General features: G+C 70.6%; 43 protein-coding genes. 27 read left to right on the top strand and 16 right to left on the bottom strand.

Translation table 11 applies throughout. From position 1 onward, the window contains the following. From BLQ91_RS38215 to BLQ91_RS38185, 7 genes are all read left to right on the top strand, one after another. Positions 1–2,229, top strand: a 2,229-nt coding sequence (locus BLQ91_RS38215) for a PQQ-dependent sugar dehydrogenase (RefSeq protein ID WP_143023044.1), incomplete at its 5' end; no start/stop codon positions are given. A 127-nt stretch (positions 2,230–2,356) separates the two neighbouring features. After that, complete coding sequence (locus tag BLQ91_RS38210) at positions 2,357–3,556, top strand: glutamate-cysteine ligase family protein (RefSeq protein WP_245734268.1); 1,200 nt, start codon at positions 2,357–2,359, stop codon at positions 3,554–3,556. Next, positions 3,553–4,842: an ergothioneine biosynthesis protein EgtB gene (gene egtB / locus BLQ91_RS38205; RefSeq protein WP_090105256.1), complete on the top strand. Its 1,290-nt coding sequence runs from the start codon at positions 3,553–3,555 to the stop codon at positions 4,840–4,842. The genes BLQ91_RS38210 and egtB overlap by 4 nt, the downstream gene beginning before the upstream one ends. Positions 4,843–4,846: 4 nt before the next feature. Further along, the gene (gene egtC / locus BLQ91_RS38200) at positions 4,847–5,572 is read left to right on the top strand and encodes an ergothioneine biosynthesis protein EgtC (protein WP_090105254.1); all 726 of its coding nucleotides are present in this window, start codon (positions 4,847–4,849) and stop codon (positions 5,570–5,572) included. Further along, on the top strand, positions 5,569–6,540 hold the full coding sequence (gene egtD / locus BLQ91_RS38195) for an L-histidine N(alpha)-methyltransferase (protein WP_090105252.1): 972 nt from the start codon (positions 5,569–5,571) through the stop codon (positions 6,538–6,540). Before egtC ends, egtD begins: the two co-directional genes overlap by 4 nt. A gap of 63 nt (positions 6,541–6,603) precedes the next feature. Then, positions 6,604–8,202, top strand: a complete 1,599-nt coding sequence (locus tag BLQ91_RS38190) for an alpha/beta hydrolase (protein ID WP_090105249.1) — start codon at positions 6,604–6,606, stop codon at positions 8,200–8,202. Positions 8,203–8,306: 104 nt separating this feature from the next. After that, complete coding sequence (locus tag BLQ91_RS38185) at positions 8,307–9,905, top strand: alpha/beta hydrolase (RefSeq protein WP_090105247.1); 1,599 nt, start codon at positions 8,307–8,309, stop codon at positions 9,903–9,905. On the opposite strand, the gene BLQ91_RS38180 is transcribed toward BLQ91_RS38185, so the two are convergent. Then, positions 9,890–10,156: a hypothetical protein gene (locus BLQ91_RS38180; RefSeq protein WP_090105245.1), complete on the bottom strand. Its 267-nt coding sequence runs from the start codon at positions 10,154–10,156 to the stop codon at positions 9,890–9,892. The two genes, BLQ91_RS38185 and BLQ91_RS38180, sit on opposite strands and share 16 nt — an antisense overlap. Then, the gene (locus BLQ91_RS38175) at positions 10,153–10,872 is read right to left on the bottom strand and encodes a sulfite exporter TauE/SafE family protein (RefSeq protein WP_090105243.1); all 720 of its coding nucleotides are present in this window, start codon (positions 10,870–10,872) and stop codon (positions 10,153–10,155) included. Before BLQ91_RS38175 ends, BLQ91_RS38180 begins: the two co-directional genes overlap by 4 nt. Positions 10,873–10,953: 81 nt before the next feature. On the opposite strand from BLQ91_RS38175, the gene BLQ91_RS38170 reads away from it, so the two are divergent. After that, on the top strand, positions 10,954–12,717 hold the full coding sequence (locus BLQ91_RS38170) for a LamG-like jellyroll fold domain-containing protein (RefSeq protein ID WP_090105242.1): 1,764 nt from the start codon (positions 10,954–10,956) through the stop codon (positions 12,715–12,717). Here BLQ91_RS38170 and BLQ91_RS38165 read toward each other — a convergent pair. After that, complete coding sequence (locus tag BLQ91_RS38165; RefSeq protein WP_090105240.1) at positions 12,677–13,597, bottom strand: sigma-70 family RNA polymerase sigma factor; 921 nt, start codon at positions 13,595–13,597, stop codon at positions 12,677–12,679. The two genes, BLQ91_RS38170 and BLQ91_RS38165, sit on opposite strands and share 41 nt — an antisense overlap. After that, complete coding sequence (locus BLQ91_RS38160) at positions 13,594–14,556, bottom strand: helix-turn-helix transcriptional regulator (protein WP_090105238.1); 963 nt, start codon at positions 14,554–14,556, stop codon at positions 13,594–13,596. Before BLQ91_RS38160 ends, BLQ91_RS38165 begins: the two co-directional genes overlap by 4 nt. A gap of 182 nt (positions 14,557–14,738) precedes the next feature. On the opposite strand from BLQ91_RS38160, the gene BLQ91_RS38155 reads away from it, so the two are divergent. Continuing rightward, entirely contained in the window at positions 14,739–14,930 is a 192-nt protein-coding gene (locus tag BLQ91_RS38155) for a S1 RNA-binding domain-containing protein (RefSeq protein ID WP_090105236.1), read from the top strand. 47 nt (positions 14,931–14,977) lie between these two features. Here BLQ91_RS38155 and BLQ91_RS42365 read toward each other — a convergent pair whose 3' ends face one another. From BLQ91_RS42365 to BLQ91_RS38135, 4 genes are all read right to left on the bottom strand, one after another. After that, complete coding sequence (locus tag BLQ91_RS42365) at positions 14,978–15,835, bottom strand: hypothetical protein (protein WP_218130566.1); 858 nt, start codon at positions 15,833–15,835, stop codon at positions 14,978–14,980. Then, positions 15,832–16,293, bottom strand: a complete 462-nt coding sequence (locus BLQ91_RS38145) for a hypothetical protein (RefSeq protein WP_090105234.1) — start codon at positions 16,291–16,293, stop codon at positions 15,832–15,834. Before BLQ91_RS38145 ends, BLQ91_RS42365 begins: the two co-directional genes overlap by 4 nt. A 307-nt stretch (positions 16,294–16,600) precedes the next feature. Continuing rightward, on the bottom strand, positions 16,601–17,077 hold the full coding sequence (locus BLQ91_RS38140) for a hypothetical protein (protein ID WP_090105232.1): 477 nt from the start codon (positions 17,075–17,077) through the stop codon (positions 16,601–16,603). After that, on the bottom strand, positions 17,077–18,510 hold the full coding sequence (locus BLQ91_RS38135; RefSeq protein WP_245734266.1) for a helix-turn-helix domain-containing protein: 1,434 nt from the start codon (positions 18,508–18,510) through the stop codon (positions 17,077–17,079). Before BLQ91_RS38135 ends, BLQ91_RS38140 begins: the two co-directional genes overlap by 1 nt. Before the next feature lie 380 nt (positions 18,511–18,890). Here BLQ91_RS38135 and BLQ91_RS38130 point away from each other — a divergent pair, with 380 nt between their 5' ends. The 8 genes from BLQ91_RS38130 to whiA all read left to right on the top strand — a co-directional run bounded on the left by BLQ91_RS38130 (position 18,891) and on the right by whiA (position 26,447). Then, complete coding sequence (locus BLQ91_RS38130; protein WP_245734265.1) at positions 18,891–19,385, top strand: hypothetical protein; 495 nt, start codon at positions 18,891–18,893, stop codon at positions 19,383–19,385. A 9-nt stretch (positions 19,386–19,394) separates the two neighbouring features. Next, on the top strand, positions 19,395–19,793 hold the full coding sequence (locus BLQ91_RS38125; protein ID WP_090105228.1) for a Rieske (2Fe-2S) protein: 399 nt from the start codon (positions 19,395–19,397) through the stop codon (positions 19,791–19,793). 106 nt (positions 19,794–19,899) lie between these two features. Continuing rightward, positions 19,900–20,373, top strand: coding sequence for a Rieske (2Fe-2S) protein (locus tag BLQ91_RS38120; protein ID WP_090105268.1), 474 nt, complete (start codon positions 19,900–19,902; stop codon positions 20,371–20,373). Positions 20,374–20,415: 42 nt separating this feature from the next. After that, positions 20,416–22,314 (top strand): excinuclease ABC subunit UvrC, encoded by a 1,899-nt coding sequence (uvrC, locus tag BLQ91_RS38115; protein ID WP_090105226.1) that lies wholly within the window; start codon positions 20,416–20,418, stop codon positions 22,312–22,314. Next, the gene (locus BLQ91_RS38110; protein WP_143023043.1) at positions 22,314–22,976 is read left to right on the top strand and encodes an HD domain-containing protein; all 663 of its coding nucleotides are present in this window, start codon (positions 22,314–22,316) and stop codon (positions 22,974–22,976) included. Before uvrC ends, BLQ91_RS38110 begins: the two co-directional genes overlap by 1 nt. A 662-nt stretch (positions 22,977–23,638) precedes the next feature. Continuing rightward, a complete protein-coding gene (gene rapZ, locus BLQ91_RS38105; protein WP_176960186.1) occupies positions 23,639–24,496 on the top strand; it encodes an RNase adapter RapZ in 858 nt (285 codons plus the stop codon). Between the two features lie 5 nt (positions 24,497–24,501). Then, the gene (locus BLQ91_RS38100) at positions 24,502–25,470 is read left to right on the top strand and encodes a gluconeogenesis factor YvcK family protein (RefSeq protein ID WP_090105264.1); all 969 of its coding nucleotides are present in this window, start codon (positions 24,502–24,504) and stop codon (positions 25,468–25,470) included. Beyond that, the gene (gene whiA, locus BLQ91_RS38095) at positions 25,461–26,447 is read left to right on the top strand and encodes a DNA-binding protein WhiA (RefSeq protein WP_090105224.1); all 987 of its coding nucleotides are present in this window, start codon (positions 25,461–25,463) and stop codon (positions 26,445–26,447) included. Before BLQ91_RS38100 ends, whiA begins: the two co-directional genes overlap by 10 nt. Before the next feature lie 21 nt (positions 26,448–26,468). Here the strand turns inward: whiA and BLQ91_RS38090 are convergent, their stop codons facing one another. After that, a complete protein-coding gene (locus BLQ91_RS38090) occupies positions 26,469–28,544 on the bottom strand; it encodes an acyltransferase family protein (RefSeq protein ID WP_143023042.1) in 2,076 nt (691 codons plus the stop codon). A gap of 134 nt (positions 28,545–28,678) precedes the next feature. Next, the gene (locus tag BLQ91_RS38085; RefSeq protein WP_090105220.1) at positions 28,679–31,021 is read right to left on the bottom strand and encodes an ATP-binding protein; all 2,343 of its coding nucleotides are present in this window, start codon (positions 31,019–31,021) and stop codon (positions 28,679–28,681) included. 90 nt (positions 31,022–31,111) lie between these two features. Here BLQ91_RS38085 and BLQ91_RS40845 point away from each other — a divergent pair, with 90 nt between their 5' ends. From BLQ91_RS40845 to BLQ91_RS38060, 6 genes are all read left to right on the top strand, one after another. Further along, on the top strand, positions 31,112–31,321 hold the full coding sequence (locus tag BLQ91_RS40845; protein ID WP_143023041.1) for a hypothetical protein: 210 nt from the start codon (positions 31,112–31,114) through the stop codon (positions 31,319–31,321). Between the two features lie 116 nt (positions 31,322–31,437). Then, positions 31,438–32,442 (top strand): type I glyceraldehyde-3-phosphate dehydrogenase, encoded by a 1,005-nt coding sequence (gap, locus tag BLQ91_RS38080; RefSeq protein WP_090105218.1) that lies wholly within the window; start codon positions 31,438–31,440, stop codon positions 32,440–32,442. A gap of 17 nt (positions 32,443–32,459) precedes the next feature. After that, on the top strand, positions 32,460–33,653 hold the full coding sequence (locus BLQ91_RS38075; RefSeq protein ID WP_176960184.1) for a phosphoglycerate kinase: 1,194 nt from the start codon (positions 32,460–32,462) through the stop codon (positions 33,651–33,653). Then, the gene (tpiA, locus tag BLQ91_RS38070) at positions 33,653–34,441 is read left to right on the top strand and encodes a triose-phosphate isomerase (protein WP_090105216.1); all 789 of its coding nucleotides are present in this window, start codon (positions 33,653–33,655) and stop codon (positions 34,439–34,441) included. Before BLQ91_RS38075 ends, tpiA begins: the two co-directional genes overlap by 1 nt. Before the next feature lie 178 nt (positions 34,442–34,619). Next, positions 34,620–34,859, top strand: a complete 240-nt coding sequence (gene secG / locus BLQ91_RS38065; protein ID WP_030478109.1) for a preprotein translocase subunit SecG — start codon at positions 34,620–34,622, stop codon at positions 34,857–34,859. A gap of 66 nt (positions 34,860–34,925) precedes the next feature. After that, positions 34,926–35,270 (top strand): RNA polymerase-binding protein RbpA, encoded by a 345-nt coding sequence (locus tag BLQ91_RS38060; RefSeq protein WP_053738343.1) that lies wholly within the window; start codon positions 34,926–34,928, stop codon positions 35,268–35,270. A gap of 139 nt (positions 35,271–35,409) precedes the next feature. On the opposite strand, the gene BLQ91_RS43215 is transcribed toward BLQ91_RS38060, so the two are convergent. Continuing rightward, the gene (locus BLQ91_RS43215) at positions 35,410–36,129 is read right to left on the bottom strand and encodes a hypothetical protein (protein WP_245734264.1); all 720 of its coding nucleotides are present in this window, start codon (positions 36,127–36,129) and stop codon (positions 35,410–35,412) included. Between the two features lie 289 nt (positions 36,130–36,418). Here BLQ91_RS43215 and BLQ91_RS38050 point away from each other — a divergent pair, with 289 nt between their 5' ends. Together BLQ91_RS38050 and BLQ91_RS38045 are read left to right on the top strand one after the other, a co-directional pair. Then, a complete protein-coding gene (locus BLQ91_RS38050) occupies positions 36,419–37,099 on the top strand; it encodes a hypothetical protein (protein WP_245734262.1) in 681 nt (226 codons plus the stop codon). Beyond that, positions 37,096–38,703 (top strand): serine/threonine-protein kinase, encoded by a 1,608-nt coding sequence (locus BLQ91_RS38045; protein ID WP_090105212.1) that lies wholly within the window; start codon positions 37,096–37,098, stop codon positions 38,701–38,703. The genes BLQ91_RS38050 and BLQ91_RS38045 overlap by 4 nt, the downstream gene beginning before the upstream one ends. Here BLQ91_RS38045 and BLQ91_RS38040 read toward each other — a convergent pair. Beyond that, a complete protein-coding gene (locus tag BLQ91_RS38040; protein ID WP_090105210.1) occupies positions 38,690–39,310 on the bottom strand; it encodes a TetR/AcrR family transcriptional regulator in 621 nt (206 codons plus the stop codon). The genes BLQ91_RS38045 and BLQ91_RS38040 overlap by 14 nt on opposite strands. A 38-nt stretch (positions 39,311–39,348) precedes the next feature. Between BLQ91_RS38040 and BLQ91_RS38035 the strand changes: the two genes are divergently transcribed. Beyond that, positions 39,349–40,452 carry a glycoside hydrolase family 113 protein gene (locus tag BLQ91_RS38035; protein ID WP_090105208.1) on the top strand — a complete coding sequence of 368 codons (1,104 nt, stop codon included), beginning with the start codon at positions 39,349–39,351 and terminating at the stop codon, positions 40,450–40,452. On the opposite strand, the gene BLQ91_RS38030 is transcribed toward BLQ91_RS38035, so the two are convergent. The 3 genes from BLQ91_RS38030 to BLQ91_RS38020 all read right to left on the bottom strand — a co-directional run bounded on the left by BLQ91_RS38030 (position 40,442) and on the right by BLQ91_RS38020 (position 43,152). Further along, positions 40,442–41,593, bottom strand: a complete 1,152-nt coding sequence (locus BLQ91_RS38030) for a sensor histidine kinase (protein ID WP_245734260.1) — start codon at positions 41,591–41,593, stop codon at positions 40,442–40,444. The two genes, BLQ91_RS38035 and BLQ91_RS38030, sit on opposite strands and share 11 nt — an antisense overlap. Positions 41,594–41,827: 234 nt before the next feature. Then, positions 41,828–42,457 carry a DUF4360 domain-containing protein gene (locus BLQ91_RS38025; protein ID WP_090105203.1) on the bottom strand — a complete coding sequence of 210 codons (630 nt, stop codon included), beginning with the start codon at positions 42,455–42,457 and terminating at the stop codon, positions 41,828–41,830. 68 nt (positions 42,458–42,525) lie between these two features. Then, positions 42,526–43,152, bottom strand: a complete 627-nt coding sequence (locus BLQ91_RS38020) for a DUF4360 domain-containing protein (protein WP_090105201.1) — start codon at positions 43,150–43,152, stop codon at positions 42,526–42,528. Between the two features lie 194 nt (positions 43,153–43,346). On the opposite strand from BLQ91_RS38020, the gene BLQ91_RS38015 reads away from it, so the two are divergent. Continuing rightward, on the top strand, positions 43,347–43,736 hold the full coding sequence (locus tag BLQ91_RS38015) for a response regulator (protein WP_176960183.1): 390 nt from the start codon (positions 43,347–43,349) through the stop codon (positions 43,734–43,736). Here the strand turns inward: BLQ91_RS38015 and BLQ91_RS38010 are convergent. After that, the gene (locus tag BLQ91_RS38010; protein ID WP_090105197.1) at positions 43,724–46,447 is read right to left on the bottom strand and encodes a substrate-binding domain-containing protein; all 2,724 of its coding nucleotides are present in this window, start codon (positions 46,445–46,447) and stop codon (positions 43,724–43,726) included. The genes BLQ91_RS38015 and BLQ91_RS38010 overlap by 13 nt on opposite strands. Between the last annotated feature and the right edge of the window lie 8 nt (positions 46,448–46,455).

Below are 46,455 nucleotides of genomic sequence, written 5' to 3'. Positions count from 1 at the left end.
CGCTACGCCAACGGCACCGCCGACCCCCGGCCGGTCGACGTCCGCGTCAACGGCGGCCTGGCGGTCGGCGAACGGGCTCTCGCGGGCACCGGCGCGTGGACGACGTGGGTGTCGGCCGGGAACACCGTCACGCTCGGCGCCGGCGCGAACAAGATCAAGCTCACGTCCGCGGGGGCGACCGGTGGTCCCCACATCGACTACGTGCAGGTCGAGGAGGCGGCGGCGGAGCAGGAGGCCGAGGACGCCGTGATCAGCCAGGGCGTCGTCGAGTCGAACTGGGCGGGCTTCTCGGGACGTGGCTTCGTCAACTACGCCAACGTGGTCGGTTCGTCCGTCGAGTACGTGGTCAACGCCGAGTCCGGTGGTGAACACGACCTCACGTTCCGGTACGCCAACGGCACGACGACCGACCGGCCCCTCTCGGTGACGGTGGACGGCGCCAACGCCCAGACCGTGTCGTTCCCCGGCACGGGCGCGTGGACGACGTGGCGGACGCGAACCGTCAAAGCCACCCTGCACGCCGGCGCCAACCGCATCAGGGCGACCGCGACGACGGCGAACGGCGGCCCGAACGCCGACAAGCTGACCGCCGTGCTCGTCGGCCCGCCGGACGACGAGGCACCCACGCCGCCGCGCAACCTGCGGTTCGTCGGCTCCACCCACGACTCGGTCTCGCTGAGGTGGGAGGCGGCCACCGACAACGTGGGCGTCACCGGCTACGACATCTACCAGCACGGACAGCTCGTCACGAGCGTCGGCGACGTCCTGGAGGCCACCGCGACCGGCCTGCGTCCCGACACCGAGTACGACTGGACGGTGTTCGCGAAGGACCGGGCGGGCAACGTCTCGCAGGCCTCGAACAACGTCCCCGGCCGCACCGGGCCCGCGCCCGTGGACGGCCAGGCGCCCACGACGCCGGGCACGCTGCGGCCGACCGGCGCCACCTCGACCAGCGTCTCGGTCGCGTGGGGCGCCTCGACCGACAACGTGGCGGTCACCGGCTACGAGATCCACTTCGACGGCGCGCTCAAGCAGACCGCGGACGGGTCGGCCACGAGCGCGACCGTCGCGGGGCTCACCACCGGCCAGACGTACGCGGTGAAGGTGCGGGCGAAGGACGCGGCGGGCAACCTCTCGGCGTTCTCGAACCAGATCTCCGTGCGCCCGGCGGCCGGTGGCGGCACGGGGGTGCCGAACCCCGGCGCGGTCACGCAGATCGCGTCCGGCGTCGACGTGGCGTGGGGGCTCGCGTTCCTGCCCGACGGCTCGGCGCTGGTGACCGAGCGCGAGACCTTGAACGTCCTGCGCGTCACCGAGGCCGGTGCCAAGACCGTCATCGGGAAGGTGCCCGACGCGATGGGCACCAACGGCGAGGGCGGCGCGCTCGGCATCGAGGTGTCGAAGAACTTCGCCACCGACGGGTTCGTCTACCTCTACCACACCTACATCGACGGGAACCGCGTGGTCAGGGCCCACTTCGACGGCTCGGGGCTGACCGGCTGGACGACGTTGCTCGACGGCGTGCCGAAGAACCGCTACCACAACGGCGGGCGTCTGCGGTTGAGCCCGGACGGCCGCTACCTGTTCATCTCGACCGGTGACGCGCAGAACGGCAACAACGCGCAGAACCTCAACACCTACGCCGGCAAGATCCTGCGCATCCACCCGGACGGCTCCATCCCGTCCGACAACCCGTTCGCCGGCAGCGCGGTCTGGAGCTACGGCCACCGCAACGTGCAGGGCCTCGACTTCGACTCGCGGGGCAGGCTGTGGGCGTCGGAGTTCGGCAACTCGCGGCAGGACGAGGTCAACCTGATCACCAAGGGCGGCAACTACGGCTGGCAGCCCTGCGAGGGCACGATCGGCGACTGCGCCGGCACCGTGGCGCCGAAGAAGACCTGGCCGACCTCGCAGGCCTCGCCCTCGGGCCTGACGATCGTCAACGACCACGTCTTCGTCGCCACGACCATGGGCCAGCGGATCTACCGGATGCGCATCGACGCCGACGGCAACCTGGTCGAGCAGCAGACCTACTTCCAGGGCACCTACGGGCGCCTGCGCACCGTCGAGGTCGACCAGGAGGGCGACCTCTGGCTCACGACGTCGGCGGACAGGGACGGGTCGGCGGGCAACGACCGGATCCTGCACGTCGACGTCGTGTACGAGGACGGCGGCACGTCCACCGCCAAGCCGGGCGTTCGAATGTCAGGACACAGCTCCACGGAGTGAGACAAGTGCCCGTGTGCATGCGTGCTCACGGGCACTTCACTTGTTTCGCAACGACTTGAGAGCTGCGAGTGTCAGACCCCGCGTGTAGCGTCGATCGGGCCAGACGATCACGGGGAGTGTGGCAACGGTGACTGCGTTGCGTGACCAGCCGGCGCCGGCGGTGTTCGCCGACCGCGCCGAGGCCGAGGCCTACGTCGCCTCGGTCTGCTTCAAGCACGGACCTCCGAGGCTCTTCGGCGTGGAGCTCGAGTGGACCGTCCACCACGCCGAAGATCCCACCAGGGTCCTCGATCCTCACAGGCTCGCCACGGCGCTCGGCGGGCACGCACCACCCACTCTCGTTCCGGACAGCCCCCAGAGGCCGCTTCCCAGCGGCACCCCGCTGACCGTCGAACCGGGCGGGCAGGTCGAGATCTCCACTCCTCCCTGCACCAGCCTCCCGGACCTCCTCCGCACGGTCACCCAGGACATCTCGCACCTCACCGCCCTGCTGGCGGACCACGGCCTCGTGCTCGGCGACAAGGGCGCCGACCAGCACCGACGTCCCACGCGCATGCTGCGGGTGCCGCGCTACGCCGCGATGGAGCACGCGTTCGGCGAGCTCGGCCAGGACGGCATCTCGATGATGTGCAACACCGCGGGGCTGCAGGTGTGCCTCGACTTCGGTGAGCAGAAGCACCTGCAGGACCGCTGGGCGGCCGTGCACCAGCTCGGGCCGGTGATGATCGCGCTGTTCGCGAACTCGCCGGGCATCGGCGGGCTGCACGAGGGCTGGGCGTCCGCTCGCATGAGGACGCTCTACGGCTGTGATCCCGTGCGCACCAGGCCGAGTGCCGTGTGCGCCGATCCGGCCCGGGCCTACGCGCGCAGGGTCCTGGACACACCGGTCATCGCGGTGCGCGGACCCGGCCCCAGCTGGATCCCGCCGCGCAGGTTCACGTTCGCCGAGTGGATCGGCGGGGCGCACGACCGCCGCCCCACGAGCGACGACCTGGACTACCACCTGTCGTTGATGTTCCCGCCGGTGCGCCCGCGCGGGTACATCGAGATCAGATACCTCGACACGCCCCCTCCGGGAGGGTGGATCGCGCCGAGTGCGCTGCTCGTCGCGCTGTTCAGCGACCCGTCCGTCGTGGACGGTGTGCTGGCGGCGACGGAACGGGCCGCCGGGCGGTGGCTCGTCGCCGCACGGCACGGGCTGGCGGACGACCGCGTCGCGCGGGCCGCCGAGGACGTCGTGGCCCTGGGCATCGAGGCGTTGCCCCGCACGGGCCTCTCTCCAGCACAGATCAGCACCATCAGCCGGGAGCTTGAGGGGAAGCTGTGACCGAACAACTCCGCGAGCAGGTGGCGGAGGAACTGTTGCGTTCGCGCGCGCGTTCCACCGCCCTGACCGACGCCGTCGACGAGCACGACCTCGTGCGGCAGCATTCGAAGCTGATGTCGCCCCTGGTCTGGGACCTGGCGCACATCGGCAACCAGGAGGAGCTCTGGCTCGTGCGCGACGTGGGTGGTCGCGAACCGGTCAGGAGCGACATCGACGAGTACTACGACGCGTTCAAGTACGGCCGCAGCGTGCGGCCCGAGTTGCCGCTGCTGAACCCCCGGGAAGCGCGCCAGTACGTCGCCGACGTGCGCGGCAAGGTGTTCGACGTGCTGGAGGAGGTGCCGCTGGAGGGCCGCCGGCTCGTCGAGAACGGCTTCGCGTTCGGCATGATCGTGCAGCACGAGCAGCAGCACGACGAGACGATGCTCGCCACGCACCAGCTGCGCAAGGGCGACCCGGTCCTGCACGCGCCCGCGCCACCGCCCGGCGCCCTCGTCCCGACGACGGAGGTGTTCATCCCGGGCGGCCCGTTCGAGATGGGCACCTCGGACGAACCGTGGGCCCTGGACAACGAACGCCCGGCGCACGCCGTGCACGTCGACTCGTTCTTCATCGACACGACACCGGTCACGAACGGCGAGTACGCCGAGTTCGTCCTGGCCGGCGGCTACGACGACCGTCGCCTGTGGACGGACGAGGGCTGGGAGCACCGGACGACGGCGAAGCTTGTGGCGCCGAGGTTCTGGCAGCGCGAGGAGAACTCGTTCGTGCGCACGGCGTTCGGCGTGACGGAGCCGATCGTGCCGGACGAACCCGTTGTGCACGTGTGCTTCCACGAGGCCCAGGCGTACGCGAGGTGGGCGGGCAAGCGCCTGCCCACCGAGGCGGAGTGGGAGAAGGCCGCGCGCTTCGACACGGCGACCGGCCGCACGCGCCGCTACCCGTGGGGCGACCAGGAACCCACCGAGGAGCACGCGAACCTCGGGCAGCGCCACCTGCGCCCCGCCCCGGTCGGCGCCTACCCGGCGGGGGCGACGCCGAGCGGCGTGCACCAGCTGATCGGCGACGTGTGGGAGTGGACCTCCAGCGACTTCGGCCCGTACCCGGGCTTCGAGGTGTTCCCGTACAGGGAGTACTCCGAGGTCTTCTTCGGACCGGACTACAAGGTGCTGCGCGGCGGCTCGTTCGGCACGGACTCCTCCGCGATCCGCTCGACGTTCCGCAACTGGGACTACCCGATCAGGAGGCAGATCTTCGCCGGCTTCCGCTGCGCCAGGGACGCCTAGGCGGATGTGCCGCCACCTGGCTTACCTGGGCGCCGCCGTGCCCGTCTCCCGGCTGCTGTACGACGCGCCGCACTCGCTGGAGCGCCAGTCGTACGCACCCGGCGACATGCGGGCCGGGGGAACGGTCAACGTCGACGGCTACGGCGTCGGCTGGTTCCCCGGCCCGGTGCGGTACCGGCGCGCCGGCACGCTGTGGAGCGACCCGAACCTGCGCCAGCTCGCCGCCGCCGAGTCGACGGCGTTCCTCGCGGCGGTGCGCTCGGCCACCACGGGCATGCCGGTGTCGGACGCGGCGTGCGCGCCGTTCACCGACGGCACGTGGCTCTTCAGCCACAACGGACGCGTGGACGGCTGGCCGCACACCGTGGCGGGCCTCGCGAAGGCGCTCGACGTGGCGGACCTGCTCACCATGGACGCGCCGACCGACGCCGCGCTGCTGTGGACGGTCCTGCGACGCCGCCTGGAGACCGGGAAGACCCCGGCGCAGGCGCTTGTTGAACTCGTGCACGAGGTTGCGGACGCGGCACCGGGGTCGCGCCTGAACTTCCTGCTGACCAACGGAGAAGTGCTCGTGGGGACGACGTGGACACACGCCCTGTGGGTGCTTCAGAAGGCACAGGGCGTGACTCTCGCGTCCGAACCGCTTGACGACGACCCGGGCTGGCGGGAGATCCCCGACCGGCACGTGGTCACCGCCGTTCCATCCACTGTGGAGGTTCGACCGATATGACCGAGCCGGTGCTGGACGTTCACCTCACGCCCGAGGACGCCGCCCACGCGCTCCGCGCCGACGTGCGGGCCGGACTGACCGCGGACCCGAAGTGGGTGTCGCCGAAGTGGTTCTACGACGCCGCCGGCAGCGCGTTGTTCGAGGACATCACCCGGCTGCCCGAGTACTACCCGACCCGTGCCGAACGCGAGGTGCTCGCCGAGCGCGCGGGCGAGATCGCCGCGACGACCGGCGCGCACTCGCTGGTGGAGCTGGGGTCCGGCTCGTCGGAGAAGACGCGGCTGCTGCTCAGCGCGTTGCGGGAGCACGGGACGTTGCGGGAGTTCGTGCCGCAGGACGTGTCGGTGTCGGCGCTCACCGAGGCCGCGCACGCGATCATGGCCGACTACCCGGGCCTGCGCGTGCACGGCGTGGTCGGCGACTTCACGCAGCACCTCTCGCTGCTGCCCGGTGAGTCACCGCGCGTGGTGGCGTTCCTCGGCGGCACGATCGGCAACCTGATCCCGGAGGAGCGCGAGAAGTTCCTCCGCACGGTCCGCGACGTGCTGGAGCCGGGGGAGTGGCTGCTGCTCGGCACGGACCTGGTGAAGGACCGCGACACGCTGGTGCGGGCGTACGACGACGCGCAGGGCGTGACGGCCGAGTTCAACCGCAACGTGCTGAACGTGCTCAACCGCGAGGTCGGCGGCGACTTCGACGTGGAGGCGTTCGAGCACGTGGCGCTGTGGAACGCCGAGCGGGAGTGGATCGAGATGCGCCTGCGCGCCAAGCGGGCCATGCGGGTGACGCTCGCCGAGCTGGACCTGACCGTGGAGTTCCACGAGGGCGAGGAGCTGCGCACCGAGGTGTCGGCCAAGTTCCGCGAGGAGGGCGTGAAGCAGGAGTTGGAGGACGCCGGGTTCGCGCTGCACCGCTGGTGGACCGACGCGCAGGGCCGGTTCGCCGTCTCGCTCGCGCAAGCCCTGTAATCGAGACCACAACCATCCGATAGGCGGGTACACGCGGTGCCCGCTCGGTGATGGGCTGCATCGATGACATCTGCATCAACGCGGGCCGTGCGCGTTGCGCTCGTCAGCGCAGTCGCGCTCGGCACCGTCATCACCGGCCTGGGCTCCGCGTCGGCCCAGCCCGGGACCACCTCGGCCGCGAGACCCGCCGCCTGGGGGCCGTGCGCGGCGGACGTGCTCGCCGAGATCCCCGCCGCGGAACGCACCAAGGTCAGCTGTGCCGTCCAGGAGGTGCCCGTCGACCACTCGCGTCCGCGCGGGGACTCGACGGGCATCGTCATGATGAAGCGCCCCGCGGGCGACCCGGCGAAGAAGATCGGCTCGTTGTTCATCAACCCCGGCGGCCCCGGTGGCGCCGGCCTGATCTACAGCGCCTACGGCGGGAGCTTCTTCACGCCGGAGGTCCTCGAGAAGTTCGACCTCATCGGTTTCGACCCGCGCGGTGTGGGCCGCAGCGCGCCACTGCGCTGCTTCCGCACCCAGGAGGAGGCCGACGCCGTCAACGTCGGCTGGTACGCGCTCCCGACCACCTCGGAGGAGATCGCGAGCTCGATCCGGCAGTCCAAGGCCTACACGGACTACTGCAAGATCAACGCCGGTCCGCTGCTCGACCACATGTCGACCGAAGCGGTGGCCCGCGACCTCGACATCATGCGCGAGTCGGTCGGGGACGGCCAGCTCACGTACGTCGGCTTCTCGTACGGCACGCTGCTCGGCGCCACCTACGCCAACATCTTCCCGCAGCGGTCGCGCGCGCTCGTCCTCGACGGCAACGTCGACCCGCAGCTGCGGCTGACCAACGGTGCGCAGTACGACCGCGAGCGCGCCCGCGGCTTCGAGATCGCGCTCGACGCGATGCTCAAGCGCTGCGACAGCGTGGGAGTCGAGCGGTGCGCTTTCGCCGGTGACGCCCGCAAGAAGTTCGACGCCATCCGCGAATCGCTGCGCAAGGGCCCGACGACGCTGCCGAACGGCACGCAGGTGACGCTGACCGACGTCGTCGGCCGCACGGCGAGCAACCTCTACAGCCCGACCACGTTCAAGGCGCTGACCGCGTGGCTGCAGTCGATCCACGTGGCGCAGAACCCGTCGGCCGCCGCCCTGGGCGTCCAGTCCGTTGTGGACGTTCCGCTGCTCCACAACCTGGGCGGCAAGGCGGACGTGCGCGCGCTGCCGGACACGCCGTACACGAGCGACGACTCGTACTACGCCGTCAACTGCATCGACAAGCCGTTCTCCCGCAGCAACCGCAACTGGGCCTCCACCGCGGCGAAGTGGGAGGAGGAGTCGCCCACGTTCGGCCGCTACCAGGCCGCGTCCGACCTGCTGACGTGCCCGACCTGGCCGGCGCGCCACCCGGACCGTTGGATCGGCCCGTGGAACCGCCACACCAAGAACCCGATCGTCGTGGTGGGCAACTACTACGACCCGGCCACGCAGCACCTGTTCGCGCAGCGGATGGCGAAGCAGCTCGGGAACGCCCGCCTGATCAGCGTGGACGCCTTCGGCCACTGCATCCTCGGTGACTCGGCCGGCGCCGACGCGGCGGTGACGAGGTACCTCGTCGACCTCACCGCACCCGTGGACGGCACGATCTTCCAGCCGAACGCGCAACCGTTCTGATCCGTCCCGGACCGCCCGCCTGTCGTCGGACAACCGACGATAGGCGGGTACAAACGGTGCACCCTGAGTGATGGGGTGCATCCGTGACGTCATCCTCTGTTCCAGTGCGTGTCGCGCTCGCGAGTGCGCTCGTGCTCGGCACCATCGTTTCCGGCCTGGGCACGGCCTCCGCCCAGGCCGACACCTCCTCCGTCAGACCCGCTGCCTGGGGGCAGTGCGCGGCGGACGTTCTCGCCACGCTTCCCGCCTCCGTGACGCCCGAGGAGCGCGCCCGGCTCACGTGCGCCGTGCAAGAGGTGCCCGTCGACCACTCGCGCCCGCGCGGGGAGAAGACCGGCATCGCCATGATGAAGCGCCCGGCGAACGACCCGTCGCGCAAGATCGGCTCGATCTTCCTCAACCCCGGCGGTCCCGGCGGCTCCGGCCTGCTCCGCGGTGCCGTGGCGAAGAACTACTTCCAGCCCTCGGTGCTCGACCGGTTCGACGTGATCGGCTTCGACCCGCGCGGTGTCGCCCGCTCCGCCCCGCTGCGCTGCTTCCGCACCCAGGAGGAAGCCGACTCCGTCAACGAGGGCTGGTACTCGCTGCCGACCACCAAGGCGGAGATCGCGAGCTCGATCCGGCAGTCCAAGGTCTACACGGACTACTGCAAGATCAACGCCGGTCCGCTGCTCGACCACATGTCGACCGAGGCCGTGGCCCGCGACCTCGACATCATGCGCGAGTCGGTGGGCGACAGGCAGCTCAACTTCGTGGGCTTCTCGTACGGCACGCTGATCGGCTCGACGTACGCGAACATCTTCCCGCAGCGCACCCGCGCGATGGTGATCGACGGCAACGTCGACCCGAAGCTGCGCCTCACCAACGGCGCCGAGTACGACCGCCAGCGCGCCGACGGGTTCGAGATCGCCCTCGACGCGATGCTCAAGCGCTGCGACAGCGTGGGCGCGGAGAAGTGCGCGTTCGCGGGCGACGCGCGCGGGAAGTTCGAGAACATCAAGAAGGCCCTCGGCCAGGGGCCGGTCACGTTGCCGAACGGCACGCAGGTGACGCTGTCCGACGTCGTCGGCCGGGTCGCGGGTGACCTGTACTCGATCGCCCGGATCGCCCCGCTCGCCGCGTGGCTGCAGAGCATCCACCTGGCGCTGAACCCGTCCACGGCGACCACCGCGTCCCTCGGCGTCCAGTCCGCCGTGGAGCTCCCGGCGCCGCTGAACAACAACGCCGGTCGCATGGACGTCGACCCGCTGCCGGACACCCCGTACACCTCGGACGACTCCTACTACGCCGTCAACTGCTCCGACAAGCCGTTCTCGCGCACCAACCGCAACTGGGAGCGCACCGCGGCGAAGTGGGAGGAGGAGTCGCCGACGTTCGGCCGCTACCAGGCCGCGTCCGACCTGCTGACGTGCCCGACCTGGCCGGCGCGCCACCCGGACCGCTGGATCGGCCCGTGGAACCGCAAGACGCCCAACCCGGTCGTGGTGGTGGGCAACTACTACGACCCGGCGACGCAGTACCTGTTCGCGCAGCGGATGGCCAAGCAGCTCGGCAACGCGCGTCTGGTGAGCGTCGACGCGTTCGGCCACTGCATCCTCGGCCGCTCGGCGGGCACGGACGCCGTCGTGGCGAAGTACCTCGTCGACCTGGTCGCTCCGGCGGACGGGCAGGTGTTCCAGCCGAACGTTCAGCCGTTCGCCTGATCTCCTCGCCTGAAGCGGTGGCGGTGCTCGTACAGCACCGCCACCGCGGCGGCGACGGCCAAGACGGCGGCGACGACCAGCCACAGCGGGTCGTAGAGCTGGACGACCTCGATCTCGGTGAACCTCCGGCTCATCTCCACACCGCGCAGCGTCTGGTAGCTGTCCGGGCCGGGCTCGGAACCCAGCGACCCGCGCACGGCCAGCGCCAGCGCCACCAGCGCCCCCAGTCCCAGCAACGCCCACAGCTTCACGACAGCACGCTCCGCACGATCAGCACCACCGCACTCGCCCCCGCCACCACCAGCGTGGGCGTCCGGACTCCCCGGGCGTCGACCTTCCCGCGCAACGGCCCGGACAGCAAGAACCCCGCCACCAGGAACGGGATCAGCAGCACCCCGCTCCACACCGCGTGCGCCGTCACGTTGCCGGTGGCGCTCAGCCCGATGATCGAGGCGCCGGAGCCGAGCACGAAGAACGCCCCCAGCGTCGCCCGCACCTGCGGACCCGACTGGTCCTGGTAGAGCAGCGCGACCATCGGGCCGCCGATCGACGTGGCCGTGCCGAACGAACCGCTCGCCACGCCCGCGGTCACCAGCGACGGCGGGGTCGGGCGCGGGCGCCACGACGTGACCGACAGCAGCACGCACGCCAGCACCGCGCCGCCGACGACCACGCCGAAGCTCCCGGGGTCGAGCGAGTCGACGATCCAGATGCCGACGGCCGTGCCGGGCAGGCGGCCGAGCATGGCCCAGCCGACGCCGCGCCAGTCGACGTGGCGGAACTCCCTCGCGAGCGACATCACCGCGTGCGCGCAGGCGACCACCAGCACCGGCACGGGAACGAGCGCCGGATCCAGCAGCGCGAGCAGCGGCACGGCGACCAGTGCCAGCCCGAAGCCGATCAGGCCCTGCAACAACCCTCCGCACGCGACGACCACCCCGGCCACCGCCAGCAACCCCCAGGACATGCTTAGCGATGCTACAGATCGGTGTCCGAGGTTTCCTCGCCGTTCGCCGGGCGTTGGCCGGACGCACCTACGCTCCGCGCCATGACCGCGTCCCGCCGCTCCTTCCTGCTCGGCACCGGTGCGACCGCCGCCGCTGCCGCCCTGGTCACGCCCGGCTCCGCCGCCGCTGACAACGTTGTCGGCGGTCGTCCCGACCCGGAGTCGCGACGGTTCACGCTCGCCGTGATCCCGGACACGCAGTACATGTTCGACCTCGACCGCGGCGACTCCGCGCCGTTGAAGGCGACACTGCAGTACCTCGTGGACCACCAGCGGTCCGAGAACATCGTCTTCGTCAGCCACCTCGGCGACCTCGTCGAGAACGCGCGCCAGAGCGAGATCGACGACATCAGCGCGCGGTTCGAGGTGCTCGACCGCCGGCGCGTCGGCTACAGCGTGCTCGCGGGCAACCACGACGTGCCGGACTCGCGCCTCGACGACCAGCGCGGCCGCACGCCCTACCTCGACCGGTTCGGGCCGCAGCGGTTCCGCAGGTCGCCGACGTTCCGCGGGGCGAGCGCCGACGGCTACAACACCTTCCACGTCTTCCGCGCCGGCGGCCGGGAGTGGCTCGTCCTCGCCCTGGACTGGCGCATGTCCGCCCGGGGGTTCGCGTGGGCGCGCTCGGTCCTGGAGCAGCACCCCGCGCTCCCCGTCATCCTCACCACGCACGAGCTCGCGTACGACGGCGGTGACGGCGCGGCGGTGATGTCCGACTACGGGCGCAGGCTGTGGAACGAGCTGATCAAGGACAACGACCAGATCTTCCTGACGCTGAACGGCCACTTCTGGCCGCCCGCGCGGGCGACGCTGCGCAACGCGGCGGGCAACGACGTCCACGTGCACATCACGAACTACCAGGACCGCTACTACGGCGGTGGCGCGATGATCAGGCTCTACCACTTCGACCTGGACCGCGGGGTGGTCGACGTCCGCACCCTGTCGCCGTGGCTGCTCGGCAAGAAGGCGCTCAACCCGTTGGAACGCAAGGAGATCGAGCTGACCGGACCGGCCGACCGGTTCAGCGTGCCGATCGGCTTCGAGCAGCGGTTCGCCCGGTTCTCGCCGCCGGTGCTGCCGCCCGCGCAACCCGTCCGGGACGTGCTGGTGCGCGGCACGGTCGCGTACTGGCGGCTCGGCGAGAGCCTGGAAGACCTGTCCGGCAACGGCAACGACCTCCGGCAGAACGGGACGGTGACCGCGTCCGACGACCACCACCGGTTCGCGCCGTCGCACCGCTCGCTGTACTTCGGCAAACAGGGTCACCTGTCCACCGTGGACTCGGCGCCGCTGAACCGCGAGACGTTCGAGCGCGGGTACACGATCGAGGCGTTCCTGAAGCTGCCGGCCGGGTTCAACCACCCGTGGTGCGGCCTGTTCACGAAGCTCGCGCCCGGCTCGGCGGCCGGCAAGACGGGCGACGACCCGAGCGAGCCGATCGCCACGCTGAACGTCGCCGGCGGTGGCCAGCTGCAGTGGGCCGTGTTCCCGCGCAACCAGGCGGGCATCTCCACGAACTGGGGCCACGAGATGGACTACGAGACGTGGTGGCACATCGCCGTGGTCAACGACGGCACGCACACGACGTTGTACGTCGACGGCTCGCCTTTGCTGCGCAACCCCTCCACGCCCGCGCGCGGCATCTCGACGGCCGGCGACCCGTGGCTCGTCGGCGCCTACGCGTACAACAGGGTCGTCGAGAAGTCGTTGCACGGCTGGGTCGGCGACCTGCGCGTCGTCAACCGCGCGCTGGACCGCTCCGAGTTCATGCGGTCGAAGGCAGCCCGAACCGCGGGAACAGACTGAGGTCGAAGAACGACGAGACGCGCGTGATCCGGTCGTCGCGCACCTCCAGCACCTGGAGGTTGAACGGCCGGAACACGCCGTCCCCCGCTCGGAGGTAGAGGCCGTGGGCGGGCTGGCCGTTCGCCTCGGCGGCGATCATCCTGGCGCCGTGCGGAACCGCCGGGCACTGGTGCTCGAGGTGCCACGCGACCATCTCCGGGCCGCGGTACCACTGCGGGAACGGCGGCATCTCCCAGACGACGTCCTCGGCGAACATCCCGATGATCGCCGGGATGTCCTTGGCCTCGAACGCCTTCACCCACCGGTCGAGCAGCGGCTTGGCTTCCGCGGGCTCGACGACCTCGTCCTCGGTGAGGTCCCGCAGCTGCGCGTGCGCCCGTTGCAAAGCGCTGTTCACCGCCGCGACCGTCATGTCGAGCTCGTCGGCGGTCTCGGCGGCGCTGAGCCTCAGGACGTCGCGCAGGAGCAGCACCGCTCGTTGCCTCGGCGGCAGGTGTTGCAGCGCCGCGACGAACGCGAGCCTGGTGGACTCCCGTTCGGTGACGATCGCGGCCGGGTCGGTCGGGAACGGCTCCAGCCACGGGACCTCGTGGTCCTGGCTCAGCGGGTCGTCCTCGGTGGCGCCGCGGGTGCCGAGGCCGAACGGCAGCGGGCGCTTCGCGCGGCCGTCGAGCGCGGTCAGGCAGGCGTTCGTCGCGATCCGGTACAGCCACGTGCGCACCGAGGAGCGGCCCTCGAACTTGCCGTACGCCTTCCACGCGCGCAGGTACGTCTCCTGCACCAGGTCCTCGGCGTCGTGCAGCGACCCGAGCATCCGGTAGCAGTGCGCCAGCAGCTCCCGCCGGAACGGGTCGGCCGCGGTCTCGAAGTCCACCGTCATGCCCGCACTCCGATCGAGTTCTGCAACCTGCCCGTGAGGGTGCGGATGTAGTCCTTGAGCTCCACCGGTTCGTGCACGTCGAACTCGAAACCGAGGAACAGCAGGTGCCACACGATCCGTTCGAGCGCGTCCGCGCCCGTGCGCATCAGGCACTTCCCGTCGTCGACCGGTTCCAGCGACACGGACATCGGCGACGTGCGGTCCGCGACCTCCCGCAGCGGCGCGTGGATCGTCAGCACCGCCTGGTAGGCGTAGACGTTGGAGGACAGCTGCCGTGAGACGAACTCGCCCAGGCTCTCCGCCGGTGGCTGCCGAGGGGTGAACCGCGCGGCCGGCGCCGGTTCGCCCTCGACGCGGTCGACGCGGAACGTCCGCCAGTCCTCTTTGGACACGTCCCACGCCACCAGGTACCAGCGGCGGCCGGTGTGCACGAGGCCCTGCGGCTCGACCAGCCGCTTCGAGGGCCCGCCGTGCGTGGAGGCGTAGGTGAACCGCAGCTGCTGGTGGTCGCGGCAGGCGGCGGCGATGATCGTGAGGGCCTCCGCGCCGACCGTCGGCCCCGCGGCGGTCAGGGCCGTGGTGTGCGTCTGCAGCGCCTGCACCCGCCGGCGCAGCCGCGACGGCAGGACCTGCTCCAGCTTCGTGAGGGCGCGGACCGACGTCTCCTCGATGCCCGCGATCGAGCCGTTCGCCGCCGTCCGCAACCCGACCGCCACGGCGACCGCCTCGTCGTCGTCGAGCAGCAGCGGCGGCAGTTGCGCGCCCGCGCCGAGCCGGTACCCGCCCGTGGCGCCGGGCAGCGACGTGACGGGATAGCCCAGGCTGCGCAGCTTGTCCACGTCCCGGCGGATCGTGCGCACGTCGACGCTGAGCCTGCCGGCGAGCTCCGGGCCCGTCCAGTCCCGCCGCACCTGCAACAGGGACAGCAGCTTCAGCAGCCGTGCGGACGTTTCCAGCATGGGACGGATTCTAGGTTCCATTGCGGACAACGGCCGTCGATGGCTAGGGTTTGCCCCATGACTGCCGGGTCGGCCTCGTGCCGTGAGCGGAACGGTTGCCCGGCCCTGACTTGATCAGGGCCCCTCCACCCCGCGCGTTCGTTCCCCCGGAACAACGCGCACGGGAGAGGAGGTGATGCGCAATGCTTCCCAACGTTGGTGATGTTTTCTCGGGGAAGGTCGTCTCGACCGTTCCCTTCGGTTCCTTCGTCGAGCACCCCGCCGGTGCACACGGGCTCCTGCACGGCCGGCAGGCCGAGGTCGGTGCCTCGGTGCGGGTGAAGGTGCTCGCGGTGGACGCGGAGCAGCAGCGGTTCAGCCTGGAGCTGGCCTGATGCTGACGACCTGAGTGCTCGGGCAGAGGCGCCCTGCCCGAGTCCGCTCACGGTCTGCGGTGCTCCGCGCATTCGTTCGTCAGGCGGTCGTGCAGGTCCTTGCGGTGCCCCTCGTCCTGGGGCGCCGGACCCAGCGCGTCCGCCGGACTCGTGATGCCGTGCAGCAGCCGGTACAACACGACATCCGTTGCGGTGTAAAGCCACACGTCCGCCTTGCCGGGCGGAGCGGCCGGTCCGAGCGCGTTCTCGAACCAGGCCGGGAACAGCAGGTCGTGCGCGACCGCGTCCTCGATGCGGGCGCGGATCTGCCGGCGTGCCCGCGCGACGGCCTCGTTGCCGGCCGACTTGGCAGCGCTGTCCCCGGCGTGCGTGTCGTCGTCCGGTGCCTCCGGCCGCTGGCGCGTCGTGATCGCCCGCCATTGCCTGTAGTGCTTGCGCCACAGGGACTCCGCGTCCGGCGGGAGGTGGGTGAGGGCTTCCGCGGCCTCGATCGCCTCGGCGGCCCTGCGGTCGTACTCGGCGATGGCCTTGCGGATCTCTTTGGCCTGCTGCGGGGTTTGCGGCCTGCGGGCGTAGGCGTCCTGGCCGTGGAGGATCTTGGCGATCAGGTCCTCGTCGAGGTCCGGCCAGTGGTCGAAGTCGGCCTTGCGGGTCTCGCCCGCTCTGACTTTGCGGTTGAGCGCCACCAGCAGGCGTTCGAGCCGGTGGACGCTCTCGGCCAGCTCGGCGACCCGGTCGTCGGTCCTCGTCAGCCTGCGGGTGTTGTCCCTCAGCAGGTTGGTCTGGCTCAGCTGGTTCTGGGAGGCGTCGGACTGGACGTCGTCGACGCGGGCCTCCAGGGACTTGAGCTCTTTCTTGAGGAGTTCGACCTTGCCCTCGAGCGCCTTGAGCGGATCGATGTTCACCTGTGCGTCCTCCAGGCCCACCAGGCGATCCCCGCCGCGGTCAGGAGCGCCGCCCAGCCGTGGGCCAAGGGGGTCAGGAGGGTTGCCGCCAGGGCCGCCGTGATCGCCGCCGTCCTGGCCCGAGGTTCCCACTGCTCCCTGCCCGCGGGGTCCACCAGGACCGCGGCGGCGGTGGCGGTGGCGAGGAGGAGGGAGAGCAGGGACCAGGCGTCGAACCAGCCCACGGCGACGACGAGGGCCGCTGCCGTGGTGGCGGTGGCCACGGCTCGGTTCGGGATGGTCAGGCGGTCCGCTTCCAGCTCCCTGCGGGCCTGCATCACCGCTTCCACCTGGTCGTTCGTGGTGGTGAGCAGGTGGTGGAAGCCGGGGCTGCCGGGAGGTGTGCTCCGCAGGGCTCGCAGGGTTGTTCGCAGGGAGTGCTGGCGGTCGGCCAGGCGGGCGAGCGGATCGGCTGCCATGCCCCGGAATCGTGATCATCGGGAGTGGGTGGGGCTAGGGGCGGAAGTCCTAGTTGGTCCGGTTGCCGTCGAACTTCCCTCACTCGGACTAGTGGGGCGGCGCGGGTCTGTTGCGGCTGGCTGATCAGGGGGCCGCGCCGCTCGTGGGTCGATGGCACGTCTGTTGTGCTGGACGGCTGCCGGTTGCGTTGGCGGTGGGTCCCATCCCAAGTCGCACCAGCGGGAGCTGTGGCGCGACTCGTGACGGGACCCCACCGCCGGAGCGTCTGCTCAGGACGGCTCGCCTTCGGCATCGCGGGGAGCGGGGCTACGACTTGCGGCGTGCCTCTTCCGGCCACACGACCTCGATCGGGACGCCTGAGGCGCGTGCCTGTTCCACCACGTCCGCCGTGCCGCCCTTGCCCTGGGCCGGGACGCCGTCCCACACCGCCACGAGGACCTCGACGGACGCGAGCATGCGTTCGTTCGCCGCCACGTAGGCCTGGCGTCCGCTCGACATGTGCGGGAGGACGCTGACCACCGTGGCGGCTGCTCGCAGTTCGTCGTACTCGGCCACCTGGTGGGGTTTCAGGCGGTCGCGGTAGTCCAGGGCCGGGAGGACCACCTCGACCTGGCCGCCGAGTGCGAGGACGGCTCTGGCGAAGACCTGGTCGGCGCCCGGGGCCAGGCACGTGACGCCGACCAGGCTGCCGCCCAGGCGTTCCAGTGTTCCGGTGATGGCGGCCTGGACGGCCGGGACGCACTCCGGGACCAGGTTGCTGTGACCGGTGATGCCGACTCGCATCATGCGGTCCGTATCGCTCTGATCGCGTCCCTCGTGTCCTGCACGGCGGGGATGTGGCGGTGCCGCGCCGCCTCCTTGGCGAAGTCCTCCAGTTTGCGCAGGACCCTGCCCGAGGAGAGCTTCGCCGCCGTCGGCAGGACCTCGTTGATCAACCCGCACGCTGCCTCCGGGTCTCCCGCGACCATCTTGGTGCGCGCCAGTCCGATGACGTCGAACGCGCGGTTGCGCACTTTCGACGGGTCTCGCAGTTCCAGGGCTCGCCGGATGTGTTGTTCGGCGTGGACGGCCTGGGAGGGGTCGTGCATGGCGAGGTCGCGGCAGCGGGCGCCGATGACGCCCTCCAGCTCGGCCTCGTCGAAGCTGTGCAGGTAGCGGGGTTCGTTGCCGGCGTCGCGCTGGGCGAAGCTGTCCTGGGCCATGCCCACCGCCTGGTGGAACTCGCGGGTCTTGCCCATCTGGGCGTACGCCCAGGCCTCGCGGGTGAGGAGCAGGGCCTTGAGCGTGGGGGTGCCGGTGCGGCGGGTGCCGTACTGGCCCAGCTGGACGAGCTCCAGGCCGTCCTCCGGGCGGCCCAGGTCGAACATCTGCCTGGCCATGGCGGCGAGGCAGAGAGCCGCGAAACCGTCGTTGTGACCGGCCTTGGCCATGCGGACGGCCAGCACGTAGTAGCGCTGGGCCGCGTTGTGCAGGCCCGCGTCGAACGACATGCTCGCGGCCACCTTCGACAGCTCCGCGCCGATGAAGAACGCGCGTTCCGTCGTCGGGCCCGAGGGGGCCCTGCCGAGGCGTTCGGCCAGTTCGTCGAGCTGGCCGAGGACGGCCTTGCGGGCGAGGCCGTAGCCGCCCCGGCCTCCCCAGCCGCGCAGGCCGTCGGCCACGCGTTGCAACGCGAAGAGCTCCTCTTCGCTGATCGCCGAGTGCGACGACCACTTCGACAGGTTCTGCAGGGGGTGCAACCACCGCTGCAGCGGCTCGACCAGTGCGGATCCCACCGTCACCGCGGCGGCTCCCGCGAGCGCCGCTCGTCTGCTGATCGCCAAGTCGCTCCTCGCCGTCTCCTCGACCGAACGGGCAATGCTCGTCGCCTCCCAGGGGGCGGCGAGCACATCTGGCGGGCCCGTGTCGGGAGAGCCCACCTGAGCTGGGATGACGACCCGGTCGAACCACAGTCGTTCGCCCGGCACGCCGAGCACCTGCGCGAAGTGGCGCAGCCGGTCGAGGCGGTCGATCTGGTTCTCGCCCGACTCGTAACGCGACAGCTGCGCCTGGCTGATGCCGAGCCACGCCGCCATGCGGTCCTGCGTGACCCGGCTGAGGTGCTGGGGGTGGTGCCGGTAGGCGGAGATCAACGCGCCCATGTCGCGGTCGGTGCACGCCGCCGCGATCGTGGGGTGGTCCCAGAACTCGTTGGGGACCTCGGGCGGGCCGTGCACGGCCGAACGGGCGTTGCGGCGGCACCGGTGACACAGCCGATCGGTGTTGTCGGCCGCGATGAACGCTCCACACGGGCAAGCGCGCCTGGATCTGGGTCTCGCTGCATCCATCGGCCTCGCCCCCGTCACTGAGCGTTTCCAAGTGTACGGACGTGTGATCGTCAGTCCATCCATCTCATGCATAAGACGTAATGGATTCGCGTGTCGCACTTCCGGTGCCCCCGCCCGGCGGATGAGCTTCATACGTCCGCTGCATGAGGCGCATGCAGGGGGCGCGTGGTGTCGGGGGGAAGTGAGACGCACTCTGCACGTCGACGGGCCTGCGGGTCGATCCCCGTGGCTCGTCCAGTGCCACCCACCAACGGGGAGGACAACCGCCGATGAGCCTCACGACCGCGGAGACCGGTACGGGGAGTACCGGGCTCCCTCAGAACAGGGGACGCGCACGGGCGATCGGGGAGGCCGTGGCCGGCTACCGGTTGCTCGGCTGGCAGGTGACCGTCACCGAGCAGGGAGTGTTCCTACCCCTGGGCCCCGCCACGACAGCTCTGGCGATGCCGGCGAGGATCGGGTCGCGAGTGCTGGCCGACCTGAAGTCGCGCATGCTCGCCGGTCCCGTCACCGTCATCCCCGGACCCCGCGAACACTGGATATTCCTCGCCGAGCTCGTGGCGCTGCTGCCCACGCACCTCAAGGCGCCGCCGGAGGTCCAGTTCGTGCGCTCACCCCACCGGATCGCCCTCCCGCCCACGATGACCAGGTACGGGTCGCTGCGCTGGGCGAACCCGCCGTCGCACTCGCGGCACTGGTTCCCGCCCTTCACCGCCGTGCTCGCCCTGGCCCGGACGGCCGCCGCGGAGGACCAGCGCCGATAATCGGTGCCCGTGGACCGTCGTTCAGTGTTGTTGTGCGGGCTCGCCGCTGCCCTGGCCGCGTGTGGCGAGCCCGCTCCCCGCAAGACGGGCGGTGCCGGCACCGCCCGCGCCGGTGACCGCGTGACCCCCGTGTCCGCGGTGCCCGTCGGCAGCGGGGTCCTGGTGGACATGCCCGGCAACGCCCAACTGCTGGTCGTGCAGCCCCAGTCGGGTGAATTTCGCGCGTTCGACCCTTCGTGCCCGCACGTGGGTTCCCTGGTGAACCCGCCCACTGGTGGCGTCATCACGTGCCCTCTGCACGGGAGCACCTTCGACCCCGCCACGGGTGCTGTCCGCAAAGGACCTGCGACTTCGGGCCTCGTCGAGGTGGCGGTCACCCGTTCCGGAGACGACTTGGTGCTTTCCTGAGAGCTGTGCGTTTGCTGTGCATCCGGCCTCTCGCTGAACTTCTGCGAACCGATCCGCGTAATGCTGTGGTGTGAGCCCGAACACCCACCACCACGGAGGACCGGTCGTGAACAACGAAAGCCTGGTCAGCAGGCGGGCGGCACTGTGCGGAATCGCGGTTGCCCTCGCCGTGCCCAGTGGACTCGTGACCGCGTGCAGCTCCCCGGCCCCCTCCGCCGGGTCCTCGCCCGGCCAGGGCGGCTCCACGCCGACCTCAGGCTCGGCCGGCTCGGCCGGCTCGGCCGGCACCGCGCTCGTGGCCCTGGCGGACGTGCCCGAGGGCGGCGGAGCGGTCGTGGACGGTCCCAACGGCACCAAGATCGTCGTCGCGCGCGTGTCCGCGACCGAGGTGAAGGCGTTCGACGCGTCCTGCCCGCACCAGGGAGCCCTCGTCGCGGAGCCGTCCGGTGGCACGATCACCTGCCCCTCGCACGGCAGCCAGTTCGGCGCGTCCGACGGCGCCGTGAAGAAGGGGCCCGCGACGACCGGCCTGCGCGCGGTCCCGGTCAGGGTCGACGGCGACCAGGTGGTCCTGACCTGACCTTTTCTGTTTTTGTCAGACCACGTCGATAGTCTTGCCGGCGTGGCAGATCCCTCGACGTACCGCCCCGCCGTGGGCACGATCCCCGAGGCTCCCGGCGTCTACAAGTTCCGCGACGCCGGTGGCCGGGTCGTCTACGTCGGCAAGGCGAAGAGCTTGCGCAGCAGGCTGAACTCCTACTTCGCCGACATCTCCGGTCTGCACCCGCGCACGCGCCAGATGGTCACGACCGCGGCCTCCGTCGAGTGGACCGTCGTGACCACCGAGGTCGAGGCGCTGCAGCTCGAGTACAACTGGATCAAGGAGTTCGACCCGCGGTTCAACGTCCGGTACCGCGACGACAAGTCGTACCCGGTGCTGGCCGTGACGCTGCACGAGGACTACCCGCGGCTGCACGTGTACCGCGGCCCGCGCAAGAAGGGCGTGCGGTACTTCGGCCCGTTCGCGCACGCCTGGGCGATCCGCGAGACGCTCGACCTGCTGCTGCGCGTGTTCCCGGCGCGCACGTGCTCGGCGGGCGTTTTCAAGCGGCACGACCAGATCGGCCGCCCGTGCCTGCTGGGGTACATCGACAAGTGCTCGGCGCCGTGCGTCGGCAAGGTCTCGGCGGACGAGCACCGCGACATCGTGCTCGACTTCTGCGACTTCCTGGCGGGCAAGACGGACAACATGGTCCGCCGCCTGGAGCGCGAGATGCTGGAGGCGTCGCAGGAGCTGGAGTTCGAACGGGCCGCGCGCCTGCGCGACGACCTGGGCGCCCTGCGCCGCGCGATGGAGAAGCAGGCCGTCGTGCTCGGCGACGGCACGGACGCGGACGTGATGGCGTTCGCGCAGGACGAGCTCGAGGTCTCGGTCCAGGTCTTCCACGTGCGCGGCGGCCGGGTGCGCGGCCAGCGCGGCTGGGTGCTCGACAAGGTCGAGGCGGTCGACGACGCGGCGATCGTCGACCAGTTCATCATGCAGTTCTACGGCGACAACACCGAGAACACCCCGCGCGAGGTGCTCGTCCCGGTCCTGCCGGACGACGCTCCCGCGCTGGAAGACCTGCTCTCCGAGCAGCGGGGCTCCCGCGTGGCGTTGCGCGTCCCGCAACGGGGCGACAAGCGCGCCCTGATGGAGACCGTGGCGCGCAACGCCTCCGAAGCGTTCGCCCAGCACAAGCTGCGCCGCGCCGGCGACCTGACAGCCCGATCCGCCGCCCTGCAGGGGATCCAGGACGCGCTGGCCCTCGACACGGCGCCGTTGCGCATCGAGTGCATCGACATCAGCCACGTCCAGGGCACCGACGTGGTGGCGTCGCTGGTCGTCTTCGAGGACGGCCTGGCCCGCAAGTCCGAGTACCGCCGCTTCGCCCTCCGCGAAGCGGCCACCGAGGGCGACGTGGCCTCCATCGCCGAGGTGGTCCGCCGCCGCTTCCAGGCGATGCTGCGCGAGGCCGCCTCGGGCGGCCCCAACCCGGGCATCGACCCGGACACCGGCAAACCCCGCAAGTTCGCGTACCCGCCCAACCTCCTGGTGGTCGACGGTGCCGGCCCCCAGGCCGCCGCCGCGGCCGACGTCCTCGCCGAGCTGGGCATCACCGACGTGGCCGTCGTCGGCCTCGCCAAGCGCCTGGAGGAGGTCTGGGTCCCCGGCGAACCCGACCCGGTGATCCTCCCGCGCACCAGCGACGCCCTCTACCTGCTGCAGCGCGTCCGCGACGAAGCCCACCGCTTCGCCATCGCCTACCACCGCCAGAAGCGTTCGAAGCGCATGATCGCCTCCGAGCTCGACGACGTCCCGGGCCTCGGCGAGACCCGCAAAGCCGCCCTGCTCAAGCACTTCGGCTCGGTGAAGAAGCTGCGTCAGGCCACAGTGGACGAGATCAGCGGCGTGCCGGGCGTGGGCCGCCGCACCGCCGAGGCCGTGGTGGCGAGCCTGGCGGCGGGCGGGAAGTCCTGATGGTGGCCGGCCACCCGGCCGCGCCAGGCTCCGGTGTGGGACGCGTCCCGGCGGCGAAGCCGGGCGTGCTCCCAGCCGCCGCCCGGCTCACCCGCCACGCCCTGACCGAAGTCGCCGGTCTGCGCCGGCTCCCACCCTCCGCCGAGGCGCTCCTGTCCGAACTGGACGCGCCGCCCCGCCTGGCCGCCCACCTGCGAGCCGTCCACGACGTGGCGTGCGCACCGGTGTCCTGGGTGGAGCGCCACCACCCCGAGGCGGCGGTCGACGGCGACGCGGTGAAGTTCGGCGCGGCCACGCACGACATCGGAAAGGTGTTGCACCCCAACGAGCTGTCCGGTCCGGGTTCCGCCCACGAACCTGCCGGCCGCGAGCTGCTCCTCGCCCGCGGGGTCGACGAACGGCTGGCCCGCTTCGCGCGGACGCACGCGTTCTGGGCGGAAGACGGCATCGAGCTCGAAGACCTGCTGGTGAGCCTCGCGGACGAGGTGTGGAAGGCGAAGCGCGTCCCGGACCTCGAACAGCTCGTCACCGAGCGCCTCGCCGCCGTCGCCGGACAGGAGCCGTGGGAGGTCTTCCTGGCGCTGGACGACGAGCTGGACCGCATCGCGTCGGGCGCCGACGCCCGGCTGGCGTTCCAGGCGAGCTACCCGGTTTCGGCGTGACCGCGACGCAGGCGTCCACCGCCACTCGCACCTCGGCGGCGCCGACAAGCGCCGCACCGAAGGCCGATGCGGCGCTGGAGGACTCGGCCACGGCGGCGCCGAAGGGCTTGGCCGCACCGCCGATTCCCGTTGCACCGGCCCACGTGCCACACCGGTTTGTGCGCCGCGCCACAGCGGAGCTCCCGCCTGCCGCGCCGCCCGTTCCGCCGGGCCTTCGGTCCCAGCCGACCATCCGTCCGCAGGTCTTTCGCGGCACGGAACCACCCACCGTGCCGGGCCACCCACCGTGCCGGACTGCTCGCCGTGCCGGTCCACGCCTTGCCGGCCCGCCCCTCCACGCACTTCGAACCCGCCGCCACGGCACGATCGCGCTGACCTCCTCAGCACCACCCGCCGCGTCCAGCACCACCCGCCACACCGGCCCCGCAAGCCCCACCCGCCCTGCGAACGCACCGAAATCCGGGCGAGGATCGTGACCACGGCCACGGCACGCCCGTGTCGACGGTCGAACCTGCCGCGCGCAGGGTCGTTCCGGTGGAGACTCGGCACCGGGAGCGCCCGCCGTGGCCCCCAGCAGCCAGCAGCTCGCCCAAACGAGAGCGTGCAAGCAGCGCTCATGAACAGGTAACGGAGTCGTAGTCGTGAACGCGGAGAAGTCCGGCATCGAAGTCGCCGTGGTGACCGGGCTGTCCGGTGCGGGCCGCAGCACCGCGGCCAAGTGCCTGGAGGACCTCGGCTGGTTCGTCGTCGACAACCTGCCCCCGGAACTCATCGCCACCATGGTCGAGCTCGGCGCGCAGGCGCGCGGGGCGATCACCAGGGTCGCCGTCGTCATGGACGTGCGCAGCCGCGCGTTCACCGAGGACCTGGCCGCCATCATCAAGGACCTCGACGCCCGCGGGTACAAGCCGCGCGTGCTGTTCCTCGAGGCCACGGACGCCGTGCTGATCCGGCGGTTCGAGGCGGTGCGGCGCGGTCACCCGATGCAGGGGGACGGGCGGCTGCAGGACGGCATCGAGGCCGAGCGGATCCTGCTCACGCCGCTCAAGCAGGAAGCGGACCTGGTGCTCGACACGAGTGCGCTGAGCATCCACCAGCTGCGCGCCAAGATCGAGGACACGTTCGGCACCGAGGCCGCGACGCGCACCAGGGTCACCGTGCTGAGCTTCGGCTACAAGTACGGGCTGCCGATGGACGCCGACCTCGTCATGGACGTGCGCTTCCTGCCGAACCCGTTCTGGATCCCGGAGCTGCGGGAGCAGACGGGTCTCGATGGTGAGGTGCGCAACTACGTGCTGTCCCAGGAGGGCGCTGACGAGTTCCTTGACCGGTACCACGAGCTGCTGAGGCTCATCGGTGCCGGTTACCGGCGTGAGGGCAAGCGCTACCTGACGCTCGCGATCGGCTGCACGGGTGGCAAGCACCGCAGTGTGGCCCTGAGCGAAGAGCTGGCCGCGCGGCTGGCGAGCGAGGACGGCATGGCCGTGAAGGTCGTGCACAGGGATCTGGGACGCGAGTGACGAAGTTGAAAGCTGTTGCTTTGGGCGGCGGGCACGGGCTGCACGCGACGCTGAGCGCGTTGAGGCGAATCACCGACGACGTGACGGCCGTGGTGACCGTCGCGGACGACGGGGGCTCGTCGGGACGTCTGCGGCGCGAGCTGTCCCACCTGCTGCCTCCGGGCGACCTGCGCAAGGCCATGGCGGCGCTGGCGGGGGAGGACGAGTCCAGCAAGGTGTGGACGTCCCTGTTCAAGCACCGCTTCGGCGGCACGGGGGCGCTCGCCGGCCACGCCGTCGGCAACCTGGTGATCGCCGGGCTGCTCGAGCAGCTCGGCGACCCGGTCGCGGTGCTCGAGGTCGCGTCGAGGCTGCTCGGGGTCAAGGGGCGGGTGCTGCCCATGTCCAACGAGCCGCTCGACATCGAGGCCGACGTCATGGGCCTCGACGAGGACTTGAAGGACGTGCGGCGCATCCGGGGGCAGGTCGCGATCGCGACCACTCCGGGGCTCGTGCAGCGCATCCGCCTCACGGCCCCGAACGGGCGACCTGTGGGCTGTCCGGAGGCGGTAGAGGCTGTACTTGACGCTGATCTTGTGTTACTCGGACCGGGCTCGTGGTTCACCAGCGTCTTGCCGCATCTGCTCGTGCCCGAACTCCACGACGCGCTCGTGCGCACGCGTGCCAAGAAGGCCCTCGTGCTCAACTTGGTCCCCCAACCGGGTGAAACTGCCGGTTTCTCTCCGGAGCGGCATTTGGACGTAGTCTGCGAGCACGCACCCGAGCTGAAGGTGGACGCGGTGATCGCCGACGTCAACGCGGTCCCGACCCCGGACCGTCTGACGCGCGCCGCCTCGGCACTGGGAGCGCGTACGCATCTGGCGAAGATCGCCGCACCGGACGCCGCGGAACGGCATGATCCGGAGGCGCTTGCCGGTTGCCTGAGGCAGGTGGTCGAGGAGACCGGAGTGGGAGGGACTGGCCAGTGGCGATGACGTCGGCGGTCAAGGACGAGCTCAGCAGGCTCGCGGTATCCAAGACCTGTTGCCGCCGCGCGGAGGTGTCCTCCCTGCTCAGGTTCGCGGGTGGCCTGCACATCGTGTCCGGCCGGGTCGTCGTGGAGGCCGAGCTCGACCTCGGGTCCGCGGCCCGCAGGCTGCTCAAGGAGATCCAGGCGCTCTACGGCCACCACGCCGAGGTCTTCACGATCCAGTCGAACGGCCTGCGCAAGGGCACCCGCTACGTCGTCCGCGTGGTGAAGGACGGCGAGGGTCTCGCCCGCCAGACCGGCCTGCTCGACCCGCGCGGCCGCCCGGTCCGGGGCCTGCCCGCGCCGGTCGTGTCGGGCGGTGTCTGCGACGCCGAGGCGGCGTGGCGCGGCGCGTTCCTCGCGCACGGCTCGCTGACCGAACCGGGCCGCAGCTCGTCGCTCGAGATCACCTGCCCCGGCCCCGAGGCCGCGCTGGCACTGGTCGGCGCCGCCCGCCGCATGGGCATCGCCTCCAAGTCGCGCGAGGTCCGCGGAGCCGAGCGCGTGGTGATAAGGGACGGCGACGCCATCGGCGCGATGCTGACCAAGCTCGGCGCGCACGACAGCGTGCTGGCGTGGGAGGAGCGCCGGATGCGGCGCGAGGTCCGCGCCACCGCGAACAGGCTCGCGAACTTCGACGACGCGAACCTGCGCCGCTCGGCCCGCGCGGCCGTCGCGGCCGCCGCACGGGTGGCGCGCGCGTTGGAGATCCTCGGCCCGGAGGCACCCGACCACCTGGCTGCCGCGGGGCAGCTCCGCCTCGCCCACCGCCAGGCGTCGCTCGAAGAGCTGGGTCAGCTCTCCGAGCCGCAGATGACCAAGGACGCGGTCGCGGGCCGGATAAGGCGTCTGCTGGCCATGGCGGACAAGCGGGCCAAGGACCTGGGACTGCCGGACACGGAGTCGGCCGTCACCGCGGAGATGCTCGACGCCGAGGTGTGAGCGAGCTCGGCGGGCTCGGGGTCAGATCATCCCGAGCCGGCTGAGCAACGGCGTGGCGAGCGTGCGCGAGTACAGGTTCGTCACGTGGTTGTTGCGGTACACCACGACGTTGCCGACGACGGCCGGGCAGACACCGTCACGGCAGTACCACGGCGTGAGGTCGACGATCGTCGTGCGCGGGAAGCCCGCAGCCGCCTCCACGAGCGGGTCGCCCTCACCCGCGAACGCCTCGGCCTGCGAGGTTCCACAGGCGGCGACGTCGCGGCGGTTGCGTTCGAGGCAGCGCGGCACCTGGCCGTCCGGCCGGGGCAGGTCCTTGACCACCGCGACGGGGATGTCCGCGACCGAGAACGCGGCGAGCATCTCGCGGTAGCCGCGCAGCATGTCCTCGCGGGTGTTCCAAGTCCACTTCAGATCGCTCTCGTAGGCCTCGCGGCTCATGCCGGACAGCACCACGAGGTCGGGCTTGAGGGCCTTCACCCGTTCCAGCACCCCGAGGTTCTGCTCCGAGCACACGGTGAACGGCCAGCCCGCCTCCGACGGCGGCACCGTCGTGAACGGGCAGCCGTTGCGGGTCATGGCCTTCACCTTCCACCGGCCGCGCCCCGGGCCCTCCGCGAAGTCGATCAGCGGGGTGCTGTACTGCGCCGCGTGCGAGTCGCCGAGCAGCACGAGCGTCTTCTGCGCCGTGGGCTCGCCCCACGAACAGGCGTCCTCCGGCAGCGTGAGGAGGTAGACGTGGCAGTCGGCGTCGCCGCTGCCGCCGTAGGGGCCGTCCTCGTTCGCCACGGCCGGATCCGGCACCAGCGGCACACGAGCCGGGGCGGGCAGCGGGGCGCGCGGGTCGAACGCCATCGCGCCGGGGTGGTCGGCGTCGAGGACCATGCTGTTCGCGAGCCGGTCCAGCGTCCGGGCGGCGGCGTACCAGGGCGCCGCGGCCGCGACCACCGAGACGACCACGAGCACCGCGCCGAACGCGTAGGTGCCGCGGCGGCGGCGGAACCTGTTGCGGCGGAACGGGTCCTCGACGAACCGCTTGGACAGCGCGGCGAGCGCGAAGCTCAGCACGGCGGCGGCGAGCATCTCCTTCTTGGACAGCCGCTCGTTGTCGCTCAGTTCGAGCATCACGACGATGACCGGCCAGTGCCACAGGTAGAGGCTGTAGGAGATGTCGCCGGTGTAGCGGACCGGGCGCACGCTGAGCAGACGCCCGAGCAGCGTCCCGGTGGCGACGAGCATCGCCGCCGTGCCGAGCACCGGCACCGCGGCGACCCAGCCGGGGAACTGCAGGTCGGTCGTGTAGTGCACGGCGCTGAACGCCACCGCGGCGAACCCGAGCCAGCCGAGCAGCTCACGGGCCGCGCGGGGCAGCGAGACGCGGTGCAGCACCATCGCGGCCAGGCCGCCGATGCCGAGTTCCCACATGCGCGTCGGTGTCACGAAGTACGCGGCGCCGTGGTCGATGCGGGTGTAGACCACGGAGAAGACGAAGGACGCCACCGTGACGAGTGCGACGGCGACGACGGCGTACCGCGCCGTGCGGCCGTCGAGGCGGCGGGCGAACGCGGCGGTCGCGATCAGCAGCAGCGGGATGACGAGGTAGAACTGCTCCTCGACCGCGAGCGACCAGTAGTGCTGGACCGGGGAGGCGTCGGCGGTGGCGTGCCCGTAGTCGTTGGACAGCACCGCGAGCAGCCAGTTCTGGGCGTTCAGGGCGGAGCCGACGACCTCGCGCATGATCTTCGGCCACTGCGACCGGGGGAGCAGCAGCACGACGGCGGCGACGACGGCCAGCAGCGTCGCGGTGGCGGCGGGCAGCAGGCGGCGGATGCGGCGGGCGTAGAAGTCGCGCAGGCTCACGGTGCCGGTGCGGCGCAGCTCCGCGATGAGCGTGCCGATGATGAGGAAGCCCGAGATGACGAAGAAGACGTCGACGCCCACGAAACCGCCCGGCAGCCACGACGGCCGCAGGTGGTAGAGCAGCACGATGCCGACGGCCAGTGCGCGCAGGCCCTGGATGTCGCCTCTCAGCGCGTGCCGAGGGCGCGGTGCCGGGTCGAGCGCCGGGGACGGGCGCTCGGCGGACAAGGTCGCCACAGGTGACTCCTGGTTGCGGAGGTCTGCGGACCGGGTCCGCGTTCGAGGCGCGGAGATTAACCCGAATGTGCAACCAGGGCCCAAGTTGATGTACGGATTGTGACCGAGTCGACCTGACCTGCGGATTCAGTTGATCATGTGGCTCGGCGACCAGCCCACACGGCCAGCTGGGCCCGTGACCGCAGCCCCAGCTTCGACCTCGCATGGATCACGTGACGGGCGACGGTGTGCGGCGAGATCCCCAGCCGCTGCCCGATCTGGCGGTTCGTCAGCCCTTCCGCCACCAACGTCGCCACGTGCCGCTCGCGTGCGGAGATCGCGCCCTCGGCGTCCCCGGCGACCGGCTGGGTGGTCAGGCCGTAGGAGATGGCCTGCGCCAGCGACATCCGCTCGCCGGTCGACTCCGCGGCGCGCAGCCGGGCGGCGGGGAGCCGGTCGCGGCACACGGCGCGCGCCTCGTCGAGCAGGTCCTGCCAGTACGGCTCGGCGCGGAGGTCGTAGCGGGTGCGGACGGCGGAGGCGGCGGTGAGCAGGGAGAGCGCGCGTTCGTCGTCGGAGCCCATGCCGACCAGGGCCAGTGCGAGCCCTTCGAGGTCGTAGTACTGGTCCACGGGGTGTTCGGAGCCGACGACGAGGCCTTCGCGGAACACCTCGACGGCCTCGGCGCGGTTCCCCCTGGCCAGGGCGATGGCCCCCGCGGTGTGCAGCACCGGGTTCAGCATGTGCGGCAGGCCGAACAGACGCGTGAGCGCCAGCGCCTCGGTGACGAGCGGCGCGGCCGGCTCGGGCTCGCCGTGCTGCACCAACGTCCAGCCGTAGGAGTTCAGGACGATGGCGAGGGCGAGCTTGTCGCCGGAGTCGCGCAGGAGCGCGGCCGCCTCGTCGAACAGCCGCCGGGCCAGCGCCGCGTCGCCGATGTGGGCCTCGGCGGAGGCGAGCACCTCCAGGGCCCGGGCCGTCGTGCCGGGCCGCCCGGCGCCCGCGCGTTCGATCGCCAGGGACTCGGTCGCGAACCGGCGGGTCGCGTGCCAGCCGCCGCGCAGGCGGTGGTGCATCGCGGCCAGCACCGCCAGGACGCTGCGGTACGCCGGTGGCAACGGCCGCGAGAGCGCCCGGTGCAGCAGTTCGGCCGGGGCGCCGCGCGGTCCGCGGGGCGTGGAGGTCCAGGCGGTCGCGACGATCGTGAGGGCGTGCCGCGACCAGTCGCCGGTCTCGGCGGTGCGGGCCGCGGCCAGCTCGACCAGGCCGACGTGGCGGTCCAGGCGCAGCACGATCGGCGGCGCCGGGAAGAACGACGAGATCTCCGGCTCCACGACCGAACACACCCACTCGACCACACGGTCGGCCACAAGAGAGATGTCGTCGCTCTCGACCGCGCGTTCGTGGCAGTAGAGGCGAACGGATTCGAGCTGGCGGAACGTCGTGTGCCCACCGGTCCGGTTCGCGACCAGCAGCGACTTCCGCTCCAGGCCGGTCAGCAGGTCCAGCGCGTCGGGAACGCCGCAGACCGCGCTCGCCACCCCGAGGTCGAACGGCGCGCCCAGCACGGCGAGGCGCCGCGACGCGGCCTGTTCCCGCGGCGGGAGCAGGTCGTAGCTCCAGCCGATCGCCGCCCGCAGCGTGCGGTGCCGGTCGTCCACCGAGCGCGGGCCGCCGGCCAGCACCGCCAGGCTGGTGTTCAGGCGGGCGGCGATCTCGGCGGGGGACAGCACCGGGACGCGGCGCGCGGCGAGCTCGATCGCCAGCGGCATGCCGTCGAGCGACCGGCACACGGCCACGACGTCGGCGACGTTCGACGCGTCCACCTCGAACGAGCGGTCCACCGAGACGGCGCGGTCGCGGAAGAGCACCACCGCGTCGTGGCGCACCGCCTCGGCCACGTCGGCGTCGGCGGGTGGCAGCTCCAGTTCGCCGACCGCGAAGACCTGCTCGCCGGCCAGGCGCAGCGGCTCCCGCGACGTCACCAGGACGCGCAGCCGCGGGCAGCCCTCCAGCAGGTCCTGCACGGCGTCGGCGGAGGAGGCCAGCAGGTGCTCGCAGTTGTCCAGCACGAGCAACGGTCGCCGGTGCTGCCCGACCTCGGCGATCACGGCCTCCCGCGCCGACCGGCCGGGCAGCGGGTGCGCGCCGACGGCGTGGTGGATCGCCTGGTCGACGTCCGACGCCGGAGCCAGCGCCGTCCACCACACCCGGTCGGCGCGCCTGGCGGCGTGCTGGGCGGCGAGCCTGGTCTTGCCCGCGCCCGCCGGGCCGACCAGCGAGACGAGGCGTTCCCCGGCGAGCCGGGCGAGTGCCGCGAGCTCTGCGCGGCGTCCGACGAACGTGTCGAGCGGCGTGGGCACCGCCGAGGACGAAGGGGAGTCGCCGCGAGCGGAGTTGCGTTCGCGGTAGGCGCGCTGACGACAGGCGTTCGAGCAGTAGCGCCGGCCCTCGGCGATCGGGTCCCCACATGTCACGCAGGCGGCGTCGGCCGTCATGGCACCCAACCGTACCCGGCGCGTAACGATCCGTAACGCCCGCTGTTTCAGGGTATTGAGGCCTGCCCGGGCCGTCGGGACGATCCGGTGATGACAGCAGGGACCAGACCTCCGAACCCCTCTCTCGTCCCGCCGCAGGACCGCCTCGTGGTCGACGAGTGGCTCGCGCGCATCACCGCCGTCGTCGGCGGGGAGCCGACGGACACCGGCCCGGAGGCGTGCCGCTCCGCCGCCGAGGCCGCGGAGGAGCTGAGCGCCTACCTCTGGATGCTGCGCTCGCTCCGCCGCCGAACGGCCTAATCAGGACCGGTTTCTCTGGCTCGATCAAGAGATCCGCACTATCCCTGTGACCAGGGACGCAGTTCGGCAGATAGGGTGGGCCTGTTCCTGCCCAAGCTGAACGCAAGGAGTCAGTCGTGACGGTTCGTGTAGGTGTCAACGGTTTCGGTCGGATCGGGCGCAACTTCTTCCGCGCCGTGAGGGCCGGCGGCCACGACATCGAGATCGTCGCGTTCAACGACCTCGGTGACGTCGCCACCATGGCCCACCTGCTGAAGTACGACAGCATCCTCGGTCGTCTGGACGCCGACGTGCAGGTCACCGACGAGGGCATCTCCGTCGACGGCAAGGTCATCAAGGCCCTCGCCGAGCGCAACCCGGGCGCTCTGCCCTGGAAGGACCTCGGCGTCGACGTCGTGGTCGAGTCGACCGGCTTCTTCACCGACGCCACCAAGGCCCGCGCGCACGTGGACGAGGGCGGCGCCAAGAAGGTCATCATCTCCGCGCCGGCCAAGAACGAGGACCTGACGGTCGTCATCGGCGCCAACGAGGAGAAGTTCGACGGTTCGCAGACGATCATCTCGAACGCGTCCTGCACCACCAACTGCCTCGCGCCGCTGGCCAAGGTCCTCAACGACAGCTTCGGCATCGAGCAGGGCCTCATGACCACGATCCACGCGTACACGCAGGACCAGAACCTGCAGGACGCGCCGCACAGCGACCTCCGCCGTGCCCGCGCCGCCGCGCTGAACATCGTCCCGACCTCGACGGGTGCCGCCAAGGCCATCGGCCTGGTGCTGCCGGAGCTCAAGGGCAAGCTCGACGGCTACGCGCTGCGCGTGCCGATCCCCACCGGCTCGGCCACCGACCTGACCGTCACGCTCAAGCGCGAGGTCACCGTCGACGAGATCAACGCCGCGTACAAGGCCGCCGCCGAGGGCCCGCTGGCCGGCATCCTCAAGTACTCGACCGACCCGATCGTGTCGGCCGACATCGTCACCGACCCGCACTCGTGCATCTACGACGCGCCGCTGACCAAGGTGATCGGCAACCAGGTCAAGGTCGTCGGCTGGTACGACAACGAGTGGGGCTACTCCAACCGCCTCGCGGACCTGGTCAAGCTCGTCGCCTCGAAGATCTGAGTCCGGGAGCGAGTGCGTTGAAGACTCTCAGCGACCTGCTCGCCGAGGGTGTCGCGGGTCGGCGCGTGCTGGTGCGCGCCGACCTGAACGTCCCCCTCGACGGAGACAAGATCACCGACGACGGCCGCGTCCGCGCGTCGGTCCCGACGATCAAGGCCCTCGCCGACGCGGGTGCCCGCGTGGTCGTCACCGCTCACCTCGGCCGCCCCAAGGGCGAGCCGGACCCGAAGTTCTCGCTCGCCCCGGCGGCCGCTCGCCTCGGTGAGCTGCTCGGCACCGAGGTCGCGCTGGCGTCGGACCTCGTCGGCCCGTCCGCCACGTCCGTGGTCGGCGCGCTGACCGACGGTGGCGTCGTGATGCTGGAGAACGTCCGCTTCGACGCCCGGGAGACCTCGAAGGTCGACGCGGAGCGCGAGGAGCTGGCCGAGGAGCTCGCGTCGTTCGCGGACGCGTTCGTGTCCGACGGCTTCGGCGTCGTGCACCGCAAGCAGGCCTCGGTCTACGACGTCGCGAAGAAGCTGCCCGCGTACGTGGGCGGTCTCGTCGAGGCCGAGCTCGGCGTGCTGCGCAAGCTCACCGACGACCTGGAGCGCCCGTACGTCGTCGCGCTCGGCGGCTCGAAGGTGTCCGACAAGCTCGGCGTCATCGCGAACCTGCTGACCAAGGTCGACAAGCTCCTCGTCGGCGGCGGCATGGCGTACACGTTCCTCAAGGCCCAGGGCCACGAGGTCGGCACGTCGCTGCTGCAGGAGGACCAGCTCGACCAGGTCAAGGGCTTCCTCGCGGAGGCCGAGAAGCGCGGCGTCGAGCTCGTGCTGCCGGTCGACGTGCTGGTCACGGCCGAGTTCGGCAGCCCCGAGCACGACGTCGTCGGCACCGACGCGATCCCCGCCGACAGGATGGGCCTCGACATCGGCCCGAAGTCGCGCGAGCTGTTCGCCTCGAAGCTGGCCGACGCCAAGACCGTGTTCTGGAACGGCCCGATGGGCGTCTTCGAGATCGAGACCTACGCCGGCGGCACCCGTGCCGTCGCGGAGGCCCTGGTCGCGTCCGAGGCGTTCACCGTCGTCGGCGGTGGCGACTCCGCCGCGGCCGTGCGCGCGCTGGGTCTGCTCGAGGACGGTTTCTCGCACATCTCCACCGGTGGTGGCGCGTCCCTCGAGTTCCTGGAGGGCAAGGAACTCCCCGGCATCAGCGTTTTGGAGTCCTGATGGCAGCCCGGCTCCCGCTCATCGCGGGCAACTGGAAGATGAACCTCAACCACCTCGAGGCGATCGGCCTCGTGCAGAAGATCGCCTTCTCCCTGCCGGAGAAGTACTTCGCCAAGGTCGAGGTGGCCGTTCTTCCCCCGTTCGTCGACATCCGCAGCATCCAGACGCTGGTCGACGGCGACAAGCTGCTGATCAAGTACGGCGCGCAGGACATCTCGCGGCACGACTCCGGCGCCTACACCGGTGAGGTGTCCGGCCCGATGCTCGCGAAGCTCGGCTGCCACTACGTGGTCGTCGGGCACTCCGAGCGCCGCGAGTACCACGGCGAGACGGACGCGATCGTCAACGCCAAGGTCAAGGCGGCGCTGAAGGTCGGCGTCACCCCGATCTTCTGCTTTGGCGAGAAGCTGGACGTCCGCGAGGCCAAGGGTCACCTGGAACTCGTGCGCCAGCAGCTGCAGGACGGCCTCAAGGGTTTCACCGCCGAACAGGTCGCCAAGATCGTGTTCGCGTACGAGCCGGTCTGGGCCATCGGCACCGGCAAGACCGCCTCCTCGGCCGACGCGCAGGAGGTGTGCTCGCTGGTCCGCTCGTTCGTGGCGGAGAAGTACGGCGAGGAGACCGCTGCCGTCGTCCGCGTGCTCTACGGCGGTTCGGTGAAGTCGTCCAACATCGGTGAGCTCATCGGGCAGAAGGACATCGACGGCGCTCTCGTCGGCGGCGCCAGCCTGCAGGCCGACGAGTTCACCAAGCTGTGCGCTCTGGCTGCCGGCGGGCCCCTGCCCTAGGTTGATCAAAGGTGCCGACCGCTCGCCCTGGTCCGCCTCCTCCGGTGTCCCGCTGACCACCGCAGGAGGCGGTTAAGGTGGGCGGTCAGCGCGTCTGAACCCTTAATCCCACTGGTTGCACACGTTCGGCAGTCGAACAGGTACTCTATGGCGTCGGCTGCCTGACAGCGAGGAAGAAATGATCCTGTTCCTGCAGATCCTGTTGATCGTCTCCAGCGTGCTGCTGGTGCTGCTCGTGCTGCTGCACCGCGGCCGGGGCGGTGGCCTTTCCTCGCTGTTCGGCGGCGGTATGCAGTCGAGTCTGTCCGGTTCCTCCGTTGTCGAGAAGAACCTCGACCGCCTGACGCTGTTCGTCGGCGCGATCTGGGTCATCGCCATCGTGGGCATCGGGCTGCTGATCAAGCTCCCCGGAGCCTGATCTTCCGTTCAGCGGCAGAAGCCCTCAGGGGCTTGGGGTAACCACTTGGTGGGGGTGTAACGGTCGATGTCTGGTGGTAACGCGATTCGCGGTACCCGCGTCGGCGCAGGCCCGATGGGTGAATCGGAGCGCGGCGAGTCCGCGCCCCGTCGTCGGGTGTCGTACTGGTGCGCGAACGGTCACGAGTCTCGGCCTTCCTTCGCGGTCGACGCGGAGATCCCGGAGAACTGGGACTGCCCGCGCTGCGGCCTGCCGGCAGGTCGTGACGAGCAGACGCCACCCGCGCCTCCGCGCAACGAGCCGTACAAGACGCACCTTGCGTACGTGAAGGAGCGGCGCTCCGACGCGGACGGCGAGGCGATCCTCGAAGAGGCTCTCGCCAAGCTCCGCCGTCAGCGCGAAGAGCCGTAAGTCCGGCTCGCGGAGCAACTCGGTTCAACGTGAAGGGCCCCTCTACTGCGGAGAGGGGCCCTTCACGTGCATCCGGGGGTGGGTGAGGAGCGGTGGGCCCGGTGCGCGTTCCGGGGAGGCGGACGCGCTTTCCGTCCGGCTAGCGGCGCAGCCCGCTGAACTGGCGGCGCAGCATCGCCGCGCCCACGAGCAGGAAGAACAGCAGCACCACGAGCGTGCTGGTCGTGCCGCCCGACGAGCTCGACAGCGTCACGTCGACGTTGCCCACGAGCACGATGCCGCACTCCGCGCGCACCTTGTGACGGCCGGGCTCGATGGTCGAGAACCTCACCGGGGAGCGGAAGTTCCCGTCCCCGTCGGCGACGGTCTGGCCGACGTCCTGGCCCAGCGACCTCAGCGTGACGTTCGCGCCCTTCGGGCAGCCCGTGCCCGTCGCGGTCAGGTCGTCGCCGGGCTGGATGTTCTCCTTGTCGAGCACCAGGACGCCCTCACCGGGGGTCGTCAGGGCGTCGGTGGACGAGGGAGGGTTCTCCGAGGACGACGGCGGGGTGGACGACGTGGTCGTGGTGGTCACCGGGGGAGTCGTGGTCGTGATGACCGGCGGACGGGTCGTCACCGGCGGGTTGGTCACCGGGGGGTTGGTGACGGGCGGCTGCGTGGTGGTGATCGGCGGCCGTGCGGTGGTGACGGGCGGTGGAGGCGTCACGGTGAACCTGCCGAACGCGGACCGGCCGCACTCGTCGGTCGCGGTGTAGCTGTGGGTGGTCGGCTTGGAGCCGGCCGGGATGGTGGCGGTGACCGAACCGTTAGCCGCCCAGGGCGCGGTGGCCAGTACGCTTCCCGCCCAGTTGATGCGCATGGTGCCCTTGCACCTGTAAAAGCCCGACCAGGTGAAAGTCGCGGTCGAGCCCGCAGGTCCGCTGCCGGGGTTCACGCTCACCGAGGGCGCCTGCTGGGCCCCGGCCGGTGTGGCGCTCAGCACCGTAACACCGGCCGTGATGGCCACGAGTAAGCCTAAAGACCGCATTCCTTCTCCCCGGATCAGAACCTAAGGTGCGCTAGTGAGACGTCGCATGGCCGGTGCAGGTTTACTGCTGTTGGGCGGAATTATGCTGCTCCCGTCCACGGCCTCCGCACAGGACTCGTCCGTGATCCTCGAGGCCGATGTGGACGGTAGGCCGGTCGGAGTAGGAACGCTGGCGCTGGACCCGTCGAAGACCGCCAAGGTCTCCATCACGGTCCGCAACAACACGAGCACCGTGCAGCGCGTGAAGGCCGTGCGGATCAGCGGCACCGCGCTGGCGTTGACCTTCTTCGCTTACGACACAACGGTTCCGTTCGACGTGCCGGCGAAGTCCTCGGAGACCCGGTCGTTCCCGCTCGAGCCCACCGACCTCGGCTCGCAGGCGATCGGTCTGCTCCCGGTCGCGGTCGAGGTCGTCGACACCCAGCGGGACACCATCGCGTCGGTCGAGACGACCGGCGACATCAGGGGCTCGCTCTGGTCGGTCTACGGGGCGTTCGGCCTGGGTGTGCTCGTGCTGACGGGGTTGTCGTGGGCGGGGGCGTTGATGGCGTTGGCGCGCAGGCGACTGCCCGCGAACCGGTGGCAGCGCGCGATGCGGTTCCTGCCCGCCGGGATCGGGACCGGGCTGATCGCGGTGATCTCGTTGTCGGTGCTGCGGCTCGTGGCGCCGTCGCCGACGGCGGAGATCCCGTTCATCCTCGGCGCCGCGGCGGCAGCGTTCGTCCTCGGCTACGTGACACCGCATCCGGGTGGGAGGCAACCGTCCTCAATGGACGCGGAGACCGTGAGGTTCCGGCTGTGAACCAGTCCAGCGTGGTCGCCGCCCTGCCGCAGTACGCCGTCGGTGAGCAGATCGGCGAGGGCGGCATGGGCGTCGTCTACGGTGGCGTGCACCGGCAGCTCGGGCGTCCCGTGGCGATCAAACGGCTTCCGCACGCGGTGGCCGAGGACCCGCGGATGAGCGAGCGCTTCGAGCACGAGGCGCGGCTGCTGGCGCGGCTCGACCACCCGCACATCGTGCCCGTCTACGACTACGTCCGGCAGCAGGGCGAGCACCTGCTGGTGATGGAACGCCTCGACGGCGGCACGGTCTGGTCGCGGTTCGCGAGCGACGGCCTCACGGCGCAGCAGTCGTGCGGGATCGTGCTGGCGGCGCTGAGCGGTCTGCACGCTGCGCACGAGGCCGGGGTGCTGCACCTCGACGTGAAGCCCAAGAACCTGCTCTTCACCTCGAACGGCGTGGTGAAGGTGGCGGACTTCGGCATCTCCCAGGTGGTGTCGGAGGGCGCGACTCTCGTGACGCACGGCGGTGCGGTGCTCGGCACGCCCGCCTACATCGCGCCGGAGCAGGCGATGGGCAACCCCTTGTCGCCGGCGGCGGACGTCTACGCGACCGGCACGATGCTCTACGAACTGCTGTGCGGCGACCTGCCGTTCGAACGCGGCGGCGGCCCGATCGCAATGATCCAGAAGCGGGTGTTCCAGGACCCGCGGCCGTTGCCGAAGGTGCCGGAACCCCTTGCGGGCGTGGTGATGCGCAGCATCGCGCGGGAGCCGGAGGCCCGCTACCGCAACGCCGAGACGTTCGCGATCGACCTGGCGGGCGCGGCGGCCCACCTGTTCGGCCCGGACTGGCTGCTGCGGCTGAACATTCCGGTGCACCTCGCGCCGCAGGTGTCCGCGTCGTCCACCCGCCCGTCGCTGCGGCCCGTGCCCGAACGCGACACCGTCACGCTGGCGGGGCAGCGGATCCGGGCGACGCTCGTCGACCCGGTCCCCGCCGCGCGGCTGAGCGGCAGCACGCTGGTGCCGGCCGCGCAGGTGATCAAGCCGCCGTCGGCGCCGTGGGCGCTCTGGCTGGTGGCCGCGCTCGCGTTGGTCGCTCTCGTCGTGGTGCCGTTCGTCGCGACCGGCACGCCGCCGGACACGAAGATCACGCAGGACCTCGCGGACCCGGTGAAGGTCGAGGGCACGCATCTCGTCGTGACGGCCGCGGGCATCCCGCTCGCCGACGTGCCCCAGCGCGGACCGGAGGGCTTCGTGCTGCCCGGCGCGGCGCGGTGGATCATCGGCGGTGTCGTGACGGCCCAGGTCGACGAGCAGCCGCCGTTCCTGCTGGAGTCGAGCCGGACGCCGTGGCTCAGCCTCATGGGCACCGGCTCGCTGCTGTTGCTGCTCTTCGCGTTCGCGTACCTGGAGTCGAACCTGCGCGCGTTGCGACGCCGGCAGACCGGCATGGCGGCGGTGATCGCGTCGGTGCCGCTCGGGCTCGGGCTGGGTCTTGCTGTGTGGCTGCTTGTGTCCGTGTTGCTCAAACACGAGCCGGCGATGTCCATCGCGCTGACGTGCGGTGTGCTCGGCGCTGCGGCGGCGTTGAGCGCGTCACTCGCCTCTAAGCGGCCCTGACCGCCCGCTCGACCAGGTCCGCGAGCTCCCTCGCGTATTCGGAGACGTCGGTGTCCGGCCGGGCCCAGAGTTCGGCCGGTGCCGCCTCCATCGCGGCGAGCACCGTCACCGCCATCACCCGTGGCGAGAACTCCCGCAGCTCACCGGCCCGCTGCCCCTCGCGGAACATGTCCTCCAGCTCGGTCAGCGTGCGCGCGTTCTGCTCCTCCGACCACGTCCGCGCGGCTTCGGCGTCCCGCGCGGCGTCGGCGATCTGCCCGATCGCGACCAGTTCGGCGGGGTGCTCGGCGCAGTAGTGCACGAATCCCTCGACGAGCGCCCGCAGGGCCGAGACGTACCCGTCGGCGTTCTCGGTGCGCGCGGTCAGCGCCTGGTCCATCGAGTCGTGCACGGTCAGCACGACCTGTTTCATCAACTCCTCGCGCTTGGCGAAGTGGTACGTGATGAGCCCCGGGCTGATGCCCGCACGCTGCGCGATCCGCACGAACGACGCCTTGGCGTACCCGATCTCGGCGATCGTCGCGATGGTCGCGGCGACGATCTGCGAGCGCCGGGCGTCCTCGATGAAGCTGCGCTTCTGGTCGCCCGACCGATTTTCTGGTTGCATGACCAGTAGCCTAGTTGAGCAACTAGTCAGGGGGAACGATGTTCAGTCGGAAGGTGTTCCTGAAGGCCGTCGCGGGGGCCGCCGCGCTCGCGAGCCTCGGGCAGGGTACGGCGTCGGCGGCACCGAAGAAGCGCGGCGGCGTCTGCTACGACACGGGCGTTCTGCACGCCGTGGGGGAACCGTTGAGCCGTGTGCGGTGGAGCCGCCGCCAGCTGGAACGGGAGATCGGCTTGATCGCGGGCGACCTGAACTGCCCGTCGATCACGGCGTTCGGCACCGACCTCGGCCGCCTCGCGGAGACCACGGACGTGGCGTTGCGCCACGGTATGCGGGTCTTCGTGCAGCCGCGTCTCTATGACCACCCGCAAGAGGAGGTCCTGGAGCACATGGCAGAGGCCGCGCGCACGGCCGAACGGAAGCGGCACGGCGACAACGTCACGTTCGTGACGGGCTGCGAGCACTTCCTCTTCACCCCGGGGATCATCCCCGGCGACTCGTTCCTGGAACGGATCGCGATCATCCCGACGATCCCGGACTCCGAGTGGCCGAACGTCATCCGGCGCTTCCGCGCGTTCATGGCGAAGGCGGTCGAGGTGTCGCGCCGGGAGTTCCGCGGCCGCATCACCTACGGCGCGGCCGCGGGCGCCGACGCCAGGTGGAACGACTGGTCGTTGTTCGACCTGGTCGGGCTCGACTACTACGAGCACTTCCAGACCGACGCGGAGTACACCGCCGACCTGGAGGGATACCGCCGCTGGGGCAAGCCGCTCATGGTCCTCGAGTACGGCTGCTGCACGTTCACCGGCGCCGCGGAGGCCGGGGGGATGGGCTGGGACGTCGTCGACCACGAGGCCGACCCGCCCGTGGTCAAGCCCGGCTTCGAGCGGGACGAACGCGAGCAGGCCGACCACGTCGCCCGCATGCTGCGCGTGTTCGGCGCACAGCCCGATGTCGAGGGCTCGCACCTGTACTCGGTCATCTCACCGGACTCGCCGCACCACCCGACGTGCCGTGATCGCGACTACGACATGGCCTCGTACAGCTTGCTGCGCACGATCCGCGAGCGGTTCGACGACGACAACTCTCCGTACCGCCTGGAGCCGAAGCAGTCGTTCCACGCGTTCAAGCGCTTCAATCGGTGACGACGCGTTCCCTCGGGAACGACGCCGTCACCAGAAAGCCGCCGTCCTCGGTCGGCCCCGCCGAGAACTCGCCCCCGAGCAGCGTGGCGCGCTCGCGCAGGCCGACCAGGCCGTGACCACCGCTGGGCAGCGACGACGACGGGCTGGACGGGGCGGTGTTGCGCACCTCGACCTGCACGTTGTCGTCGTACTGGGCGTCGATGAGCACGGTCGCGCTCGCCCCGACGGCGTGCTTGCGGATGTTGGTCAAGGCCTCCTGCACCGTCCGGTAGACGGCGCCGGACACCGGTGCGGCGAGGTCCTCGACCGGGCCCTTGAGCTGGATGGTGACCTCGAAACCCGCGTCGGCGGCCAGTCCGGGCAGCTCGTCGACGCCCGGCTGGTTGTCGTCGGTGGTGCGCAGGACCGACACGAGCTGACGCAGTTCATCGAGGGTGCGCGTCGACAACATGCGGATGGTGCCGGCGACCTGCTTGTGCTCAGCGTCGGCGACGGCCATGCGCAGCGCACCGGCCTGCATGGCGATGAGGCTGACCTGGTGCGACACGACGTCATGCATCTCGCGGGCGAGCTTCGCACGTTCGTCCGCACGGATGGCGTGCGCGTGCAGCACACGCTCTCTCTCGCGTGACTCGGCCAGTTCGCGGATGCGGTCGGACAGCTCCTGCCGCGCGTGCACCAGCAGGCCGATCGCGATGGGCAGACCGGCCACCAGGAAGCCGTAGATCGCCGAGTGGAAGTGGCCGGACGCGGGCCGTTCGATCAGCTCCTCGAACGGCCAGGCGACGAACCGGCACAGCCACACCAGCGCGGCCGCGAGGCCCGTCTGCCAGCCACCGACGTAGCGGCGGGCGACCGTGTAGAGGGCGATCATCGCGGCGAGCTGCGACCAGCCGACGAAGAAGCCGGGGATCGTCAGCACGAGCGTGAGGAACGGGAACCGGCGGCGCAGCACCAGCGCGCCGACCGCGAGCCAGTTGAGCCACAGCTGGTAGTCCTCGATCGGCGGCAGGTCCGTGATCGGGTCCGCTTCGAGCCACAGCCCGTACAGCCAGACGTCGAGAACGGCGAAGAAGATCAACGCCAGGTCCGCGAGCACCTGCCGGTAGTCACCACTGATCGGCCAGCGCGAGCCGGCCACCCTCTTCGACCGGTCGGCCGGGAGCAGCGTCGTGGTCAGGATCCGACCTCCCCTGTGAGCCTTCCGACCCTCACCGTACTGCGCATATGCGGCGGATGGCATTGGCTGCCCCTTCACCCCGACCTGCCCCGTCATGGGGGTAAGACGCCCGCACACGCGAATCTGTACGGCTGTCGGCTCACATATGTGCTACCGCACACGCTCGTGCGAGCGCGTGCGGTAGTCACAGCACCACTACGGACAGAGCTTCCAGCTGAACTGGTACGTCGTGTCGATCGCGCCGTCGGTCGAGTCCATCGACACGAAGCTCGTCGTAGTGGCCGTGTTGGACGTGCCCGGGTAGACCCGCAGCTCGGTGTTGATGTTGAAGTTTCTCTTCTCGCCGCACGGCGAGTAGACGATCGCGGCGACCTCGGTCGTGTCGGTGGCCTGCCAGGCGTCGCTGTGCGGGCCGTTGTACCGGTGCTGCGCCGAGTCGTTCTGCGACATGCCCTGGAAGTAGTAGTTGGCCTTCTGGACGGCGTACGCGCCTCTTTCCAGGTGCGCGAAGCCTCTGTAGTCGGCCTGGGCGATGCCGTAGGTGAAACCCTGCGGCACGTTCACCCGCAGGTTGAGCTGGCAGTTCTTGCGGAAGTCGGTCGGCCGCGCACCGACCCCGACCTGGGCCAGGTAGTCGCTGTAGGTGACGGTGAACGCCTTGTTGTCCTCGGACACCGCGACGGCCGCGGTGCCCGCCGGGCAGCCCGAGCCGTTGACCGTGACGATGTCGATCGTGATGTGGTCGGGCGGCGGCGTCCGGTTCGGCGCGCCGGGCGGGATGACGATGGTCGAGGCCAGCAGAGCAACGGCAACCGCGGTGAGCATGGGGGCACCTTTCCGACGCGTCTCACAGGGGTGGCGGCGGTGGCGGGCGGTGGCGGCCTTTGTGAAAATCAGCAACGCTTCCAGGAGAAGTGGTACAGCGTGCGCACTTCTCCGCGCGTGTAGTCCATCGTCATGAAACTGTTCGCATTGGGGTCCGAGGTACCTTTGTCGACGCGCAGCGAACTGTTGACGTTCAGATTCTTCTTCTCGCCGCAGGGCGCGTGGACGATGTCCGCGAACTCGGTTCGATGAGTGATCGACCAGTTGTCGTCGAACGGCCCCGTGAACGTGTGCTTCCACGTGTTGGTGGCCGATTGACCCTGGAAGTAGTAATTCACGTACTGGTACCCGGTCGCCCCGCGCTGGAGGTTCCCGTATCCCGCGTAGGTGGCTTCCGCGATGCCGTAGGTGAAACCCTGCGGGACGTTGACCTGCAGGTTGAGCTGGCAGTTCTTGCGGAAGTCGGTCGCACCCGCGCCCTTGCCCGCCTGGGCCAGGTAGTCGCTGTAGATCACCCAGAACGAGGTGTTGTCCGGCGAGACGACCACTTCGGCGCTGCCCTGCCTGCACCCGGAACCGTTCACCGTCACCACGTCGATCGTCACCCGGTCCGCGGGCCTCGGATCGGCGTTCGCGGGTGTGGGCGACAATGTGAACAGCACGGCCAGGGCGGCTGCCGCCGTCGCTTTGCGCATGAAGTTGGCCTTTCCTGGTGCCTCTTTCCCGGCGTGGAGCGGCAGCGGTGCCGCGAAGATTAGCGCAGGTCCTCGACCAATGGTGTGACCCAAACGGCTCAAGTCATCCCGACGGAGCAGCCCGTGAACGGTTGTCGGAAATAGGAGCCGACCTGGTGCTGAGGGAACGAATGCTTTCAGGCATACTTGCCCGCATGTCGCTGGCCGGTCTGGTGCTCGTCGTGGAAGACGAGGACCCCGTGCGGAGGTACACCGTGAGCCTGCTCGAGGAGCTGGGCTTCGCAGTCCTGCAGGCCACCGACGGCACGGAGGCCATCGCGATCCTGCGCGACCGGCGGCCCGAGGTCGGCGCGATGCTGCTCGACCACAGCATGCCGGGCCTGTCCGGCGAGGAGGTGCTCGCCGAGCTGGAGCGCGAGGGCCTCACCGTGCCGGTGGTGCTGACGAGCGGCTACGACCGCACGTCGCTCGAACGCCGCTTCGCGGGCCACGAGGTCGCGGGCTACCTGCAGAAGCCGTTCCGGATCGAGGCGCTGGACGAGACCGTCCGCCACGTGCTCGCGCGGAGCGCTCAGGCGTCCTGAGCCAGCACCTCGCGGACGCGTTCGAGCAGCTCCGACTCCACGTACGGCTTCGTGATCAGCACCTCGTCGTCGAGGACCTCGTCGGTCGTGTAGCCGGACATGTAGATCACCGCGGGCGCGACGCCGGTCGAGCGCAGCAGCCGCACGAGCTCGGGACCGCCCATCTTCGGCATGACGACGTCGGTGAGCACCAGGTCGATCGTGCTGCGGTGCGCGGTGGCGAGCTGCAGCGCCTCCTGGCCGTCGCCCGCCTCGACCACCGCGTACCCCGCGATCTCCAGCGAGCGCCTGGTCATGATCCGCACCTGCGCGTCGTCCTCCACGAGCAACACCGTGCCGACGCCTCGGTGCGTGGAGATGCGCCGCACGCACGGAGCCTCAGGGGTGCCGTCGCGTTCGACCGGCACGGGCAGGTAGACCTCGACGGTCGTGCCGGCGCCGGGTGCGCTGATCAGCTCGATCTGCCCGCCTGACTGCTGCACGATGCCGAACACCGTGGACAGGCCGAGCCCGGTGCCCTTGCCGACCGGCTTGGTGGTGAAGTACGGCTCGAACACCTGCGCCCGCACGTCCGGTGCCATGCCGGAGCCGGTGTCCCGCACGCGCAGCACCACGTACGCGCCCGGCCGCACGCCCACGATCCGGCCGGTCTCGCCGCCGCCGAGCGTCGTGTCCTCGATCGAGATCGTCAGCGTGCCGCCGTCGGGCATGGCGTCGCGGGAGTTGACCGCGAGGTTGAACAGGATCTGCTCGACCTGACCCGCGTCCGCCCACACCCGCGCGGTGTCGGGCAGGCGCATCTCCAGCTCGATGCGGTCGCCCACGAGCGTGCGCAGCATCGAGTGCACCTTGGTGAGGTTGCGCTTGAGGTCGAGCGACTCCGGGTGCAGCACCTGCTGGCGGGTGAAGGCGAGCAGCTGGCGCGTGAGGTTCGCGGCCCGTTCGCCCGCGTGCCGGATGTCCTCGATCGCCGTGCGCCGCGGATCGTCCTGGAGGGTGCGGCGCAGCAGCATCTCGCTGTTGCCGTTCACGACCGTGAGGATGTTGTTGAAGTCGTGTGCGATGCCACCGGTCAACCGTCCGATGGCCTCCATCTTCTGCGCGTGCCGCAACTGCGCTTCCGTCTCGCCGACGCGTTCTTCGAGGCGTGCGCGCGCGTCCTTCAGCTCCTGCATCAACCCGATGCCGCGTAACGCGCTGCTGAGCTGCTGCTGCACGGCCTCGTAGATCCAGCCGGGCTCCGGGCCCTCCTCGAAGAGCACGTACCCGAGGTGGTCCTCGTCGGTGTAGAGCGGCGCCACCAGCGCGCTGAACGGCTCGTCGCGCCGGAACGGGTACGGCGTCAGGTTGATCGCCGGAAACGGTGTCTCCTGCGGGCTCTTCAGTTCGTTGTTCTCGAACCGCACGAGCGCGCGCGCCGTACCTGGCGTGTCATACGCCATGACGTGACAGCCAGGGATGTTGAGGCGGGGGAGCTCTTCGGCGAGCGCGGTCGTCAGCTCTTCCACGTCCCGTGAGGCGATAAGCCGTTGCCCTGCTTCGCGCACTCTCTGGTCGTGGCGCTCGTGCTCCAGGTACTTGAAGCGTGCGTCCGTGGCGAACGCATCGCCCAGAAGGAGCTGCACGCGCAGCCACAGGTCGTTGATGATCGTGGCGTCGCTGATGCGCGCCGTCACGAACCGGTGCAGGTCGAACAACGGCGGCCACCACCGCGCCGGCTCGCACCCGGCGCGCGCGCTCGACCGGATGTACTCGGCGAGCAGCTTCAGGAACTCCGCGCCCTCGACCTCGCCGCGCCCGGCGGCCATCAGTTCGACGACGAGCTGTTCGGCCCAGTCCCGCGGCAGCCTCGCGGACGGGCGCCCGATCGAGTCCCGCAGGTGGTCGGCCACGGTGGACGCGGTCGCGGACTCGTTGACGACGAGCCTGTCGTGCGCGGGCGCGTGGCCACCCAGACCGGACGGCAGGCAGCCGCACGACCGGCGCACGACCAGCTCGGTCGGCATCATCTGGCGCTGCCGCGTGGGTTTGCCGTTCACCAGCGCCACCGCCAGCTCCACGGCCCGGATGCCCATCTCGCGGAACGGCGCGCGCACGGTCGTGAGGTCGTTCGCGCGGACGTCGGTGTGGTTGTCGTACCCGACGACGGCGATCTCCTCCGGCGTGCGGAACCCGAGCTCCTCCAGCGCGGCCACGATCCCGAGCGCGTAGTCGTCGCTCGCGGCGGCGATGGCGTCCGGTGGCTCGTCGAGACCCGCGAGCATCTTGCGCACGGACTCGGCGGCGCGTCCCGGCTCCCAGATCACCGGGCCGGGCATCGTGATGAGCTTCGGGTCGAGCGGGATTCCGTGGTTCTGCAACGACTCCATGTAGCCGAGGAACCGTTCTCGGGCACCCGCATGCGTTTGAGGTCCCCGGACGAACGCGATCCGCCGCCTGCCGTGCACCTCGATGAGGTGGTCGACGGCCTGCTTCATGCCGTCCTGGTTGTCCACGAGGATCGTCGGCCAGTGCGCAAGGCTCGTCTCGACGCTGACGATCGGCATGGGCGCGTAGCGCTTCGTGAACTCGTACATGCCCTCGGAGCCGACGAGCTGCCCCACGCGCGTAGTCCACACCACGAGCGCATCGATGCGGTTCGGCGAGATGAGGTCGTAGACCGTGTTGGCCCTACGCTTGTGCGGATCCGGATGGTTCAAAGCACTGCCCACGAAACACA

It is taken from the genome of Lentzea jiangxiensis (assembly GCF_900104175.1).
Classification (GTDB): domain Bacteria; phylum Actinomycetota; class Actinomycetes; order Mycobacteriales; family Pseudonocardiaceae; genus Lentzea; species Lentzea jiangxiensis.
Note: the sequence above shows the minus strand (reverse complement) of the source record. Positions and strands in the feature narration are given on the sequence as shown.

Bases quoted from the DNA above. Each gene is read 5' to 3' on its own strand.
- egtC (WP_090105254.1), top strand. From the start codon at position 4,847: ATGTGCCGCCACCTGGCTTACCTGGGCGCCGCCGTGCCCGTCTCCCGG.
- egtD (WP_090105252.1), top strand. From the start codon at position 5,569: ATGACCGAGCCGGTGCTGGACGTTCACCTCACGCCCGAGGACGCCGCC.
- BLQ91_RS38190 (WP_090105249.1), top strand. From the start codon at position 6,604: ATGACATCTGCATCAACGCGGGCCGTGCGCGTTGCGCTCGTCAGCGCA.
- BLQ91_RS38175 (WP_090105243.1), bottom strand. From the start codon at position 10,872: ATGTCCTGGGGGTTGCTGGCGGTGGCCGGGGTGGTCGTCGCGTGCGGA.
- BLQ91_RS38170 (WP_090105242.1), top strand. From the start codon at position 10,954: ATGACCGCGTCCCGCCGCTCCTTCCTGCTCGGCACCGGTGCGACCGCC.
- BLQ91_RS38165 (WP_090105240.1), bottom strand. From the start codon at position 13,597: ATGACGGTGGACTTCGAGACCGCGGCCGACCCGTTCCGGCGGGAGCTG.
- BLQ91_RS38160 (WP_090105238.1), bottom strand. From the start codon at position 14,556: ATGCTGGAAACGTCCGCACGGCTGCTGAAGCTGCTGTCCCTGTTGCAG.
- BLQ91_RS38155 (WP_090105236.1), top strand. From the start codon at position 14,739: ATGCTTCCCAACGTTGGTGATGTTTTCTCGGGGAAGGTCGTCTCGACC.
- BLQ91_RS38145 (WP_090105234.1), bottom strand. From the start codon at position 16,293: ATGGCAGCCGATCCGCTCGCCCGCCTGGCCGACCGCCAGCACTCCCTG.
- BLQ91_RS38140 (WP_090105232.1), bottom strand. From the start codon at position 17,077: ATGCGAGTCGGCATCACCGGTCACAGCAACCTGGTCCCGGAGTGCGTC.
- BLQ91_RS38130 (WP_245734265.1), top strand. From the start codon at position 18,891: ATGAGCCTCACGACCGCGGAGACCGGTACGGGGAGTACCGGGCTCCCT.
- BLQ91_RS38110 (WP_143023043.1), top strand. From the start codon at position 22,314: ATGGTGGCCGGCCACCCGGCCGCGCCAGGCTCCGGTGTGGGACGCGTC.
- BLQ91_RS38085 (WP_090105220.1), bottom strand. From the start codon at position 31,021: ATGACGGCCGACGCCGCCTGCGTGACATGTGGGGACCCGATCGCCGAG.
- BLQ91_RS40845 (WP_143023041.1), top strand. From the start codon at position 31,112: ATGACAGCAGGGACCAGACCTCCGAACCCCTCTCTCGTCCCGCCGCAG.
- tpiA (WP_090105216.1), top strand. From the start codon at position 33,653: ATGGCAGCCCGGCTCCCGCTCATCGCGGGCAACTGGAAGATGAACCTC.
- secG (WP_030478109.1), top strand. From the start codon at position 34,620: ATGATCCTGTTCCTGCAGATCCTGTTGATCGTCTCCAGCGTGCTGCTG.
- BLQ91_RS38060 (WP_053738343.1), top strand. From the start codon at position 34,926: ATGTCTGGTGGTAACGCGATTCGCGGTACCCGCGTCGGCGCAGGCCCG.
- BLQ91_RS43215 (WP_245734264.1), bottom strand. From the start codon at position 36,129: ATGCGCATCAACTGGGCGGGAAGCGTACTGGCCACCGCGCCCTGGGCG.
- BLQ91_RS38040 (WP_090105210.1), bottom strand. From the start codon at position 39,310: ATGCAACCAGAAAATCGGTCGGGCGACCAGAAGCGCAGCTTCATCGAG.
- BLQ91_RS38035 (WP_090105208.1), top strand. From the start codon at position 39,349: ATGTTCAGTCGGAAGGTGTTCCTGAAGGCCGTCGCGGGGGCCGCCGCG.
- BLQ91_RS38025 (WP_090105203.1), bottom strand. From the start codon at position 42,457: ATGCTCACCGCGGTTGCCGTTGCTCTGCTGGCCTCGACCATCGTCATC.
- BLQ91_RS38020 (WP_090105201.1), bottom strand. From the start codon at position 43,152: ATGCGCAAAGCGACGGCGGCAGCCGCCCTGGCCGTGCTGTTCACATTG.
- BLQ91_RS38015 (WP_176960183.1), top strand. From the start codon at position 43,347: ATGTCGCTGGCCGGTCTGGTGCTCGTCGTGGAAGACGAGGACCCCGTG.